The 57294-nt window shown below is 62.9% G+C and carries 51 protein-coding genes (1 of these 51 only partly in view); 21 read left to right on the forward strand and 30 right to left on the reverse strand.

All coding sequences use genetic code 11. From position 1 onward, the window contains the following. Positions 1-1018: 1018 nt before the first annotated feature. The 3 genes from IB241_RS00005 to lspA all read left to right on the forward strand — a co-directional run bounded on the left by IB241_RS00005 (position 1019) and on the right by lspA (position 4327). Positions 1019-2116: a carboxynorspermidine decarboxylase gene (locus IB241_RS00005; protein ID WP_192296390.1), complete on the forward strand. Its 1098-nt coding sequence runs from the start codon at positions 1019-1021 to the stop codon at positions 2114-2116. A gap of 28 nt (positions 2117-2144) precedes the next feature. Further along, complete coding sequence (locus tag IB241_RS00010) at positions 2145-3389, forward strand: saccharopine dehydrogenase family protein (protein ID WP_192296391.1); 1245 nt, start codon at positions 2145-2147, stop codon at positions 3387-3389. A gap of 434 nt (positions 3390-3823) precedes the next feature. Continuing rightward, a complete protein-coding gene (gene lspA, locus IB241_RS00015; RefSeq protein WP_192296392.1) occupies positions 3824-4327 on the forward strand; it encodes a signal peptidase II in 504 nt (167 codons plus the stop codon). Positions 4328-4370: 43 nt separating this feature from the next. Here the strand turns inward: lspA and glsB are convergent, their stop codons facing one another. Beyond that, positions 4371-5279: a glutaminase B gene (glsB, locus tag IB241_RS00020; protein ID WP_192296393.1), complete on the reverse strand. Its 909-nt coding sequence runs from the start codon at positions 5277-5279 to the stop codon at positions 4371-4373. Positions 5280-5573: 294 nt separating this feature from the next. Between glsB and IB241_RS00025 the strand changes: the two genes are divergently transcribed. Continuing rightward, complete coding sequence (locus IB241_RS00025; RefSeq protein WP_192296394.1) at positions 5574-6656, forward strand: LLM class flavin-dependent oxidoreductase; 1083 nt, start codon at positions 5574-5576, stop codon at positions 6654-6656. Positions 6657-6789: 133 nt separating this feature from the next. Here IB241_RS00025 and IB241_RS00030 read toward each other — a convergent pair whose 3' ends face one another. After that, positions 6790-7584 (reverse strand): class II aldolase/adducin family protein, encoded by a 795-nt coding sequence (locus IB241_RS00030; RefSeq protein ID WP_192296395.1) that lies wholly within the window; start codon positions 7582-7584, stop codon positions 6790-6792. A gap of 182 nt (positions 7585-7766) precedes the next feature. After that, entirely contained in the window at positions 7767-8672 is a 906-nt protein-coding gene (locus IB241_RS00035; protein WP_192296396.1) for a LysR family transcriptional regulator, read from the reverse strand. Between the two features lie 214 nt (positions 8673-8886). Here IB241_RS00035 and IB241_RS00040 point away from each other — a divergent pair, with 214 nt between their 5' ends. From IB241_RS00040 to IB241_RS00085, 10 genes are all read left to right on the forward strand, one after another. Then, complete coding sequence (locus IB241_RS00040) at positions 8887-9498, forward strand: cysteine dioxygenase (protein ID WP_192296397.1); 612 nt, start codon at positions 8887-8889, stop codon at positions 9496-9498. Continuing rightward, positions 9495-11078, forward strand: a complete 1584-nt coding sequence (locus IB241_RS00045; protein WP_192296398.1) for a rhodanese-related sulfurtransferase — start codon at positions 9495-9497, stop codon at positions 11076-11078. Before IB241_RS00040 ends, IB241_RS00045 begins: the two co-directional genes overlap by 4 nt. A 150-nt stretch (positions 11079-11228) precedes the next feature. Next, positions 11229-12761: an FAD-dependent oxidoreductase gene (locus IB241_RS00050; RefSeq protein ID WP_192297208.1), complete on the forward strand. Its 1533-nt coding sequence runs from the start codon at positions 11229-11231 to the stop codon at positions 12759-12761. A 146-nt stretch (positions 12762-12907) separates the two neighbouring features. Continuing rightward, complete coding sequence (locus IB241_RS00055; protein ID WP_192296399.1) at positions 12908-13270, forward strand: ferredoxin family protein; 363 nt, start codon at positions 12908-12910, stop codon at positions 13268-13270. Between the two features lie 222 nt (positions 13271-13492). Next, a complete protein-coding gene (locus tag IB241_RS00060) occupies positions 13493-14467 on the forward strand; it encodes an ABC transporter substrate-binding protein (protein ID WP_192296400.1) in 975 nt (324 codons plus the stop codon). 30 nt (positions 14468-14497) lie between these two features. Further along, positions 14498-15844 (forward strand): LLM class flavin-dependent oxidoreductase, encoded by a 1347-nt coding sequence (locus tag IB241_RS00065; RefSeq protein ID WP_192296401.1) that lies wholly within the window; start codon positions 14498-14500, stop codon positions 15842-15844. Then, positions 15841-16524: a peroxiredoxin-like family protein gene (locus tag IB241_RS00070; RefSeq protein ID WP_192296402.1), complete on the forward strand. Its 684-nt coding sequence runs from the start codon at positions 15841-15843 to the stop codon at positions 16522-16524. Before IB241_RS00065 ends, IB241_RS00070 begins: the two co-directional genes overlap by 4 nt. Positions 16525-16647: 123 nt before the next feature. Next, positions 16648-17817, forward strand: a complete 1170-nt coding sequence (locus IB241_RS00075; RefSeq protein WP_192296403.1) for an acyl-CoA dehydrogenase family protein — start codon at positions 16648-16650, stop codon at positions 17815-17817. Continuing rightward, a complete protein-coding gene (locus IB241_RS00080) occupies positions 17814-18758 on the forward strand; it encodes a D-isomer specific 2-hydroxyacid dehydrogenase family protein (protein WP_192296404.1) in 945 nt (314 codons plus the stop codon). The genes IB241_RS00075 and IB241_RS00080 overlap by 4 nt, the downstream gene beginning before the upstream one ends. Positions 18759-19070: 312 nt before the next feature. Beyond that, positions 19071-21191, forward strand: a complete 2121-nt coding sequence (locus tag IB241_RS00085) for a TonB-dependent receptor (protein WP_192296405.1) — start codon at positions 19071-19073, stop codon at positions 21189-21191. A gap of 5 nt (positions 21192-21196) precedes the next feature. On the opposite strand, the gene IB241_RS00090 is transcribed toward IB241_RS00085, so the two are convergent. The 5 genes from IB241_RS00090 to IB241_RS00110 form a co-directional block, all read right to left on the reverse strand. Then, positions 21197-21961 (reverse strand): energy transducer TonB, encoded by a 765-nt coding sequence (locus IB241_RS00090; RefSeq protein ID WP_192296406.1) that lies wholly within the window; start codon positions 21959-21961, stop codon positions 21197-21199. After that, positions 21958-22404: a protein TolR gene (gene tolR / locus IB241_RS00095; protein ID WP_192296407.1), complete on the reverse strand. Its 447-nt coding sequence runs from the start codon at positions 22402-22404 to the stop codon at positions 21958-21960. Before tolR ends, IB241_RS00090 begins: the two co-directional genes overlap by 4 nt. Positions 22405-22419: 15 nt before the next feature. Then, entirely contained in the window at positions 22420-23112 is a 693-nt protein-coding gene (gene tolQ, locus IB241_RS00100; RefSeq protein WP_192296408.1) for a protein TolQ, read from the reverse strand. A gap of 46 nt (positions 23113-23158) precedes the next feature. Continuing rightward, complete coding sequence (locus tag IB241_RS00105) at positions 23159-25021, reverse strand: phytase (RefSeq protein WP_192296409.1); 1863 nt, start codon at positions 25019-25021, stop codon at positions 23159-23161. Positions 25022-25163: 142 nt separating this feature from the next. After that, positions 25164-27677 (reverse strand): TonB-dependent receptor, encoded by a 2514-nt coding sequence (locus IB241_RS00110; RefSeq protein WP_192296410.1) that lies wholly within the window; start codon positions 27675-27677, stop codon positions 25164-25166. A gap of 415 nt (positions 27678-28092) precedes the next feature. Between IB241_RS00110 and IB241_RS00115 the strand changes: the two genes are divergently transcribed. Then, on the forward strand, positions 28093-29007 hold the full coding sequence (locus IB241_RS00115; RefSeq protein WP_192296411.1) for a GGDEF domain-containing protein: 915 nt from the start codon (positions 28093-28095) through the stop codon (positions 29005-29007). Position 29008: 1 nt separating this feature from the next. After that, a complete protein-coding gene (locus IB241_RS00120; RefSeq protein WP_192296412.1) occupies positions 29009-30046 on the forward strand; it encodes an AraC family transcriptional regulator in 1038 nt (345 codons plus the stop codon). Here the strand turns inward: IB241_RS00120 and IB241_RS00125 are convergent. From IB241_RS00125 to IB241_RS00150, 7 genes are all read right to left on the reverse strand, one after another. Then, positions 30033-30914, reverse strand: a complete 882-nt coding sequence (locus IB241_RS00125) for a LysR family transcriptional regulator (protein WP_192296413.1) — start codon at positions 30912-30914, stop codon at positions 30033-30035. The two genes, IB241_RS00120 and IB241_RS00125, sit on opposite strands and share 14 nt — an antisense overlap. Before the next feature lie 213 nt (positions 30915-31127). Next, positions 31128-31745 (reverse strand): isochorismate family cysteine hydrolase YcaC, encoded by a 618-nt coding sequence (gene ycaC / locus IB241_RS00130; RefSeq protein WP_192296414.1) that lies wholly within the window; start codon positions 31743-31745, stop codon positions 31128-31130. Positions 31746-31773: 28 nt separating this feature from the next. Next, complete coding sequence (locus IB241_RS00135) at positions 31774-33612, reverse strand: amidohydrolase (protein WP_192296415.1); 1839 nt, start codon at positions 33610-33612, stop codon at positions 31774-31776. Beyond that, positions 33609-34199, reverse strand: coding sequence for an antibiotic biosynthesis monooxygenase (locus IB241_RS00140; RefSeq protein WP_192296416.1), 591 nt, complete (start codon positions 34197-34199; stop codon positions 33609-33611). Before IB241_RS00140 ends, IB241_RS00135 begins: the two co-directional genes overlap by 4 nt. 230 nt (positions 34200-34429) lie before the next feature. Continuing rightward, complete coding sequence (locus IB241_RS00145) at positions 34430-34855, reverse strand: hypothetical protein (RefSeq protein WP_225595195.1); 426 nt, start codon at positions 34853-34855, stop codon at positions 34430-34432. After that, a complete protein-coding gene (locus IB241_RS27430; protein WP_225595196.1) occupies positions 34849-35391 on the reverse strand; it encodes a hypothetical protein in 543 nt (180 codons plus the stop codon). The genes IB241_RS00145 and IB241_RS27430 overlap by 7 nt, the downstream gene beginning before the upstream one ends. A 123-nt stretch (positions 35392-35514) precedes the next feature. Then, a complete protein-coding gene (locus IB241_RS00150; RefSeq protein ID WP_192296417.1) occupies positions 35515-36429 on the reverse strand; it encodes a LysR family transcriptional regulator in 915 nt (304 codons plus the stop codon). A 204-nt stretch (positions 36430-36633) separates the two neighbouring features. Here IB241_RS00150 and IB241_RS00155 point away from each other — a divergent pair, with 204 nt between their 5' ends. Beyond that, the gene (locus tag IB241_RS00155; protein ID WP_192296418.1) at positions 36634-37032 is read left to right on the forward strand and encodes a helix-turn-helix domain-containing protein; all 399 of its coding nucleotides are present in this window, start codon (positions 36634-36636) and stop codon (positions 37030-37032) included. Positions 37033-37090: 58 nt separating this feature from the next. Beyond that, positions 37091-39853 (forward strand): ATP-binding protein, encoded by a 2763-nt coding sequence (locus IB241_RS00160; protein ID WP_192296419.1) that lies wholly within the window; start codon positions 37091-37093, stop codon positions 39851-39853. Here the strand turns inward: IB241_RS00160 and IB241_RS00165 are convergent. Together IB241_RS00165 and IB241_RS00170 are read right to left on the reverse strand one after the other, a co-directional pair. Then, complete coding sequence (locus IB241_RS00165; protein WP_192296420.1) at positions 39800-41251, reverse strand: winged helix-turn-helix domain-containing protein; 1452 nt, start codon at positions 41249-41251, stop codon at positions 39800-39802. The two genes, IB241_RS00160 and IB241_RS00165, sit on opposite strands and share 54 nt — an antisense overlap. Positions 41252-41399: 148 nt before the next feature. After that, complete coding sequence (locus tag IB241_RS00170) at positions 41400-42350, reverse strand: GlxA family transcriptional regulator (protein ID WP_192296421.1); 951 nt, start codon at positions 42348-42350, stop codon at positions 41400-41402. Between the two features lie 182 nt (positions 42351-42532). Between IB241_RS00170 and IB241_RS00175 the strand changes: the two genes are divergently transcribed. After that, entirely contained in the window at positions 42533-43255 is a 723-nt protein-coding gene (locus IB241_RS00175; RefSeq protein ID WP_192296422.1) for a pirin family protein, read from the forward strand. 95 nt (positions 43256-43350) lie between these two features. On the opposite strand, the gene IB241_RS00180 is transcribed toward IB241_RS00175, so the two are convergent. The 4 genes from IB241_RS00180 to IB241_RS00195 all read right to left on the reverse strand — a co-directional run bounded on the left by IB241_RS00180 (position 43351) and on the right by IB241_RS00195 (position 46860). Next, positions 43351-43782: a hypothetical protein gene (locus IB241_RS00180; RefSeq protein WP_192296423.1), complete on the reverse strand. Its 432-nt coding sequence runs from the start codon at positions 43780-43782 to the stop codon at positions 43351-43353. A 261-nt stretch (positions 43783-44043) separates the two neighbouring features. Continuing rightward, a complete protein-coding gene (locus IB241_RS00185) occupies positions 44044-44832 on the reverse strand; it encodes an ABC transporter ATP-binding protein (RefSeq protein WP_192296424.1) in 789 nt (262 codons plus the stop codon). Continuing rightward, positions 44826-45815: an ABC transporter permease gene (locus IB241_RS00190; protein WP_192296425.1), complete on the reverse strand. Its 990-nt coding sequence runs from the start codon at positions 45813-45815 to the stop codon at positions 44826-44828. Before IB241_RS00190 ends, IB241_RS00185 begins: the two co-directional genes overlap by 7 nt. Next, positions 45802-46860: an ABC transporter substrate-binding protein gene (locus IB241_RS00195; protein ID WP_192296426.1), complete on the reverse strand. Its 1059-nt coding sequence runs from the start codon at positions 46858-46860 to the stop codon at positions 45802-45804. The genes IB241_RS00190 and IB241_RS00195 overlap by 14 nt, the downstream gene beginning before the upstream one ends. A 239-nt stretch (positions 46861-47099) precedes the next feature. On the opposite strand from IB241_RS00195, the gene IB241_RS00200 reads away from it, so the two are divergent. Next, on the forward strand, positions 47100-48044 hold the full coding sequence (locus IB241_RS00200) for an aliphatic sulfonate ABC transporter substrate-binding protein (protein WP_192296427.1): 945 nt from the start codon (positions 47100-47102) through the stop codon (positions 48042-48044). Positions 48045-48559: 515 nt separating this feature from the next. Here the strand turns inward: IB241_RS00200 and aqpZ are convergent. From aqpZ to IB241_RS00220, 4 genes are all read right to left on the reverse strand, one after another. After that, positions 48560-49249: an aquaporin Z gene (gene aqpZ, locus IB241_RS00205; RefSeq protein ID WP_192296428.1), complete on the reverse strand. Its 690-nt coding sequence runs from the start codon at positions 49247-49249 to the stop codon at positions 48560-48562. Between the two features lie 90 nt (positions 49250-49339). Then, the gene (locus tag IB241_RS00210; RefSeq protein ID WP_192296429.1) at positions 49340-50524 is read right to left on the reverse strand and encodes a sugar transporter; all 1185 of its coding nucleotides are present in this window, start codon (positions 50522-50524) and stop codon (positions 49340-49342) included. 123 nt (positions 50525-50647) lie between these two features. Continuing rightward, positions 50648-51010: a type 1 fimbrial protein gene (locus tag IB241_RS00215; RefSeq protein ID WP_192296430.1), complete on the reverse strand. Its 363-nt coding sequence runs from the start codon at positions 51008-51010 to the stop codon at positions 50648-50650. 86 nt (positions 51011-51096) lie between these two features. Next, positions 51097-52095 (reverse strand): bile acid:sodium symporter family protein, encoded by a 999-nt coding sequence (locus IB241_RS00220; RefSeq protein WP_192296431.1) that lies wholly within the window; start codon positions 52093-52095, stop codon positions 51097-51099. 85 nt (positions 52096-52180) lie between these two features. On the opposite strand from IB241_RS00220, the gene IB241_RS00225 reads away from it, so the two are divergent. Next, positions 52181-52969, forward strand: a complete 789-nt coding sequence (locus tag IB241_RS00225; protein WP_192296432.1) for an AraC family transcriptional regulator — start codon at positions 52181-52183, stop codon at positions 52967-52969. A gap of 157 nt (positions 52970-53126) precedes the next feature. On the opposite strand, the gene IB241_RS00230 is transcribed toward IB241_RS00225, so the two are convergent. The 5 genes from IB241_RS00230 to IB241_RS00250 all read right to left on the reverse strand — a co-directional run. Then, positions 53127-54362: a Zn-dependent hydrolase gene (locus tag IB241_RS00230; RefSeq protein WP_192296433.1), complete on the reverse strand. Its 1236-nt coding sequence runs from the start codon at positions 54360-54362 to the stop codon at positions 53127-53129. Continuing rightward, positions 54355-54834, reverse strand: a complete 480-nt coding sequence (locus tag IB241_RS00235) for an L-2-amino-thiazoline-4-carboxylic acid hydrolase (protein WP_192296434.1) — start codon at positions 54832-54834, stop codon at positions 54355-54357. Before IB241_RS00235 ends, IB241_RS00230 begins: the two co-directional genes overlap by 8 nt. Positions 54835-55017: 183 nt before the next feature. Then, a complete protein-coding gene (locus tag IB241_RS00240) occupies positions 55018-56157 on the reverse strand; it encodes a branched-chain amino acid ABC transporter substrate-binding protein (RefSeq protein WP_192296435.1) in 1140 nt (379 codons plus the stop codon). A gap of 69 nt (positions 56158-56226) precedes the next feature. After that, entirely contained in the window at positions 56227-56943 is a 717-nt protein-coding gene (locus tag IB241_RS00245; RefSeq protein WP_192296436.1) for an ABC transporter ATP-binding protein, read from the reverse strand. Continuing rightward, a protein-coding gene (locus IB241_RS00250; protein ID WP_192296437.1) for an ABC transporter ATP-binding protein crosses the window boundary here: on the reverse strand, positions 56936-57294 show its 3' end. It continues 415 nt past the right edge of the window; 359 of the gene's 774 nt are visible here — the last part of the coding sequence; its start codon lies off the right edge, out of view — the gene reads right to left on this strand; the stop codon is at positions 56936-56938. The genes IB241_RS00245 and IB241_RS00250 overlap by 8 nt, the downstream gene beginning before the upstream one ends.

Genomic DNA, 57294 nt, shown 5'->3' on the forward strand with positions numbered 1-57294 from the left:
GCTCGACAGCTCCCACAGGGAATAGGGTTTGCAGGCTGTGTCAGGTGTACACAGTTAAAAAATGTGGGAGCTGGCTTGCCTGCGAAGGCGGCGGATCAGGCAACATCTCTGCCTGCCGTGCCGCCGCTTTCGCAGCCTCGCCAAGGCTCGACAGCTCCCACAGGGAATAGGGTTTGCAGGCTGTGTCAGGTGTACACAGTTATAAAATGTGGGAGCTGGCTTGCCTGCGAAGGCGGCGGATCAGGCAACACCTCTGCCTGCCGTGCCGCCGCATTCGCAGCCTCGCCAAAGCTCGACAGCTCCCACAGGGAATAGGGTTTGCAGGCTGTGTCAGGTGTACACAGTTAAAAAATGTGGGAGCTGGCTTGCCTGCGAAGGCGGCGGATCAGGCAACACCTCTGCCTGCCGTGCCGCCGCCTTCGCAGCCTCGTCAAGGCTCGACAGCTCCCACAGGGAATAGGGTTTGCAGGCTGTGTCAGGTGTACACAATTAAAAAATGTGGGAGCTGGCTTGCCTGCGAAGGCGGCGGATCAGGCAACATCTCTGCCTGCCGTGCCGCCGCATTCGCAGCCTCGCCAAGGCTCGACAGCTCCCACAGGGAATAGGGTTTGCAGGCTGTGCCAGGTGTACACAGTTAAAAAATGTGGGAGCTGGCTTGCCTGCGAAGGCGGCGGATCAGGCAACATCTCTGCCTGCCGTGCCGCCGCTTTCGCAGCCTCGCCAAGGCTCGACAGCTCCACACAGAAGCTTGGGTTTGCAGGTTGGAACAGGCATACACCGTTCAAAATGGCGGGTGATGCAGGAAGCCCCAAGTGCCCGGATTCGGGGCGGCTTCGCCACCCGGCGCGGGGCGAGGCCGCTCACTACAAAAACGCTGGCGCCTGCACGGACAGTCATACACCTGCGCTACGCTCCTAAACCAAGGGCAGCAAATTCCGCCCGCTAACCTTCCGATTCGCCCCAAGTGCGGGCACAATGCGTGTCCTTTTTTGGCAGGCACCGCCGCAGGCTCTCAAAAATGATCAAAACGCCGTACTACCTCATCGATAAACAGAAGCTTCTGGTCAACATGCAGAAGATTGCTTACGTGCGCGAGCAGTCCGGCGCCAAGGCCCTGTTGGCGCTCAAGTGCTTCGCCACCTGGTCGGTGTTCGACCTGATGCAGCAATACATGGACGGCACTACGTCGTCGTCGCTGTACGAGCTCAAGCTCGGCCGCCAGAAGTTCGAAGGCGAAGCGCACGCCTACAGCGTGGCCTGGGCTGACGATGAAATTGAAGAGATGCTGGATAACTGCGACAAGATCATCTTCAACTCCATCAGCCAGTTGCAGCGCTTTGCCGAACGTTCCGCAGGCAAGACCCGCGGCCTGCGCGTGAACCCCCAGGTCAGCAGCTCCGACTACCTGCTGGCCGACCCGGCGCGTCCGTTCAGCCGCCTGGGCGAATGGGACCCGGTGAAGATCGAAGGCGTGATCGAGCAGATCTCCGGCTTCATGTTCCACAACAACTGCGAGAACGGCGACTTCAGCCTGTTCGACAAAATGCTCGGCACCATCGAAGAACGCTTCGGCGCGCTGCTGCACAAAGTCGAGTGGGTCAGCCTCGGCGGCGGCATCCATTTCACCGGCGACGACTATGACGTGGACGCGTTCTGCGCCCGCTTGAAAGCGTTCTCCGCCAAGTACGGCGTGCAGGTCTACCTGGAACCCGGCGAAGCGGCGATCACCAACAGCGCCTCCCTGGAAGTCACCGTGCTCGACACCCTCTACAACGGCAAGAACCTCGCCGTGGTAGACAGCTCCATCGAAGCCCACCTGCTGGACCTGCTGATCTATCGCCTCAACGCCAAGCTGGCGCCGAGCGATGGCGAACACACCGTGATGGTGTGCGGCAAATCCTGCCTGGCCGGGGACATCTTCGGCGAGTATCAATTTGATCGTCCGCTGGCCATCGGCGATCGGCTGTCGTTCATCGACACCGCGGGCTACACCATGGTCAAGAAAAATTGGTTCAACGGCCTGAAAATGCCGTCCATCGTAGTGAAACAACTCGACGGTACAGTCGAGGTGGTTCGTGAATTTGGTTACGACGACTACCTGTCCAGCCTTTCGTAAGCTGGCGGATATAGGAGAAAGAAAGCAATTGAAAAAGAACGTTCTTATCATTGGTGCAGGAGGTGTCGCCAAGGTGGTGGCCCACAAGTGCGCGCAGCACAACGACGAACTCGGTCGTATTGCTATCGCGTCGCGCAACATCTCCAAATGCCAGGCCATCATCGACAGCGTCAAGGCCAAGGGTAGCCTCAAAGTACCCGCCGAAATCAAAGCCTTCGCGCTGAACGCCCTGGACGTGGAAGCGACCAAGGCCCTGATCCGCGAGACCGAATCGCAGATCGTCATCAACGTCGGTTCCTCGTTCCTCAACATGTCGGTCCTGCGGGCCTGCATCGACACGGGCGTGGCTTACCTCGACACCGCCATCCACGAAGAGCCGGGCAAGGTCTGCGAGACTCCGCCGTGGTACGGCAACTACGAATGGAACCACCTGGAAGAGTGCAAACAGAAGAACATCACCGCCATCCTTGGCGTGGGCTTCGACCCGGGTGTCGTCAACGCATATGCCGCGCTGGCGCAGCAACAGCATTTCGACCGCATTGATTCGATCGACATTCTCGACGTCAATGCCGGCTCCCATGGCAAATACTTCGCCACCAATTTCGACCCGGAAATCAACTTCCGCGAATTCACCGGACAGGTGTGGAGCTGGCAGAACAGCCAGTGGACCAGCAACACCATGTTCGAAGTCAAACGCACCGATGACCTGCCGGTTGTCGGTTCGCAGAACCTGTACCTGACCGGCCACGATGAAGTGCACTCGCTGTCGAAAAACCTCGACGTGCCCAACGTGCGTTTCTGGATGAGCTTCGGCGAACACTACATCAACGTGTTTACCGTGCTGAACCAGCTCGGCCTGCTCTCCGAAAAACCGGTCACCACCGCCGAAGGCCTGGAAGTCGTGCCGTTGAAACTGGTCAAGGCCGTACTGCCCGACCCGTCTTCGCTGGCGCCCGGCTACACCGGCAAGACCTGCATCGGCGACCTGGTCAAGGGCACCAAGGATGGCAAGGCACGCGAAGTGTTCATCTACAACGTAGCCGATCACGAAGAAGCGTTTGCCGAGACCGACAGCCAGGGCATCTCCTACACCGCAGGCGTTCCGCCGGTGGCCGCAGCGCTGCTGGTCGCCCGTGGCGAGTGGGACGTGCAACGCATGGCCAACGTTGAAGAACTGCCGGCCGAGCCGTTCCTGAAAGCACTGGATGTGATGGGCCTGCCGACCCGGATCAAGGACGAGCACGGTGATCGTGCGTGGGATGCGATTGCCTGACAGGCGATAGCGGACCGAACAAAAAATGCGCCTTCAGGGGCGCATTTTTTGTTTGGGGAAAACACAGCCCTCATGACCAATCAGATCAAATGTGGGAGCTGGCAGTGCCTGGGCGATCTTCAGCCGAACACTCACTATCCAGCAACACCGATCCACTGTGGGAGCGGGCTTGCCCGCGAATGCGGTGGGTCAGTCAAGGGTAGGCTGGCTGACACACTGTCATCGCAGGCAAGCCAGCTCCCACATTTAAATATCAGTGCCTGTTGTTCCAGGTTACGAGCTGAATGGCTCAGCGCTCTTGAGCACTGCAACAACGCCCGCTCACGACACAACACGTTTGCAAGAGAGATCCGTGCGGGCAGGACATAGACGCCACAAAGCGCCTGGGCTATCTTCTGGCGCCCTCTCACAGACCCGGAACAGGAAGTTACCGCTTGAGCACGTCATCCCTACTGCGCGGCCGCACCTTCGCCCTCCTCGCGGGCATCGCCTTTATTGCCGTGGACCAACTGGTCAAACTGCTGGCCCTGGTGTCGCTGCAAACCCAGAGTTTCAAATTCGGCTTCAACCCGTTCAATCTGGCGTTGGAACTGAGCCTGAATCCAGGCGCGTTCCTGAGCCTGGGCGCGGCGCTGCCGCCTCAGGTCAAACAACTGATCTTTATCGTCGGCGTGGCAATCGTGGTGGCCTGGGCGATGGGCTGGTCCTTGTCCAACTGGAGCCAACCGTTGCGCAAGGTCTTGCCGCTCTACGCCATTGCCCTGGGCGGTATCACCAACCTGATCGACCGTGTCTTCCGTGACGGCCACGTGGTCGACTACATGGTGCTGAATGTGGGCCCGACGCATACCGGCGTGTTCAACCTCGCCGACATCGCGATCACCGTCGGGGCGTTGTTCTTGATGCTGGATCTGTTTGTGAAGCCGCGCAAAGCCTAAGCTTCAAGGGGATTTACGGCAGTAACCGCAAATCCCCAAACCGTCAGAACACCGACCAGCCAATCCGCTCGCTCAACAACTCCAACGCCTTGATCCCCGCCAGCGAATTCCCCGCTGCATTCAACTCCGGCGACCACACGCACACCGTAAACTGCCCAGGCACCACCGCAACGATCCCGCCGCCTACGCCGCTCTTGCCGGGCAAGCCTACGCGATAGGCAAAGTTGCCCGCCTCGTCATACAGCCCGCTGGTGGCCATGATCGAGTTGACCTGCTTGGTCTGGCGCGCGGTGAGGATCTGTTCGCCGCTGTGGGCGCTCACGCCTTCGTTGGCCAGGAAGCTGAACGCCTTGGCCAGATCCAGGCAACTCATTTGCAGCGCGCAATAGTTGAAGTAGCTGTGCAGCACCGCGTCCACATCGTTGTGGAAGTTGCCGAACGATTTCATCAGATAGGCCATGGCCGCATTGCGTGCGCCGTGCTGGGCTTCCGATTCGGCGACAGTGCTGTTGACCAGGATCTGCGGGTTGCCCGACAGCCGCCGGACAAAATCGCGCATCGACAGGATCGGCACCGCGAAGCGCGACTGGTTGATGTCGCAGATCACCAACGCACCGGCGTTGATAAAGGGATTGCGCGGCCGACCACGTTCGAATTCCAGCTGCACCAGCGAGTTGAACGGCTGCCCCGATGGCTCGTGGCCCAGGCGCTCCCAGATGGTTTCGCCACCATGGTCGATGGCCTGCACCAGGCTGAATACCTTGGAAATACTCTGCACCGAAAACAGTGTTTCAGCGTCACCTGCACAGTAGGCCGTACCGTCGTTGCCGTACACGGCGATCCCCAATTGATTGGCCGGCACGTCGGCCAGCGCGGGGATATAGTCGGCGACTTTACCGAGGCCGATCAGTGGGCGCACTTCGTCGAGAATCGACGAAAGCATCACCTGCATGTCTTGTCCTGTCATCTGTCTTGGAATCATTGATAAGCGGGTCGCGGAGGATACTGCAATGCGCGCGCAAGCCCCACACAATCTCTACCACCCGCCCAAAGCTTGGGAGAAATGACCTGACCCGCCAAAAATGCAAAATACTGATACATAGCACAAAACATGATTCAACATTTTAATAATTAGGTTAGAACCAAACGGCATTTTACAGCCCCGCCCCCTGCCCCTACTTTGGATGCGAACTACCGACCCCCTGCCCGGTGGAGGTGCCCTTCCCGCACGATATAAGGACAGACCATGAGCATTGAATTCATCGGCTACATTGGCGGCCACCACGCTTCCGAGATCCACCCGCGCAGCGGCCCGACCCTGCAACCGGATTACGTCGAAACCGTGGCCCGCGCCCACGAAGAGGCCGGCTTCGACCGCGCCCTGGTGGCGTTCCACTCCAACAGCCCGGACAGCACGCTGATCGCCTCCCACGCCGCCAGCGTCACCGAGAAACTGCAATTTCTCATCGCCCACCGCCCAGGCTTCGCCCAACCGACGTTGGCGGCACGCCAGTTCACCACCCTCGACGTGTTCAACGGCGGGCGCACCGCCGTGCACATCATCACCGGCGGTGACGACCGCGAACTGCGCGCCGATGGCAGCCATATCGGCAAGGACGAACGCTACGCACGCACCGACGAATACCTGAGCGTGGTGCGCCAGGAATGGACCAGCGAGCAGCCGTTTGATTTCGCAGGCACCTACTACCAGGTCGAAGGCGCGCACTCCACGGTGAAGTCGCCGCAACAGCCGCATATCCCACTGTACTTCGGCGGCTCGTCCGCTGCCGCCATTGCCGTCGCCGGCAAACATGCCGACGTGTACGCGCTGTGGGGTGAAACCTACGAACAAGTGCGCGAGATCGTCACCCAGGTGCGCGCCGAAGCGGCCAAGCACGGGCGTACGATTCGCTTCAGCCTGTCGTTGCGACCGATCCTCGCCGAGACCGAAGAGCTTGCCTGGGAGAGGGCTGACAGCATCCTGCAACAGGCCACCGTACTGGCCGAGAAGAATGGTTTTGTGCGCCGTGAACCGCCGAACGAAGGCTCGCGCCGCTTGCTCGCAGCAGCGGCGCAGGGATCGCGGCTGGATAAGCGCTTGTGGACCGGGATTGCCGGGCTGCTTGGTGCCCAAGGCAACTCCACTGCGCTGGTGGGCACTGCCGAGCAAGTCGCCGAAGCCTTGGTGGACTACTACGACCTGGGCATCACTACGTTCCTGATTCGCGGGTTTGATCCACTGAACGATGCCATCGATTACGGCAAGCGCCTGATCCCCCTCACCCGCCAGTTGATCGCCGAGCGCGAGCAGGCCCAGCAAGTAGCATAAGCAACAACACTGCAAAACAATGTGGGAGCTGGCTTGCCTGCGATGCAAACACCTCGGTTGTTCAGATGCACCGAGTTGATGCTATCGCAGGCAAGCCAGCTCCCACATTTTTAGATCTGCTGCGTGCCGAGAATCAGTTTTTGTAGTCGGTGTCGGTACGTTCCAACTGCCGCACCAGCGCATTCCAATGCCGCGCTACGCCCGGGCCTTCACCGCTGGCGTGCGCCTTGGCCTGCTGCTCGACTTTTTCCACCACTTCCTTGGGCGGAAAGATCAACTCCGCATTCCCCGCCGCCTGTGCCGCGACCTGGATATTGCACGCACGCTCCAACTGCTGCAGCTGCTGGAACGCATGCTCAACGCTGATGCCGGCGGTCAACAAGCCGTGGTTGCGCAGGATCATCACGCTCTTGTCGCCCAGGTCCGCCACCAGTCGCTCGCGCTCGTCCAGGTCCAGGGCAATGCCTTCATACCCGTGATACGCCACGCGGCCGGAGAAACCGATGGAGTGCTGGGAGATCGGCAGCAACCCGTCCTTCTGCGCCGACACGGCAATGCCGTCGCGGGTATGGGTGTGCAACACCGCTTGCAAGTCGTGGCGTGCGCCATGGATCGCGCTGTGGATCACGTAGCCGGCGTAGTTGATGCCCAGGCCGGTCGGGTCGTCGACAATAGTGCCGTCGAGGTCGACCTTGACCAGGTTGGAGGCGTTGATTTCATCGAACAACAGGCCAAAGGCGTTGATCAGGAAATGCTCGTCCGGGCCGGGGACACGGGCGGAGAAGTGGGTGTAGATGTGATCGGTCCACTTGTACAAGGCCGCCAGGCGGTAGGCGGCGGCCAGTTTGACGCGCACTTCCCATTCTTGCGCAGTGACACGCTGGCGGACATTGCTGGAAACGCTGGAAATCGAGGTGACGCTGCTCATGGCAAAACTTCCTGGAGGGCCTTAAGGACTTCCAGGCAAGCCTAGGGGATGGATAAAAATAATAAAAAGCACATTTTAATCTAAGCTAATTATTATTTTTTTTCATAACAAATCAGACAACAACACAGAACGAATGTGGGAGCGAGCCAGCCCGCTCCCACAATAAGCCGCGTTCACTGGGGTTATGCGGCGTCGCGGATCTTGTGCAGGGAAGCCGCGACCAACTTGCCAAACGCATCCACCGGCCCCTGCAAGTTGCCCAGGAAGTGCGGATAGATCAGCCACAAATCCATCACCGGCTTGAAATCCTTGAGCGGCATCACCGCCAGTTGCTCGCGATGGACGCTACGCTCCAGCAGCGGCCGCGGCACCAAACCCAGGCCCAGACCATCCGCCACCAGGCCCAATTGCAGCTCGGTGCCAAAGGTTTCCAGGTTCACCCGCAACGCCAGCCCCTGGTCGGACAAGGTGCGCTGCAACCCGGCGCGAAAACCGCAGCCATCCGGGTTCAAGATCCAACCGTTCTGATACACATCCGCCAGCTTGCAGGGTTTCTTTGGCAGTTGCGCCTTGGCGCACACCACCACCAGCTCCATCTTGCCGATGGACTCGCCGACCACGTTGTCGGGGAAGATCTTGCCCGCTGGGAACAACGCCGCCGCCGCATCCAGCTCGCCGCGTTCGATCTTGCCGACCAGTTGGCTGCCCCAGCCGGTGGCAACCTGGGCGCGCAGGTCGGCGTATTCGGTGCGCAGGTGCTTGAGCGCATCGAGCAGCACCACGTCGCCGATGGTCTGCGGCACACCCAGGCGCAACAGGCCGGTGGGCGGTGCGTCGGTGGCGACCAGTTCCCGCAGCGCATCCATCTCGCGCAGGATCAGCCGGCACTGCTCATACACGCGGGTGCCGATCAGCGTTGGCTTGAGTGGCTTGGTATTACGGTCGAACAGTTCCACCCCCAGCGCTTGCTCGAAGTTCTGTACGCGACGGGTGATGGCGGGCTGGGTCAGTTGCAAGGATTCGGCGGCATGGCTGATGGACTGGCAACGGATCACTTCGACAAAGGCGTCTATATCGTCAATTTTCATTTGGGCCGCACATAGAGATCAGTCATTAAGATGTGTGCGAAGCATAGTTGCAGGAACGCTATCTGGATAGTCCACGCTGTGATCGATAACGTCTAAGCCTAGTCAACCCAGTTCTAAATTACCTTCAGCTATAAGCTAATCATTAAAAAATAGCATATTAACTATAAACATTATGCTTATATAACTTCTATCAACACCGACTGATGGAATTGCCATGACCCAGGCCAAGCACCCCGAAAGACTCAGAGCCTTTATAGGCGCCCTGGCGGAACTGATCGACGGCAATCCACGCGAAGGCGACCTGCTGCACCGTGGCGGCAAGCTACTGGCGCAATTGGTCAGCCATGATGACTGGCTGCCGGATGAATTCGCCCAACCCAACCCCGAGCGCTACCAGCAATTTCTGCTGCACGCCGATTCGCGCCAGCGCTTCAGCATCGTCAGTTTCGTGTGGGGGCCGGGCCAAAGCACGCCGATTCACGACCACCGGGTGTGGGGCCTGATCGGCATGTTGCGCGGCGCGGAGTTTTCCCAAGGCTTCGCACGTGCGCCCGACGGCAGCCTGGTCGCCGATGGCAAGCCGATTGAATTGGTGCCCGGCCAGGTTGAAGCGGTGTCGCCCAAGGTCGGTGACATCCACCAGGTGAGCAACGCCTACGGCGACCAGGTGTCCATCAGCATCCACGTGTACGGCGCCAATATCGGCGCGGTGCGCCGTGCGGTGTACCAGCCCGACGGCAGCGAGAAACCGTTTATCTCCGGTTATTCCAACGCCTTCCTCCCGAACATCTGGGATTTGTCCAAAGAAAAGAGCCCTGCCCTATGAGCACCGTATCGACCCTGAACTTCGCCCAGATCCGCCAGGCCCTGCTGGACCGTCACGAAATCGCCCTGGTCGACGTGCGTGAAGAGGCGCCCTTCGCCGAATCCCACCCGTTGTTTGCCGCGAATATCCCGCTGTCCAAGCTGGAACTGGAGGTGTACTCGCGCATTCCGCGGCGTGACACCCAGGTCACCGTGTACGACAACGGCGAAGGCCTGGCTGCGCGCGCCGCCGAGCGCCTGGTCGCCCTGGGCTACACCCGGGTCAGCCTGCTCGACGGCGGCCTGGACGGTTGGCGCAAGGCCGGCGGCGAGCTGTTCATCGACGTCAACGTGCCAAGCAAGGCCTTTGGCGAATTGGTGGAAAGCCAGCGTCACACGCCGTCCCTGGCCGCCGAAGAAGTGCAGGCGCTGCTCGACAGCAACGCCGACGTGGTGGTGCTCGACGCCCGCCGCTTCGACGAATACCAGACCATGAGCATCCCCACCGGCATCAGCGTGCCCGGTGCCGAACTGGTGTTGCGCGCCCGTGAACTGGCGCCCGACCCGGCCACGCGCATCATCGTCAACTGCGCCGGACGCACCCGCAGCATCATCGGCACGCAGTCACTGATCAACGCCGGCGTGGCCAACCCGGTGTCGGCGCTGCGCAACGGCACCATCGGCTGGACCCTGGCCGGGCAGAAACTCGCCCACGGCCAATCGCGCCGCTTTGCGCCGACGTCGGAAGAACATCGCCAAGTGGCCGCGGCCGATGCGCGCCGCGTCGCCGACAGGGCGCGGGTCGGCCGCGCCACGCTGGCTGACCTGCACAGTTGGCAGCAACAGGCGCACCGCACCACCTACCTGTTTGATGTGCGCACCCCGGAAGAATTCGAAGCCGGTCACCTGCCGGGCGCACGCTCCACGCCGGGCGGCCAGTTGGTGCAGGAAACCGACCACGTCGCCAGCGTGCGCGGGGCGCGGATCGTGCTGGCGGATGACGACGGTGTGCGCGCCAACATGTCCGCCTCCTGGCTCGCGCAACTGGGCTGGGACGTGCATGTGCTGGACGACCTGCAAGCAGCGCACTTCAGCGAGCAAGGGGCATGGGTCGCACCGGTCCCGGCGCCGCCGCAAGCCGAGTTGATCAGCCCGCACACCCTTGCCGAATGGCAGGCACATGGCGACACCGTGGTGCTGGATTTCACCGCCAGCGCCAATTACGTCAAACGCCACATCCCCGGCGCCTGGTGGGTCCTGCGCGCGCAACTGCCCGCTGCCCTGGCAGAGGCGCCCGTGGCCGAGCGTTACGTGCTGACCTGCGGCAGCAGCCAGTTGGCGCGCCTGGCGGTGGCAGAAGTCGAAGCCATCACCGGCAAGCAAGTGTTCCTGCTCGAAGGCGGCACCGCTGCCTGGATCAATGCGCAACTGCCGCTGGAAGAAGGTGAAAGCCACCTCGCCTCGCCGCGCATCGACCGCTATCGCCGCCCGTACGAAGGCACCGACAACCCCAAGGAAGCCATGCAGGCCTACCTGGATTGGGAGTTCGGCCTGGTGGCCCAACTGGCCCGCGACGGCACCCATGGTTTTTTCGTCATCTGATCAACCCCACCTGCACCCACACCGGGTGCAGGCCCCACATCCGCCCCTTCTCCAGGCGCAAGCCGAGCCCAATCGGCCCGTTCGCGCCGTTCGGCTGTGGCGGTGCGTATGACTACACGCGCCTGGCGTGCAACTTCCGAGGCCGCTGAGATGACTGAGTTGAGCTGCGATGTAGTGATCGTCGGCGGCGGTTTGGCGGGCACCTGGGCCGCCATCGCTGCGGCCCGCGAAGGGGTCAAGGTAATCCTGGTGGACAAGGGCTACTGCGGCACCAGCGGCGTCACCGCCACGGCCGGCCCCGGCCATTGGTGGGTGCCACCGGGCGCGCGCGAAGCGGCCATCGACAAACGCCTGGCCACCGCCTACGGCCTGGCCGATGCACGCTGGATGGCCCGCGCCATCGACACCACCTGGACCAGCCTGCCGGGCCTGCGCGACTACTACGCCTTCGCGCAAAACGACCAGGGCGAAACCCAATACCGTGGCCTGCGCGGCCCGGAGTACCTGCGCGGCCTGCGTCGCCGGGTACTCGACAGCGGCGTGACGATCCTCGACCACCACCCGGCCCTGGAACTGCTGCGCGACGACAACGGCCGCGTGGTCGGTGCCCGTGGCTGGCGGCGCCAGGCCGGTGGCGACTGGTTGATCCGCGCTGGCGCAGTGGTACTGGCCACCGGCGGCTGCGCGTTCCTCTCGCGGCTGCTGGGCAACCACACCAACACCGGCGACGGCTACCTGATGGCCGCCGAAGCCGGTGCCGAACTGTCGGGCATGGAGTTTTCCAACTACTACTGCATCGCGGCGGCGGGCAGCAGCATGACCCGTTCGATGGTGTACAGCTTCGGCGACTACTTCGACGCAGCGGATCGACCCTTGGCGATCAGCGGCGGCCCCGGCTTTACCGAGGATTTGGCCCGGGCGCTGCTCAACGGCCCGGTGTATTGCCGCTTGAATCGGGTGCCTGCGGATATTCGTGCACAACTGCCGAGTATCCAGCCCAACCTGATGCTGCCGTTTGATCGGCACGGGGTTGATCCGTATCGACAGCGGTTTGCCGTGACCTTGCACCCCGAGGGCACCATCCGTGGGGTGGGCGGTTTGCGTTTGCTGAATGACGACTGCCAGACCAGCGTGCCCGGCGTATTCGCCGCCGGCGACGCGGCCAGCCGTGAACCGATTGCCGGTGCGACGTCCGGGGGCGGTGCGCAGAACTCGGCGTGGGCGTTGTCCACGGGGCAGTGGGCTGGGCGGGGAGCGGCGCGATTGGCCAGGCAGCGCGCGGCGTATCACGGTGCAGTGCGCGGCTTTGATGGCGTTGCCGGCGGCAGCGCGCAGTTGATTCAACGCATCCAGGCCGAGGTTCACCCGCTGGACAAAAACCTCTTCCGCAGCGGCGCGCAACTCGACCGCTCACTGCGCGAACTCGACAACATCTGGGATCAGGTGCGCGCCACCGCCCCCTCAACCAACCCCCTGCGCGACCGCGAAACCGCCGCCATGGCCGCCACGGCGCGCTGGTGCTACACCGCAGCGGCGCAGCGCAAGGAAAGCCGTGGCATGCACCAGCGCAGCGACACACCGCAGCAAAGCGCCCTATACGACGCGCACTTGCGCATATCCGGCGTCGATCAGGTGCACACACGTTTCGACCCCATCCCCCCTAACCCCACACAACCCATGTAGTGAGCGGGCTTGCCCGCGCTGGGTGGCGAAGCCGCCCCAAACCCAGGCACCTCGGCCTTGCTGATACACCGCGGCGTCTGGATTCGGGGCGGCTTCGCCACCCGGCGCGGGGCAAGCCCGCTCACTACAGAATGAGGTAATTATTGGTGATTGAACTGATCTACTCCGACCTCTGCAACGGCTGCGGCCAATGCGTCACCGTGTGCCCCACCAACGTGCTGGCGCTGAGCCCCCAGGGCAAACCCCGGATCGCCGACCAACAGGCGTGCCAGACCTGCTTCATGTGCGAGCTGTATTGCCGCAACGACGCACTCTACGTCGACCCGGACGCCGAACAACTGCGTCACCCCGATGCGCAGGCAGTGCGCGCGGCGGGGTTGTTGGGCCAGTATCGGCGGGATTCGGGGTGGGATGAATGGAGCAATGATCCTGCGCACCGCAACGAACACTGGCGCATGGATGGGATATTTGCGTTGGCGCGGGAGGTTGGTAGTGGTTTGAAGCAATAACGCTGATTTCAAACCTGCTGATCGATATAAGGTGATTGAAAGACCTCAAATGCAATAAGAGAATAATCAAACTATTAATAATAAATTATTTTGATAATTACCATATAACCAAAAAGAACTTCACAGCGAGTTTTTATGGGCTTAACGTTAAACCACTCACCGACCCCTTCTCCAGGCGGAGGTAGCCGAACCCTTTCTTGATCTGCCTGGAGCCTGCATCCCATGGTCTTTACCACCCCTTTCAAACGCCTGCTCCTGGGCACCGCCCTCGCCCTTGGACTGCTCGGCACAGCCGGCGCCGCCGACCTGCAACCGCTGCGGGTGGCCAATCAGAAATCGACGATCAAGGCGCTGCTGGAAGCCTCCGGCGAAACCAGGAATGTGCCTTACGAAATCCAGTGGTCGGAGTTCCCGTCCGCCTCGCCCCTGGGCGAAGCCTTGAACGCGGGGGCTGTGGATATTGGTGCGCTTGGTGACGCGCCCTACGTGTTTGCCCTCGGTGCCGGTGCCTCGCTCAAGGTGGTCAGCATCATCCACGCCGAAGGGCGCAACACCACCGCGCTGCTGGTGCCCAAGGACTCGCCGATCAAGACCGTCGCCGACCTCAAGGGCAAGAGGATCGTCACCGGGCGCGGCTCCATCGGCCACTACCTGGCGATCAAGGCCCTGGCCGAGGCCGGCCTGACCACCAAGGACGTGCAGTTCATTTTCCTGCTGCCCAGCGAATCACGCCTGGTACTGGACAACGGCACGGCTGACGCCTGGTCGACCTGGGACCCCTACACCACCGTGGTCACCTCGCAAAGCCAGGCCCGCGTGCTGGTCAGCGGCAACCAGCTGCTGAGCAACCACCTGTACCTGGCAGCCACCAGCCAGGCCATCGCCGACAAGCGTGTGCAGTTGGACGACTTTGTCGCCCGCCTCGACCGTGCCTACGCCTGGGCCAACACCCACCCCAATGAATACGCCGCCGCCCAAGCCAAGATCACCGGCCTGCCGCTGCAAGTGCATGTGGAAGTGGCCAAGGACACCCGCCTGACCCCAGTGGCGATTGACGACAGCGTTATCAGCGGCCTGCAAGCGACCGCCGACACCTATCAAAAAGAAGGCCTGCTGACCAAACACATCGACGTGTCGCAGGGTTTCGACAAGAGCTTTAACGCCAAGCGTGCCCCCAATTCCCAAGCATCGCGCTGATAAAAAGCATCGCGCCAACAGGAGCAGAACATGAGCAAGCCACGTCAACTCAAACTCGGAGCCATGGTCCACGGCGTCGGTCACGGCTGGGGCGAATGGCGCCATCCGCAGGCCCAGCCGGACGCCAGCACCAACTTCGGCTTCTACAAGCAGCAGACTGAACTGGCCGAAGCCGCGAAGTTCGACTTCGTGTTCATCGCCGACAGCCTGCACATCCACGCCAAGTCCAGCCCGCACTACCTCAACCGCTTCGAGCCGCTGACCATCCTCTCGGCACTCGCGGCGATCACCACCCACATCGGCCTGGTCGCCACTGTGACCGTCAGCTACACCGAGCCCTACCAGGTAGCGCGCCAGTTCGCATCCCTGGACCATATCAGCGGCGGCCGCGCCGGCTGGAACGTAGTGACCTCGTGGCTGAGCGGCACCGCCGACAACTTCGGCAAGGCCGAGCACCCGCCCCACGCCGTGCGCTACCGCATCGCCAAGGAACACGTGAACGCGGTCAAGGGCCTGTGGGACTCGTGGGAAGACGACGCCTTCGCCTACAACAAGCACAGCGGCGAATTTTTCACCCCGGGCAAGCTGCACGCGCTGAACCACAAGGGCGAGTTCTTCTCGGTCAAGGGCCCGCTGAACATTGCGCGTTCGCGTCAGGGCCAGCCGGTGATTTTCCAGGCGGGCACGTCTGAAGACGGGCGCAACTTTGCCGCTGAAAATTCCGATGCGATCTTTGTCCATGTAGAGAGCATCGAGGAAGGCCTGGCGTATTCCCAGGACCTCAAGCGCCGCGCCAAGGGTTTTGGTCGCGACCCCGACAGCCTGTCGATCCTGCCCGGCATCCGCCCGATTGTCGGCCGCGATGCCGCCGAAGTGGAAAGCCGCTATCAGCAAGCCGTGGACCTGGTCACCGTCGAGGACGCCATCGTCGCCCTCGGCCGCCCGTTCAACGACCACGACTTCAGCAAATATCCACTGGACGAACCCTTCCCGGAACTGGGCGACCTCGGCTCCAACAGCCAAAAAGGTGGTTCCGACCGGATCAAGCAGTTAGCCAGGGATGAAGGCCTGAGCCTGCGTGAAGTGGCCCTGCGTTTCTCGCGGCCCAAGCGTGATTTTGTCGGCACCCCGGAGCAAGTCGCCGATGCGATCCAGACCTGGTTCGAGCGCGGCGCCAGCGATGGCTTCATCGTCAACTCGGTGCTGCCGGACGGCCTGCAATACTTCACCGAACTGGTGGTGCCGGTACTGCAGCAACGCGGCCTGTTCCGTAGCGAATACAGCGGCCAGACCCTGCGCGACAACCTCGGCCTGGACGTACCGGCCAACCGTTACAGCGTCGCCAACGTGAAAGAAAAACAGGAGGCGCTGGCATGAGCGAATCCCTCAACCGTCAGCTGGCGGACCTGCACGCCGAACGGGTCGCGACCTGGGCGCCGCAAGCGCTGCAGATCAATATCGACCAGCGCCAACGCCTGGTGGCTGAAGCACGCCCCGACGACTACGTGCAGGTCGGCGATGAGCTGGACCCGTTCACCCTGCTCAATGTCGAAGGCGGCGAACTCAACCGCGAGTCGCTGCTGGCCGACGGCCCCGCGGTGCTGATCTTCTTCCGCTTTGCCGGCTGCCCGGCGTGCAACATCGCCCTGCCCTATTACGAGCGCCAACTCTACCCACGCCTGCGCGAGCTCGGCGTGCCGCTGGTGGCGGTCAGCCCGCAAGTGCCCGAGCGCCTGGTGGAGATCAAGACCCGCCACGCCCTGCAATTGCTGGTGGCCAGTGACCGAGACAACAACCTCGCGCGGCGCCTGGGGATTCTCTACAGCTTTGACGAGGCGTCGCGTAACGCGGCGCTGGCCAAGGGCAACAGCATCGGTGAAACCACTGGCACCGGCACCTGGGAATTGCCGCAGCCGACGGTGGTAGTGATTGCCAGGGATGGCACGGTGGCGTTTGTGCAGGTGAGTCCGGATTGGTTGGTACGCACGCAAGCCGAGCCGGTGTTGCAGGCAGTCGAGCGTTTGCTGGGCCATCAAGCCGTACGACTGGCCATCTGAGCCCACACTCTCCTGTGGGAGCGGGCTTGCTCGCGAAAGCGGTACATCAGTCACGCATGTGTTAACTGACCCACCGCTTTCGCGAGCAAGCCCGCTCCCACATTTCTGACCGAGTACATTCCCATGACCCAACCGTCACTACGCTCCGTGGAAGTCGCCAATTTCGAAGCCCTGCTCGAACGCCTCAGCGCCGAACTCGCCAGCACCGCGCACCTCTACGACGAAAGCGGCGCCTTCCCCCATGCCAATTTCAAACGCCTGCACGAACACGGCCTGGTCGCCCTCACCGTGCCCAAGTCCCTCGGTGGCGGCGGGGCCAGCCTGCCTCAGGCACGCAAGGCGATCAGTGCGATTGCCAAGGGCGAACCCTCCACCGCACTGATCCTGGTGATGCAATACCTGCAACACACGCGCCTGCAAGACAGCAAGACCTGGCCCGCGCACCTGCGCACCCAAGTCGCCGAAGACGCCGTGCGCAACGGCGGGTTGATCAATGCGCTACGCGTCGAACCCGACCTCGGCACCCCGGCCCGTGGCGGCTTGCCGGCGACCACCGCCGTGCGCACCGCCGAGGGCTGGCGCATCAGCGGGCGCAAGATCTACTCCACCGGCAGCCACGGCCTGAGCTGGTTCGGCGTGTGGGGCCGCAGCAATGACGCCGACCCGCTGGTGGGTACCTGGCTGGTGCCCAAGGACAGCCCCGGCGTGACCATCATCGACACCTGGGACCACCTCGGCATGCGCGCCACGTGCAGCCACGAAGTGGTGCTCGACAACGTGCTGGTGCCGCTGGACCACGCCGTCAGTGTCAGCCCGTGGAGCGCGCCGTCGCCGGAACTGGATGCCGAAGGGTTCCTGTGGATGTCGGTGTTGCTGTCCTCGGTCTATGACGCCGTGGCCCAGGCGGCGCGTGACTGGCTGGTGAACTGGCTGGAAGAACGCCAACCGTCCAACCTCGGCGCGGCGCTGTCGACCCTGCCGCGCTTCCAGGAAACCGTCGGCCATATCGACACCCTGCTGTTCGCCAACCGTAGCCTGCTCGACGCCGCCGCCGAAGGCCACACCCCGGCCGCGAATGCCGCGCAGTTGAAGTACCTGGTGACCAACAACGCGATTCGCGCCGTCGAGCTGGCCATCGAGGCCTCCGGCAACCCAGGTCTGTCGCGTCACAACCCGCTGCAACGCCACTACCGCGATGTGCTCTGCAGCCGCGTGCACACACCGCAGGACGACGCCGTATTGCAAGGCGCCGGCAAGGCCGCTTTCGCCCAACGCCAAAAGGAGTGCACATGACTCAGGTGATTATTGCCAGCCAGCTGGATGAAGATTTCAACCAGGTGATCCGCGAGCGCCTCGCTGCGATCCACCCCGAGGCCCAAGTCATCGGTGTGCCCGTGGGCGTCCCCAGTGACCTGCCATCCCAGGCGAATATCCTGCTGGCGCGGCCGATCAACGTACGCGGCTACACCGCCCCGGACACCCCGCCACCGGGCTGGCCCTACGGCACGCAGTGGGTGCACCTGGTGTCGTCGGGCATCGATTTCTACCCGCACTGGCTGTTCAACGGCCCGCCGGTGACCACCTCGCGCGGCAGTGCCGCCGACAACCTGGCCGAGTTCGCCCTGGCCGCGATCTTTGCCGCGTCCAAGCACCTGCCGGACATCTGGGTGAAGGACTCACAGTGGAACTTCACCCCGCTGCGCCCGCTCAAGGGCACCACCCTGGGCATTCTCGGTTTTGGCGCGATTGGCGAGCGCCTGGCGCAGAAAGCCCAGGCCCTGGGGATCAACGTTGTGGCGTTGCGCCAGAGCCAGGCGCCCTTCAGCGCAGGCGTGGACGCCGCCAAGGACATCCACGACCTGTTCGCCCGTGCCGACCACCTGGTGGTGGCCGCACCGTTGACCGAGGCCACGCGCAACCTCATCAACCGCGATGTGCTCGCCAGCGCCAAGCCGGGGCTGCACCTGATCAACATTGCGCGGGGTGGCTTGCTGGATCAGGAGGCGTTGCTGCAGGCGCTGGATAATGGCCAGGTTGGCTTGGCCTCGCTGGACGTGACCGAGCCCGAGCCGTTGCCGGATGGGCACCCGCTGTACACGCACCCGCGGGTGAGGTTGTCGCCGCATACCTCGGCGATTTCCACCCACAGTCGCCATGAGATTGCGGATACGTTCTTGGCGAATCTGGAGCGCTATGTGGCCGGTTCTGAATTGGCCAACCTCGCCAAACCCTGACACCACCCAATAAATGGGGGAGCGGGCTTGTGTGGGAGCGGGCTTGCTCGCGAAGGCGGTGAATCAGTCAACCTATTCATAGACTGGCACACTGCATTCGCGAGCAAGCCCGCTCCCACATTGGGTATTGGGCGAGCCGGAAATATAATCAGAAAATAGCATTTAAATAACAAGCACCATGCATATTATTAATAATTAACATATAACAAAACGGACTTTTACGGACGCCTTTCATATCCATATTGTTACAGCCAGCACCGACCCCTGACCAGGTGGAGGCCTTGCCAACCCCCACTTTCTCAGGACATCACCATGAGCCATGCCCGTGTGCCCAGCCGCCTCACCCTCGCCGCTTCTCTCGCCTTGCTCGGCGTCTACGCCCACGCCGATGACACCGCCCTGCCGGTGGTGAATGTCACCGCCGAACACCGCAGCGAAGACCTGCAGAAAACCCCGCTGGCGATTTCCGCATTCGACGAGCAGACCCTGGACGACAAGCAGATCCGCAGCGTGCGCGACCTCTCCGGCCAGGTGCCGAACCTGACCCTCAGTCGCCAGTCGATCTCCTACAGCGCGCAGACCTATGGCATCCGTGGCATCGGCGAAACCGACCCGATCCAGGAAGCCGCCGTAGCGGTGTATGCCGACGACCTGTACATCCCCCGCGCCATTTCCTCGATGCTCGATTTCAACGATGTCGAGCGCGTCGAAGTGCTGCGCGGCCCCCAGGGCACACTGTACGGACGCAACAGCAGCGCCGGGGCGATCCGCGTGATCACCCGCGACCCGAACCAGGAGACCCGTGGTTTCGTCGAACTTGGCGCCGGTAACTACAACGCGCAGAACGGCCGCGTCCTGATCAGCGGCCCGCTGGTGGACAACGCGCTGTTCGCCAGCTTCTCGGCGATCCGCCTGAGCCGCGACGGCACCGTGTCAAACCCGACGCGGGGCAAGGACGTGAACAACGTCGACATCCAGTCCTATCGCGGCAAGCTGCGCTACAAGCCCGAGGATTCGCCGTGGGATGTGCAACTGACCCTGGCCGGCACCTTTGACCGCGGTGACACCACCAGCTATTCGCCCTTCGATGCCAACGGGCATTTCGACAAGTTCAAGAGCTACAGCAGCCTCGACCCGAAAAACCGCCTCGACCAGGGCAGTTCGGTGTTACGCGCCCTCTATGCGATCGACGATCACCTGAACGTCAAGTCGGTCACCGCCTGGTCCTCGTTCAACCAGCCGGTGGACTACGACAACTCCGGCCAGGCCACGCTGATCCAGAACAACCTGATCCTCTACAAGCAGAACTACGCGACCCAGGAGTTCCAACTCAACGGCGACTACGACGCCTTCAGCTTCAGCACCGGCCTGTACCTGTACCGCGAGCGCTTCGACGCCGACCGCGACAACCTCACCTATTCCATCCCACGCAACCGCGTGATCGGCCAGGGCCAGTACAGCACCACCAACACTGAAAGCTATGCGCTCTACGGCCAGGGCACCTACAAGATCACCCCGCAACTGTCGCTGATCGCCGGCCTGCGCTTTACTCGCGAGCACAAGAATTTCGAGTTCACCAACTACGCGATCAACACCGACCGGCAGATCACCGGCACCAACTTTGCCGCCGAGTCGAGCAAGTCCTGGCAGTCCACCAGCCCGAAACTCGGCTTCGAATACGCCTGGACCCCGCACCTGAACCAGTACGCCTACGTCGCCAAGGGCTTCAAGGCCGGCGGCTACGACAACCGTGCACCGACCCGCGCCGCCGCCGAGCAGGCGTTCTCGCCGGAAGACGTGACCACCTGGGAAACCGGCTTGAAGGGTGACTTCTTCGACCAGCGCCTGCGCGCCAACGTTGCGCTGTTCTACAACGACTACAAGGACCTGCAGACCAACGCCTACGACCCGGCGCTGGGCGTGAGCCTGCGCACCAACGTCGGCCAGGCCCACACCTACGGCGTCGAGCTGGAGACCCTCACCGCCCTGAGCCGCGACTTGCAACTGACCGCCAACCTCGGCTACCTGGAAAGCCAGTACGACGACTTCCAGAACGCCAGCGGCGCAGGCGTGGATGCCAACGGCAAGCACCTGGTGTTCTCGCCGCGCTGGAACGCCAGCGTCGGGCTCAACTACACAATCCCGGCCGGCTTGCCGGGCACGTGGCTGGCGGGCACGGATGCGCAGTTCCAGACCAAGTCCTGGGCCAACGCACTGAACGACGACATCCAGCAAGTGCCGCAGCAAACCTTCTGGAACGCCAACACCCGCTACATCAGCGGCGACGGCCACTGGACCACCACCCTTGCGGTGAAAAACCTGCTGGACCGCGCCTATCCGCAATCGGTGGGCTACGTGCCGTCCAGCGGTGCGCGCTACTACTCGGTCAACGACCCGCGCACCGTGTTGCTGTCAGTGCGCTACGACCTCTGAGGCGCCTATTTGATGCGGTAGTGGAAGGTGTTGCGCACCGCCGGTACGGCGACCGCCTTGCCCTCAACGATGCGCGGTTGGTAGCGGAAGGTGTTCGCCGCCGCCAGTGAAGGCCGCATGAACAATGGATGGCAGCCGTCGAGCACCCGCGGATTTTCCACGCGGCCCTGAGGGTTGACGGTGTACTCCACGGAGCAATCACCTTCGATGTTCTTGTCCAGGGCGCGCTCCGGGTAGTCCGGAGCTTGCTTGCTCAAGGGCTGGTATTGGCGGCTGTCAAACGCCGGGGCTGCCGCCGGAGCCGCAGGACGGGCGCGTTCGGCGGCCAGGCGTTGTTGGTCCAGGCGCTGCTGCTCCAACTCGCGGTTGCGCTGCTCGGTCGCCAGTCGCTCTTGCTGCTGCGCGATTTTCTGGTCCTCGACCCGCTTGCGGGCCAAGGCGGCTTTCTCCAGCTTTTGCGCCTGGATCCGTGGATCGACCACAGGTTTGGGCGGTACCGGCACGGCAACCGGCTCCGGTGGCGCGGGGGGTGCGACGACCACTGGCTCAGGCACTGGCGCGGGCGCCGGGGGCAGCATCACCAACTGGGTGTGCATCACCCGTGGTGCCTCCACCAGCGGTTTTTCCGTGGACCAGCCCAGCATCAGCGCGGCCAACACACCGACGTGCAGCGCCACCGCGATGCTCGCCGCCAAGCTGTTGCGCCAAAACCCCGCCGTGTCCCGGGGCAGCCTTGCAAGCCTTGGACTGTGCATGATCATCGCCGTCATTGCAGGGCCTCGGTCACCAGCCCCAGGTTGCTCACACCGCCTTTCTGCAACACCGCCATGGCCGCGACCACGCGACCGTAGCCGGCGTTATCGTCGGCGCGGATGTACACCTGGGTGTCACTGCGCGCCGCCACCACCTGCATGACCTTGGCGCCCATTTCGTCCAGACTCACGGCGCTGTCGGTCTGGTGCTGGGTATCGAGTTCGCCGCCGAGGTTCCAGTAGTAGCCACCGTCGGCTTTCACCGACAACGTCAGGATCTGCTGGCGCGTGTCGGTGGCCAGCGCCTCGGCGGCGACCTTGGGCAGTTCGATCTTCACGCCCTGGGTCAGCATCGGCGCGGTGACCATGAAGATCACCAGCAGCACCAGCATCACGTCGATATACGGCACCACGTTCATCTCGGCCTTGGGCCCGTGCTTGCGTTGCGGCCTGGTCAGCATCGTCTTGCTCCTCTTTCAGGCGGCCACGGCCAGGTTGATCGGCGTGCCGCGCAAGGTACGGTGCAGGCGCACTTGCAGTTCGTTGCCGAAGGCGTAGTAGCGGGTGAGCAAGGTCTGGCCACGGGCCGCAAAGCGGTTGTAGGCGATCACCGCCGGAATCGCCGCAAACAGACCGATGGCCGTGGCGATCAACGCTTCAGCGATGCCCGGCGCCACCGTGGACAGCGTGGCCTGTTGCACCTGGGACAAGCCGATGAACGAATTCATGATGCCCCACACGGTGCCAAACAAGCCGATGTAAGGGCTGACCGAGCCCACGGTCGCGAGAAATTGCAGGCCCTTTTCCAGTTCGATTTCCTGCTCGGTGATCGCCACCTGCAACGCCCGCTCCACCCCTTCGAGCACCGCCGGATCATGGCTGTGCAGGTGCTGGTATTCCTCGATCCCGGCGATAAAGATCGGCGCAATGCCGCCCTCACCCGCCTGCACCGCGTCGCGGTACAGCGGCTGCAAGTCGGGCGCGGCGCGAAAGCGCTGCACAAAAGCGTGCAACTGGCGCTCCAGGCGGCGCAGCACAGTGCCGCGCTGGATGATCAAGTACCAACTGAGCAAGGAAGCCAGCAGCAGCGTGATCATCACCGCCTTGACCAACAGGCTGGCGTCGCTGATCAAACCCCAGATCGTCATATGTTCCATCGTCGCGTGCATGGTGAACTCCTATTCGAATAAAAAGTGATGACCGGGTGATGACGCGTTACGGCAATTTCAGCGTGCGGGTCACCTCGGCCCACGGCACAAACTTGAAGTTCTGGGCCTGCTCGGGCATGCGCTTGCGCCCGTCCTGCACCACCAGCATGCCCTGGCTCCAGGGCCCGCCGAGGTTGATCGCAGTGACTTCCAGGCCATCGGTCTGCGAAGCACCGTCGATACCGGCGTCGGCATTCAGGCCGACGCGAAACGCACCGTGGGTGGCGAACGGCGGTTCGGCATCCACCACCAGGTAGCTGTCGTTGCCCTGGCTGGAGATCACCAGGTAGTCGCGTTTATCGCTCTGGTACAACGCCAGGCCCTCGACGTCCGCATGCAGTTGCGGCCCCACCTTGATCACGCTGGTGAGCTTGGCCGGCTGGTCGGCGCGGGCATCCACCGCCCACACGCCGACGTCTTCTTCACCGATAAACAGGCGCTGGCGCTGGTCATCGGCCACGCAGCCTTCGGGCTGGCTGTCGACCTTGAACTGGCGCACCAACTCGCCGTGCACGCGGCCGTCCGAGGCGCTCAGGCGGTATTGCAGGAAGGTGCCGTCCTTGTCGTTGGCAATGGCATAGATCTCGCCGCTGGCGGGCTGAAACAGGCAGATGCCGTAGATCGCCTTGAGCGGCGTCGGCACTTCACCGGCTTCGCGCAGCTCGCCGCTGCTGCGGTCGATGCTGAACAGGCTCAGGCTGTTGTGATCACGGTTGCTGGCGACGGCAAGGTCGACGTTCTGCGTGCCCAACTTGAAATTGGGGCGCACGTCGACGTTGTTCAGGCGCCCGACCGCCAGTTCCTGCAACAGCTTGCCGTCCAGGTCATAGGCCAGCAGGCCCTGCTTTTTGTTGGTGCCGAGCACGCGGCTTTTGCCCGGCTGGTCGGGGTGAATCCAGATCGCCGGATCATCCGCTGCATCGCCCTGACGGCCGACAGGATCGCTCTGGCGCACGGCCGCGACCTCTGGAATCACCGCTTCGACCGGCACCGCCTTGGCCTGCCAGTTGAGCTTGCCCTGATAGAGCTTGCCAGTGTCGTCATCACGCACCAGCAGTTGCTGGCCGCTCACCGCCAGTTGCTCCGGTTCCTTGAGGCCTGGCAGGCTCAGGCTCGATTGCTCGACCCAACGCTCACCGCTTTGCTGGAACAGATGCAGTTGAGCCGTCTTGGGATCAAGCGCGATCACACCACCCGGCACCAGCGCCATGGCCCCGGCTTCGCGCTTGGGATTGTCGAACACTGCCACCGGCGTGCGTTTCACATCCGCTTCCGGGTGCGCCGGGTAAGCCCACCAGCCGAGGTTTTCTTCGTTCACCACCAGGCGATTGGCGCCGTCGTCCACCTGGCAGAATTGCGCCGACGGTGGCAACGGCAGACCGCGTACGCGCTGGGGTTCGTTCAACAACGTGGCGCCATTGCCCACCAGCCACTGTTCACCTTTGCCTTCTTCACCCACCAGGAACACAAACAGGTTGGCCGCCGAATCGCGGTACAGGCACAGGCCGTTCACGGCGTAGTCGCGGGTCGGCAGGTAGAGCGGTTTGCCGAAGGTCTTGGCGGAGGCGTCGAGGTTGATCAGCAGGGCTTGCTGGCGATCATTGTCGAGGCTGACGACCAGGGTCTGGGAACCGGCGGTGCGGGTATCGAGGCTGCTGAAGTTGCCCTTGAAACGGGCCAGTTCGGCACCTTTGGCGTCGACCAGTTGCAAGCCGTCGCGGGGGCTTGCGGTGAGGCGTTCATTGCTATTCACAAAGGCCATGGCCTCAGCATTCAAGCCAGTCGCCCAAGGCGTCAGGGTCAGGTCAGCAGCCATAACAGGTGCGCCGATTGCCAGGGCAACCAGCAAGTACAGTTTGGAAATTCTCATGAACAAACAAATCCTTTGAAAACAATGGAGATCTACTGTGGGAGCGGGCTTGCTCGCGAACGCGGTGGTTCAGTAACAGCTGTGGTGACTGATACAGCGCATTCGCGAGCAAGCCCGCTCCCACATTGGGAATGTGTTGAAGTCAGAAATGGGTGAAGGTCAGGCCTAGCTTGTAAGTCGGGCCGTACTCTTCGTACTGCCCGTTGTAACTGCGATGGCCGGTGTAGACGAAGTACGACTCATCCGTCAGGTTCTGCGCCTCGAAGCTCACTTGCAGGTTCTTGGTCAGCGAGTAGCGCGCGCTGAAATCGACGAAGGTCTGCGCATCCACGTGCAGGTCGTGGGCCTTGTCGTTGATCGAGGCCAGCTCGTACAAATAGGCCGACTTGTAGTTGGCCGACAGGCGCAGGCTGAGCTTGTCGTCTTCCCAACCGAGCATCAGGTTGCCGACGCTGTCCGACTGGTTCGGCAGGCTGATATTGCGTTTGCGGTTGCTGCCGCTGGCACTGTCGAAGCCCTCGATGTCGGCGCTGGAGCGGCTGAACGTGGTGTTGGCGCCGACCAGCAAGCCGTTCCACGGCGCCGGCAGCCAGTCGAACTTCTGCGAATAGGCCAGTTCCAGGCCGTAGAGCTTGGCACTGTCGCCATTGGCGTAGGTGTGGGCCTCGGAAAAATTGGTCCAGGCGCCGGTACCGGCCAGGTCGGTGTTGTAGACGAAGTTCTTGATGTCCTTGTAGAACACGAACGCCGAGACAGTGCCGGCGCGCCCCATGAAGTGCTCGATGCCCAGGTCCAGGTTGCTCGATTCCAGGGGCTTGAGATTCGGGTTGCCGAAGGTGGCTTCGTCATCGTCGATCACAAAGCCCGGCGCCAGCTGGCCGAAGGTCGGGCGCACCACGGATTTGGTCCAGGCCGCGCGCACCTGGGTGTTCTTGTCGATCTGGTAGCGCGCATGCAGGCCCGGCAGCCAGTGGTGGTAGCGGCGCCTGGTGTGGTTGTCGCTGAACACGCCGTCGGTGGCGCCGGTGCCTTTGGCGTCGAACTCGGTGCCTTCGTAGCGCAGGCCGGCGATGAAGCGCCAGTCGTCGATGTCGACAGTGTTCATCAGGTAACCGGCGTTGATGTCTTCGCGGATGGTGAAGTCGTTGACCCGCGATTCGGTCTCGTCATAAAAGTCCGCCGCATTCAGGCCGCCGAGCAGTTGCTTGATACCACTGGCGCTGATGCCGGGGCCGTAGTTGCCCAGGCGGTAGTCGACGCTGCCCTTCTGGAACTGGGTGAGGTTGAGCTGTTCGTCGCTGAAACCGAGGTCGTCGAAGTCCTTGTAGGCCCAGGCTTCCAGGTCGTTGGTCTTGTGGCGGCGGCTGACTTTGCCGCCGAACTTGAACTGCGAGGCGTAGCCGCTCAGGTCGTAGTCGCGGGCCAGGTCCAGACGCAGGTTTTTCTCGGTGTCCTTGGTGTTCTGTTTTTCCCAGTCGACTTTGTCGAGGGTGTAGTTGCTGGCGTCGTAGAAACCGGCGCCGATGATCGGCCGTGGCTTGTCCTTGTCGTAGAAGCCACTATTGGCGAAGTCGCCGCCGTCGAAGGTCGCACCGGCGATATGCCCCGGGCTGTCTTCGCTGGACTGGCTGTAACCGGCCTGGCCGCTGAGGGTCCACAGGCCAAGCATGCGTTCGCCGCCAAACACGTAGGACTGGATTTCCTGAGTCTCTTCGCGGTTCTTCAACTTGCGCTTGGCTTCGGCATCGCCCAGTTCGCCGGCAGCCAGCGGGTCGGCAAATTCGATGCTGGTGGAGTTGCGGGTCTCGGTGTCCTTGTAGCGGCTGTAGAGGGTGCGCAGGTAATAGCTGCTGAGGTCGTCGGGCTTGTAGTCGAAGTTCAGCCCGCCACCGGCGCGCTCGCGGCTGATGTCGTAGTCACGCTGTTCGAATTCGTTGAGTTTGGCGCCGTCGGTGAAGTCCCAGGCGCCGCCGGTCTCGACGTTGTCCGAGCCGAAGTCACGCTTCTGCCAGCTCAGCGCGGCGGCCACGCCGAAGTTGTCGATGCCGTCGCCAAGGCTGAAACGGTTGCTGGCCGCGCCGGAGAATTTCGGGCTGGTCTGGCTGGTGTTCTTGTCGTAGCTGGCTTCGCTGCTACCTGTGTAGAACAGGCCCTTGTGGTCGAAGGCCGAGAGGCTTTGCACGTCGACGGTGCCGCCGAGGGAGTTGGCGTCCATGTCCGGGGTCAAGGTCTTGATCACCGACAGCGATTGCACCAGCTCCGAAGGCAGCACATCCAGGGCCACGGCGCGGCGTGCGCTTTCCGGGGCTGGCACCAGGGTGCCGTTGATGGTCACGCTGTTGAGGTCCGGGCCCAGGCCGCGCACGCTGACGAAGCGCCCTTCGCCCTGGTCGCGCTCGACGCTGACACCGGGCAGGCGCTGCACGGCTTCGGCGACGTTTTCATCCGGCAGCTGGGCGACGCCGTCGGCGTGCACCACGCTCTTGATGCTGTCGGAAGTGCGCTGCTCCTTCAACGCCGAATCAATCGCCGCCGCCTGGCCGACCACTTCGACGTGCTCGGTGGTGGCCGCCTCGGCCGCATTGAGCCGCTCACTGGCAATCGCCAGGGCCAAGGCGGTAAGCGTGAAGCTGACGAGCCCGGTGCGCTTGTACATGCAATCCTCCCCAAGAATCCGTTGGCGCCAGGCAAGAGGCCTGACAACTGGGAGGGCAAGCTAGGGGTGGGGGATGACGGTTCTGTGACAGGAGCTGGCGCGAAGGCCGGTAAACCGCGGTTTGGAGCGCACCTCAGTGAACAAATGAGCTGAAATGACCTCGGTCAAAATGTGGGGTTTGTGTGGGAGCGGGCTTGCTCGCGAATGCAGTGTGTCAGTCAAAGCTGTTCTAACTGACCCACCGCCTTCGCGAGCAAGCCCGCTCCCACACAAGCCAGCTCCACATTTGATCTGTGTTTGCCGGTGAATTGTGTTTTAGCCATGAGCTGATTCGACCCACCCCCACCGTCATGCAACCGTCACATCCATCTGCTGTGCTGGCGCCCATCGCTTCGTTGCCCAAGGACTCGCGGCCATGTTCTGCGTACTCAAACCCCACCGCTGGAAACTCGCCCTGCTGCTGATCGCCGCCAACCTCGGGCTGCTCCTGCACCTGGCCTGCGGCGAGTTGAAAAGCGTCAGCGAATGGGTCTGGCTGGACATCTTCGGCGAAGGTGGCTCGGCCCTGCTCGCCCTGGTCTGGCTTGGCCTGGTGCTGAAAAGCCGCCCCGCCGGGCGCGTGACCAACTACCTGGCGCTGGGCCTGTCGTGCATCTTTTTCTCATGGTGGATCGACAGCCTCGACGAGTTCATCCGCCTGCCCGACAGCATCACCTGGGACCACTGGCTCGAGTCCGGGCCGATGCCGGTGGGTATGATCCTGCTGACCATCGGCATCTACCACTGGCACCGAGAGCAACTGGCGATCAGCGCGCAAATGGAGAAGCGCGAGCGGCTGTTCCGCGAGCACCGGCTGTTCGACAAACTCACGCCGCTGGCCGGTGCCGACTACCTCAAGCGCCAGTTGGCCGAGAGCCTGCAAGACAGCCGCGAGCAACAACGGCCGCTATCGTTGCTGGCCCTGGACCTGGACAACTTCGCCGCAATCAACCAGGCCTACGGCCATGCCGAAGGCGACGCGGTATTGCAGGCCCTCAGCCATGCGCTGTTGCTGAACCTGCGCCGCCAGGATTTGCTGTGCCGCCTGGCCGGTGATCGTTTTGTGGTGCTGCTGCCAGACACCGGCGAACGCCAGGCCCAGGTGCTCGCACTGGAACTGCAACAGAGCGTACGCGCCCTCGCCCACAAGACCCGCCAGCAAGGCGAACGCCTGCAACTGGCGGCGACCACGGCCGTGGTGATGGCCCTCGACGAAGCGCCCCAGGACTTGCTCAAGCGCCTGAACCTGGCCCTCGCCCGCGCCAAACACCCCCTCGCGAAAAGCGCCTGAGATGGCCGTGAAAACCGACTGGTATGAAGCCGACAGCCGATTCATCCCCGGGCACTACCAACCCGCCACACTGATCGACCTGGCGTTGTCGCGGGACATCGACAGCCATCGCCTGCTGCGCGGCACCGGGCTGTTTCACGAAGACATCCTGGTCGGTACGGCGCGCCTGAGTCCGCAGCAGTTTTTTGCGCTGATCGGCAACAGCCGCAAATTATTGGACGCCGACGACAGCAGCTTCCTGTTTGGCCAGCGCCTGCTGCCAGGCTATTACGGCGCGGCCAGCCACGCCTTGGGGCATGCGCAGAACCTGCATCAGGCCCTCGAGATCCTGATCCAGCAGCAAGTGCTGCTCAGCCCATTGGTGAGCCTGCAACTGGAACTGGATGAGCACCACGCCTACCTGTACTGGCTGGACAGCTGCGGCGCCGGCGAACACTGGCGTTTCCTGCTGGAAGCGAGCATGACCTCGCTGGTTGCCATGAGTCAGTGGCTCAGCGGCGAGCGCCTGCCGTGGGCGTGCAGTGTCAGCCACGCCGAGCCGCGTTACGTCGAGCAGTATTGGGTGCACCTGGGCGAAGAAACCCGCTTCGAACGCCCGCTGGACATGCTGAGCATCCCCCGTGAATACCTGACCCGTGCCTGGCCGGGCGCCTCGGCCACGGCTGGGCAAGTGGCACGCCAGCAAGCCCGCGAGCAGATCGAGCAGTTGGGTTTTGCCGGCAGTTTTCTCGATTGCCTCTACGATTACCTGCGCGACCAGGTGCGCCAGGCGCCGAGCCTGGAGCAGGCGGCCCAGGCCTTCGCCATGAGCCCGGCGACCCTCAAGCGCAAACTGCACAAGCACGACACCGGGTTTCAGCAGCAGGTCGACCGCGTGCGCAAGCAGGTGGCGTTGCACCTGTATCAGGTCAAGGGCTACAGCAATGAGGAAGTGGCGGCGTATTTGAACTTCAACGACGCGGCGAACTTTCGCCGCGCGTTCAAGCGCTGGACCGGCAGCACACCGAGCCTGATCCGCCAGCTGTTCAACAGCCGCTAGCCAGGCGCTCGCGCAGGAACTCCACCAGCGCCTGCACCGGGCGCGAACTTTGCCGGTGCTGCGGGTACACCGCCGACAGGGTCAGGTCTTCGGGGGCGAATTCGTCGAGGACCGTCACCAGGCGGCCGTCCTTCAACGCCTCGCCGACGATAAAAGTCGGCAGGTAGGTGATGCCCAGCCCGGCAATCGCGGTGTCGCGCAACAGGTCGCCGTTGTTCACGCGCATGCGCCCGCACACGTTCACCGCTTGCAGCTTGCCCTTGAAGCGCCACTGCACCTGGCGACCATGGCCGTAGGGCAGGCAGTCATGCGCGGCGAGGTCATCGGGTTTTTGCGGGGTGCCGCGCCGGGCCAGGTAGTCGGGGCTGGCGCAGTACACCCGGGGGATGCTGGCGATGCGGCGGGCAATCAGGGTTGAGTCTTCCAGGGTGCCGATGCGCAGCACCAGATCGTAGCCTTCGCCGATCAGGTCAACGGGGCGGTCACTGAGGTCGACCTCGACCGCGACCTCGGGATAGCGCTGCAAGAACAACGGCAACAGGCAACCCAGATGGGCCATGGCAAACGACAACGGCGCGCTCAGGCGAATGGTGCCGCGCGGCTCGCTGTTCTGGCCGGCGATGCCCTGCTCCACTTGCTCGACTTCACTGAGCAGGCGCAAGGCGGATTCGTAGTAACTCTGGCCGAGTGGCGTAACGTCCAGGCGGCGGGTGGAGCGGTTGAGCAGGCGCACGCCGAGGCGGTCTTCGAGCTGGATCAGGCGGCGGCTGACAAACTGCTTGGACAGGCCCAACTGTTCGGCGGCGGCGGTGAAGCTGCCGGATTCCATGACCTGGCAAAACAGGCGCATGTCTTCAAAGGGGTTCATTGTCGCTTCTCGGTGGACGATGGGCTGTTTTATATCCGGTTAGTCGCAATACCACAAAACAAAATGTGGGAGCTGGCTTCTGTGGGAGCGGGCTTGCTCGCGAAAGCGCTGGGTCAGTTGGAACATCTTTGACTGACACGCCGCATTCGCGAGCAAGCCCGCTCCCACAAAAACCCGGCTCCCACAGGATTCAACGGTGTGATGCAGAACCGCTTACTTGGCAGTAAACGCCGAGTAGCTGTTCATCAGGTTGCGGTAGTTGGGGATGCGCGGCGACAGCAGGTTGGCCAGGCCTTCCATGTCGTTGCGCCAGTCACGTTGCAGCTCGCACGCCACCGCAAACCAGTTCACCAGTTGTGCACCGGCGGCGGTCATGCGTGCCCAGGCAGCCTGCTGCACGGTTTCGTTGAAGGTCCCCGATGCATCGGTGACCACGAACACTTCAAAGCCTTCCTCCAGCGCGCACAAGGTCGGGAACGCCACGCACACATCGGTCACCACACCGGCAATGATGATCTGCTTGCGACCGGTGGCCTTCACGGCCTTGACGAAATCTTCGTTGTCCCAGGCGTTGATCTGGCCAGGGCGGGCGATGTACGGCGCGTCCGGGAACAGTTCTTTCAGCTCAGGCACCAGCGGACCGTTGGGGCCGCTTTCAAAGCTGGTGGTGAGGATGGTCGGCAGGTTGAAGAACTTCGCCACATCGGCCAGGGCCAGGACGTTGTTCTTGAATTCGTTCGGCGAGAAATCCTGCACCAGCGAGATCAGGCCAGTCTGGTGGTCAACCAACAGTACAACGGCGTCATCTTTGTTCAAACGAGGGCTAGCCATGGTTCAACTCCTTACGGGGGATGGGAAATCAGAAAGCAAAGCAGGAACAGCCAAACGCGCCCCAGAAACCCTGGAAGTCGCTGACCGGCACGCTGGAAAGCCGGGCCTTTTCATGGCTGTGGGAATGCACGCCGCACGGGCCGCTGCACTGGTGAACCTGGGCCTGCAACGGCGAACTCGGGCGCCAGTGCCCCGGCACCTTGACCACCGGCGACCAGTCCGGCAGCACCGGCACGCGTGGCGGTGCGACATCTTCAAAGTCGCCGGCGCCGTAGACCACCTTGCCGCCGACCACGGTGAGGACCGACTCGATCCACTTGATGGCTTCTTCATCGACGCTGAAAAAGTCCGCCGACAGTGCGGCGACGTCCGCCAACTGGCCGACCTTGATCTGGCCCTTCTTGCCCTGCTCGGACGAGAACCAGGCGCTGCCATGGGTGAACAGCTCCAGCGCGGTCAGGCGCGGCAGGCCTTCGGCGTGCAGCTCCAGGCCGCCCACGGTGCGGCCGCTGACCATCCAGTACAGCGAGGTCCACGGGTTGTAGCTCGACACTCGCGTGGCATCGGTGCCCGCGCCGACCGGCACGCCTTCGGCGAGCATGCGCTTGATCGGCGGCGTGGCTTCGGCGGCCTTGGCGCCGTAGCGCTCCACGAAGTACTCGCCCTGGAACGCCATGCGGTCCTGGATCGCAATACCACCGCCAAGGGCGCGCACGCGCTCGATGTTTTTCGGCGTGATGGTTTCGGCGTGGTCGAAGAACCACGGCAAGCCGTTGAACGGGATGTCGCGGTTGACCTTCTCGAACACGTCGAGCATGCGCGAGATGGATTCGTCATAGGTAGCGTGCAGGCGGAACGGCCAGCGCTGCTCCACCAGGTGGCGGACCACCGGCTCCAGCTCCTGCTCCATGGTCAGCGGCAGGTCCGGGCGTGGTTCGAGGAAGTCCTCGAAGTCGGCGGCGGAGAACACCAGCATCTCGCCGGCGCCGTTGTGGCGCAGGTAGTCGTCGCCCTGGTGCAGGGTCACGCTGCCGGTCCAGTTCTTGAAGTCGGCGAGCTCTTCCTTGGGCTTCTGGGTGAACAGGTTGTAGGCGATGCGCACCGTCAACTGTTCGTCCTTGGCCAACTGCTCGATTACCGCGTAGTCGTCCGGGTAGTTCTGGAAACCACCACCGGCGTCGATGGCGCTGGTCAGGCCCAGGCGATTGAGTTCACGCATGAACTGGCGGGTCGAGTTGACCTGGTACTCCAGCGGCAGTTTCGGGCCCTTGGCCAGGGTCGAATACAGGATCATCGCGTTGGGGCGCGCCACCAGCATGCCGGTGGGGTTGCCGTTGCTGTCACGCACGATCTCGCCGCCCGGCGGGTTCGGCGTGTCCTTGGTGTAGCCGGCCACGCGCAGGGCGGCGCGGTTGAGCAAGGCGCGGTCGTAGAGGTGCAGTACAAACACCGGGGTGTCCGGCGCGGCCTGGTTGAGTTCGTCCAGGGTCGGCATGCGTTTTTCGGCGAACTGGAATTCGTTCCAGCCACCGACCACGCGCACCCACTGTGGCGTCGGGGTGCGGTCGGCCTGGTCCTTGAGCATGCGCAATGCATCGGCCAGGGATGGCACGCCTTCCCAACGCAACTCCAGGTTGTAGTTCAAGCCACCACGGATCAGGTGCAGGTGCGAGTCGTTGAGGCCCGGGATCACGGTGCGGCCCTTCAGGTCGATGACCTGGGTGCCGCTGCCGCGCAGGGCCATGGCTTGAGCATCGGTGCCGACGGCGACAAAGCGCCCTTGGCGGATGGCGACGGCGGTGGCGCGCGGGTTTTCCCGGTCCACCGTGTGGAACTGGCCATTGAACAGAATCAGATCGGCGTTCATAGGGTTTCCTTTACAGAGGCTTCAAGCCAGGGAGCGAACAGGCGGGTGGCCGCCGGCATCAGCAGGTAGACCACCAGCAGCACGATGGTCAGGGTGATCAGGAACGTGGCGACCACATAGTTGGAGAGCAACGGGTGCAGGCGCAGCACCGGGCCCCAGATGATCGGCACCAGCAGGGTCAGCGGCAGGATCACGCACAGCGTGACCACGGCTTGCTTCCAGCGGGGCGGCTTGGCGGCGTTTTCGGTTTCGGGGTTGAACCAGAACTCGTTGACGGCACCGATTTCGGTGTTGTCGCCGTCGGCCAGCATGGGGGTGGCTTCGGCGATCAGGGTCTTGCGTTCGGGGGAATCGAGCCACTGTTCCAGAGCATCGGTGGAGCGGTAGCGCAGGACGCAGGTGAACAGCGCGAGCTTGTTTTGTTTGCTGCGTACGACGTCCACACCGAGGTGGCCGGGGCGCTCGCCGGCAATGCGCACGATGCGGCGTAGCCAGGCTTCGTAGTCGGTTTCGCGGCCTGGCTTGACCAGGTGTTTGACGACCAGTGTGACGACTTCGTCGGGGCTGGTTTTGGGTGTAGGGTCCATGACGTTTGATTCCCCCCTGGAGAGTTGAGCGATGGGGGGAGTTTGGTGGGGATTGGGGATGGGGAATTGGATGTATGTGCTGTTTGGGGTGGGTGGGTTGGGTACACACCCGTTACCGAACAAACGGATATGCACGCCAAACCTTAAAGCACCTGCGCCATGTGTTCGCCCATGCGCCCACGCGTTTGATTGTTCGCGGGGCTCAATAACAACACCTCAGGTTCTAGACTTCAGGCCTTCTTTTCATAACCAACCCCCTGAAGAGAAAATTTCACCTGCGTACGCCTCTCACCCTTTTTTGTAATCTCCTGAGTGCCGGTCATTGAATTCGCGAATCGGCCATACAAGCCTCTGCTATTGACTGAACCATTTCTAACACGGCCTCTGTCGTCTGTACTAAAGGGAGCAAAAAAACTGCCACTTGTCGGCGCAATCTGTGAACTTCGGTCGATCTTCGCGCCATAGTGTTCGACAAATCCAATACCGTAGCCGGCCAATGCAACTTTCTGATCGACATCAAGATCTTTCACATGCTGTCTGGGCCCAAGCTTATCGGGGTCCGTAACATCCTGAACATAGGCCTTTAGCCGCTTGGCGTTATCGGGATCTCGCTCCACTGTCAGGTTATATTTATGACCAAACTTGAAATCTACCAATGTGCTATTGCTGCCCCTGGTCCTCCATCCGCCTCGGTACTACCTTTGGGAGCGCTGAAATGCGGACCAAATCCGGAAAACACAACCAGTGCCTTGCCATCACCGCGTGGCTGCATCCCAATGTAGCCGCCCCCCAGCTTTTTACCTTTTTCATCATTGGCGTCGAACCGCATCGCGTAAAAGATCCCGCCATCGTTGCTGCTCTTGCGTTGAGCGCCTTTATCGATAGTGATTGGAAACGTGATATTGCTCAATCCAGGGCTAGGCGTATAAACATAGTAATCCACACCGAATAGCACATTCGGCTTGGTCGCCTCTTTATTAATTTGAAGTTTTGGCTCACTGACCCTGTCAAGCTTTGACATCACGGTAGTTTCCGCAGCGCCGGCACGTGCTGCCGGCTGCGGGCTTTTGCGGTGTCCTTCACTGTGACTACTGCGCTGCTCTTGCTGCACACTCGCCGAGGATAAACCTGGTGTGAGAACAGACGTTTCAGGTGCTATCTGTGGAAACAGTGGTAAGTTGCCAATGCGCATAGGAGTAACTGCCTTCGCTGGAAAAGTCCCTCCATAGTAGAAAGCCTTTACTCAAAGAGGCTGTCAGTAAAACGACTCGGACGTCCTGGACTTTGCTTAATTCTGGCGCGGGTTGATCGGCGATCAAACCTGAAGCGCCCGCGCCATATGCTCGGCAATCCGCCCACGCAACCAGCGCTCCGCCGGATCATTGTCATGCACCCCACTCCACACCATCGACAGCTCCGCGGCATCAATCGCAAACGGCGGATCTTCCGCTCGTAAGGGGGTGCCTTCGGTCAACGCACACGCCGCATAATCCGGCACCGTCGCAATAATCTGCGTACCCGCCAACAACGCCCGCAGCCCACTGAACTGCGGCACCGCCAGCACCACCCGACGGGCCCGGCCGATCCGGGCCAAATCCAGATCAATATTGCCGCTCAGGTCTCCGGAGAACGACACCATTGCATGGGGCCGCGCACAGTACTCATCCAGGGTCAGCGGCGCGACACCGTCGTCCCCGCGCAGCACCTTGCACGGAATATCCCGCAGCTTCTTGCGCTTGGCATTCGCCGGTAATTCCGTGGTGTAGCTGACCCCCACGGAAATCTCGCCACTGGCCAGCAACGCCGACATCAGCAGGTAGTTCGCGCGGCGCACCACCACGACAATCCCGGGCGCCTCTTCACGCAGTTGGCTGAGCAACGGTGGGAACAGGCCAAACTCGGCGTCGTCGGACAGGCCGATACGAAACACCGCACAGCTGGTTGAAGGGTCGAAGTCCTTGGCGCGGCTGACGGCGCCCGAGATGATGTCCATGGCCGGTTGCAACTCCTTGAGTATCGCCACGGCACGTGGCGTGGGCTCCATGCCCCGCCCGTTGCGCAGCAGCAACGGATCGTCGAACAGGTCGCGCAGGCGGCCCAGGGCGGCACTCACCGCCGGTTGGCCCATGAACAGTTTTTCGGCGACCCGGGTCAGGTTCTTCTCGAACATCAGCGCCTCGAAAATCACCAGCAGGTTCATGTCGACGCGACGCAGGTCGTTGCGATTCATAGCGGTATCCACACGATTGGCGAACCGCCAGATAAGCACGCAGAACGCCGCCTGGATTGCACGCCTGTGCTGTCTTTTCAACGCCCGGACCTGGCGAAATTAACAACGATTAACTCGTCAGCCGGGCGGTCGGGCGCCAAGAATGTGTCGGTCTACACTGCATCCATCCACCGGGAACGCTCCCATCGACTACGGATATTCGTCATGGCCCGACTCGAGCAACTTGCTCCCCGTTTATCTGCAACCGGCGGCCTATGCTCGCGCCGCGAACGGATTGCCAAGCAACTGATCCTCGCCAACCTTGGAGAAAGCCTGACCATTGCCGAACTGGCCCAGGCCTGCGCTCTGTCGCGCAGCCACTTCTCCCGTGCCTTCAAGTGCAGCACCGGGTTGTCACCCCAGGAATGGATCCGCCAGCAGCGCATCCAGCGGGCCAAGGAGCTGATCACCGGTTCCGACTTGAGCCTGACGCAGATTAGCCTGGAGTGCGGGTTCTGCGACCAGGCGCATTTCTGCCATATGTTTACCCGCAGCGTCGGCGTCAACCCGATGACCTGGCGAAACCACCAATCGCGTCACAAACCACAGGTGATTGCGGCCTAGTGGTCTGCACACGCCTGGAATATGCTGGCCAGACCCTTTTCCAGGAACGTGGCCGCCCATGAGTGACCTCAGCGACCAGGCCGTGCAGTTCGGCCCTTACCGCATCCACCCGCGCCAGCGCCTGGTGCTGGAAGGCGGCCGGCCGTTGCGCCTGGGGCGGCGCGCGGTGGATATCCTGCTGGTCCTGCTGGAACAGGCCGGCAATGTGGTGAGCAAGCAGGAATTGATGGCCCGCGTGTGGCCCAAAAGCGTGGTGGAGGACGGCAACCTGCGGGTGCATATGGCGGCGCTGCGCAAGGCCTTGGGCGATGGCCAGGCCGGGCAGCGCTATATCGTGACGGTGGCCCAACGCGGCTACAGTTTTGTCGCACCACTGAGCATCGAACCGATGAGCCTGCCCACCGAGGGTGCGTCACCGCGCCCGTGCCATAACCTGCCGCTGCGGCGCACGCGGATGATCGGCCGCCAGGCCCTGATCGACGCACTGGTGCAGCAGATGCCCGTGCTACGCTTCATCACCCTGACCGGCGCCGGCGGCATGGGCAAGACCACCGTGGCGCTGCGGGTGGCGGAGTTGCTGATCGGGCATTACCGCGACGGCATTTGCCTGCTCGACCTGGCGCCGCTGAGCACCCCGTCGATGATTCTGCCCAACCTCGCCGCCCTGCTCGACCTCACGCTCACCGAGGCGCAACCGCTGCTGTCCCTCGCTCGAAACCTGCAATCGCGCCAACTGTTGCTGGTGATCGACAACTGCGAACACCTGCTGGACGACATCGCGCTGATCAGCGAAACCCTGCTGCGCCACGCGCCCGAGCTGCACATCATCGCCACCAGCCGTGAAGCGTTGCGCGCCGAAGGCGAATCGGTGCAGCGCCTGGAACCGCTGGCCTGCCCGCCCGCCACCGGCAACCGCGCCCAGGCCCTGGGCTACCCGGCCTTGCAGCTGCTGATCGAGCGGGCCATGTCCCACCAGGACAGCTTTGCATTGAGCGAAGCCGAACTGCCGCTGGCGATTGATATTTGCCAGCGCCTGGATGGCATTCCCTTGGCCATCGAGTTGGTCGCTGCGCAGATCGAACGCTTCGGCCTGCAAGGCTTGCGGGTACAGATGGAAGACAACTTCCGCCTGCTGACCCGTGGCCGCCGCAACGCCCTGCCCCGTCAACAAACCCTGCGCGCCACCCTGGATTGGAGCTTCGACCTGCTCACGGGTTGCGAGCAGATTTGCCTGCGCCGCCTCGCGGTATTCCGCGGTAGCTTCAGCCTGGCCAGCGCGGCGGCAGTGATCGCCGGGGAGCGTATCGCACCGCTCGAAGTGCTGGGTTCCATCACCCAATTGGTCGCCAAGTCGCTGTTGAATGTGGAGGCTGGCGATGACGAGGTGGTCTATCGCCTGCACGACATCACCCGCACCTACGCCCTGGAAAAACTCAGCGGCGCCAACGAGTTCGACACCACCCGCGAGCGCCATGCCGAGCGCTGCCTGGCGCTGATGGAGCAGGCGCAGGACGATTGGGAACTGATCGCGACCCAGGCCTGGCTCGACCGCTACGCCCCCTTGCGCGAAGACATCCGCGCCGCCCTCGACTGGGGCCTCGGCGACCAGGGCGCCCATTTGCTGGGGATTCGTCTCACCGTCAGCGCGATGCCGTTGTGGCAAGAGTTGTCGCTGCTGCGCGAACATGGCCTGTACGTGGGCAAGGCCCTGGCGCGCCTGGGCCAATCGACCACACCGAGCCAGCGTTTGCGCATGGCGTTGCAACTGGCGCTGGGCAGTTTTTCCTATCACACCCAGGGCGGCACGCCGCTAACCATCGAGGCATTCGCCTGCGCCAGGCGCCTGGCTGAAGCTGGCAAGGACCTGGCCGGCCAGTTGCGCGCCGTGTCGGGCCAGATGGCGGTCAGCCTGTGCTGCGGCAACTATCGCGAAGCCTTGGTGCAGAGCCTGCACTTCGACCAATTGGGGCCCCAGGCCGACCCCTTGCTGGACCTCAGCGCACAACGCCTGCGGGTGCTGGCGCAACACTTCGCCGGCAACCAGGCGCTGGCCTTGCACAACGCCGAGCAGGTGATCCAGCGCATGGCCCAGAGCGGCCATCTCAACCGTTTTACCCATGGCTTTGGTGTGCAGTACGACCAGAGCGTGGCGTCGTTGACGATCCTTGCACGCATCCAGTGGCTGCGCGGTTTCCCGGAGCGCGCGGCACGTACCGCCGATCAGGCGCTGGCATTGGCGTTGCAGATCAACCATGGCACCTCGATCTGCTACACGCTGGCCCTGGCCGGGGTGGTGATCGCCCGCTACAACGGTGACACCGACGCCACCCGCGAGCAGATGGACTTGCTGCTGCAACAGGCGCAGAAACACTCGGCGCAGCTGTTCCACACCTGGGCACGCTGCTACGCCGGGACGCTACCGATGGCGGACGTGCAGGGCCTGGGGCTGGTGGAGGACATCCTGCTGACCTTCAACGCCATCGCGGTGAGCGATGCAGTATTCGAGCGCGCCAGCAACGGCCTGACCGGCTGGTGCACCGCGGAGATCCTGCGAGTACGTGCCGAAAGCCTTGACGACAAGCGCGCCGCCGAAAGCCTGCTGCTCGAAGCCCTCGGCCTGGCGCACCAGCAAGGCGCCCTGGCCTGGGAGCTGCGCAGTGCCACGGCGTTGGCGCGGTTGTGGCAAAGCCAGGGGCGCGTGCAGGCGGCACGTGACCTGCTGGAATCGGTTTACGGGCGGTTCAGCGAAGGCTTTGAGACCGCGGATCTAGTCCGAGTACGCTGCCTGCTCGACGAGTTGCAGGACAAACGACCGGCCTGAAAACGGCCCCAAATAATGCCCGTAGCCCGCTTGCAAACGCGCCACCTGCTGCGGGTCGCGCAGTTGCGCCAGGGCGTAGCTGCGCAGGCTGTTGAGCAGGCGATAGCGCGCAGGCCCAGGGCCCGGTTCCTGCGCCAGCAACGAAGTGCCGACCAGCCGTGCCAGCAGATAGGCCAGGTCGGCATGTTCCAGTTCGGTGCCCGCGACCAGTTCGGTCAACACGGGCAAGCTCACGGCCATCTTGAACAGGCCCATTTGCAGGAACAGCCAGCGCTCCGGCAGGCTCAGGCGTGCGTAACTCCAATCCAAAGCCGCCGTGAAGGACTGGTGGCGCTCCACCGCCGTGCGGCGCCCGCGCGTCAATACCTGCAAGCCACTGCGCAATTGGCTTTGCACGCCCTGTATGCCGAGGGCTTCGACCTGGGCGGCCGCCAATTCCAGGGCCAATGGCAGGCCATCGAGGCGCCGGCAGATCTCGCGCAGCGGCGTCAGGTCCTGGGGGCGCAACACAAAACCCTGCTGGCCGGCCCGCACCCGCGCGACAAACAGCTGCACCGCCGGCGCCGTCATCGCCTGTTCGACACTGCCCCACGCACATGGCGCCGGCAGGGGTAGCCGGGGCACGCGCTGCACCCACTCACCGGGCAATTGCAGAGCTTCGCGGCTGCTGAGCAAGACGCTGACCCGGGGGGCGTGCTGCGCCAGGGCGCGCACCAGATGGCGACAGGCACTCAGCAGCAAATCGGCACCATCGAGCACCAGCAACAGTTGGCGCGTTGCCAAGGGTTTGCACAGTGCCTGGGGGCTGGCACAGGGTTCCAGGCCAAGCGCCTGGGCCAGATGGTGCAGCATCTGGGTGGGCGCTTGCACGGTCGCCAGGTCCACCCACCACACACCGTCGCGGTAACGCGGCAGCATCCGTTCGGCCAGGGCCAGCGCCAGGCTGCTCTTGCCCACGCCGGCGCAACCGGTCAGGGTCATCAGGCGTTGCCCGCACAGGCGCCGCGCCAACACGCCCAGCAGCTCATCGCGGCCAATCAGCGGGCTGAGGCGCACTGCCAGGTTGTGCCGGGACTGGCTGACTTGAGCAGCGCCCTGCACCGGCGCGACAAAGCTGTAGCCGCGCTGGGGGTCGTTGATGATGCACGGCTGGCCATCAAACGCACGGCGCAGCGCGGCAATGTGCACGCGCAGGTTGTTCTCCTCCACTACGCTGCTGGGCCAGACGCGGGCGATCAGGGTGTCCTTGCTGACAAACTGCCCCGGCACCTCCAGCAGCACCGCGAGGATGTCCAGCGCCCGCCCGCCCAGCGGCACCGGAAAGCCAGCCTTGCTGACCAGCCGTTGCTGCGGGTGAAAGGTGTAGCGGCCAAAGCTCACCGTGGGCGCGTTGTTCATCTCGATAAAGCGCTGAAACACCCGGCCTTGGGCGTTTGCGCATCCTTTTTTATGGGCGTGGAGCTATCTTGCCAGCTCGCCGTGACAGGACAATGCTGGCACGGGGAGCCACACGGACATTGGAGTGCGCGAGACGGCCATACCGCCCTTAACTGAATTGCTGGCGGTACTGAGTCGGGTTGAGGCCGAGTTTCTCGCTGAACAGAGAACGCATGTAGCGCACACTGCCGAAGCCGGCGTGGAAGGCCACGGTCTTGAGCGGCAGGTCAGTGGTTTCGAGCAAGTGGCGGGCCCGGTCGATGCGCGCGCCCTGCAAAAATGCCATCGGCGTCATTTGCACGTCCTTGGCAAATACCCGGGCAAAGTGGCGCGCACTCATCCCCGCCAGATCGGCCATCGAATCGATGGTGAACGGCTGATCCAGATGCGCCAACACGTGGTTCTGTACCCGCGTGATCGGCGTTTCCTGAGGCGCTACCGCAGCAGTCATCGGGCTGAACTGGGCTTGGCCGCCCTGGCGTTTCATCACCACCAGCAGCACCTTGGCCACATCCACCGCGACCTGCTTGCCGTGGTCCTGGGCCACCACCGACAGCGCCAGGTCGATACCGGCGGTGACGCCGCCCGAGGTGATCAAGCGACCGTCCTGCAAGTAAATGCGGTCGGTCTCGACGATGGCCTTGGGAAAGCCCTGGATCAGCCGCTCGGTGTAGTGCCAATGGGTGGTCACGCGGTGACCGTCGAGCAGCCCGGCATGCCCCAGCACAAACGCGCCGGTACAGATCGAACCAAAGCGGCGCGCCTTGGGGGCGCTAGCCTTGAGCCACGGCAGCAACGCGGGATGGCATTCGTTATAGGCACCAGGGCCGCCGGGCACCAGCAGCAGGTCATAGGCGTCGTGGGCGTGTTCCAGCAACAGATCGGGCTGCACCAGCACGCCATTGGACGCACGTAGCGCGCCGGGCTCGGTGCCGACCGTGAGGATGCGGTAATGCTCGGCCACTGGCAGGTAGCGGTTGGCAATCGAAAACACTTCGAGCGGCCCGGCCATGTCGAGCAACAGGAAGTCCGGGAACAGCGCCATGGCCACGGTTTTCATAGGGGCGGCAAATCCATCGAATAAGGTACGGGCCGGGCATTATGGCACGTCTTATATTGTCAATCTCAAGGGGACAGTTATTCAAATTTCAGCTTCTTAATGAATATTCGGATAACCATTAACCTTCTTCTCAACGCCAGCGCACTGCATCTCGCAGCCAACGCTCACTTGAGGACAAGACCATGCTGACCCTTCGCAAAGCTTCCGAACGCGGCGCCGCCAATCACGGTTGGTTGAAGTCGTTCCACACCTTCTCGTTCGCCAACTACTGGAACCCGAACGAGCAGGGTTTCTCCGACCTGCTGGTGATCAACGATGACCGCGTCGCCGCCGGCAAAGGCTTCGGCCAGCACCCGCACCGCGACATGGAGATTTTCTCCTATGTGCTCGAAGGCGCCCTGGAACACAAGGACACCCTTGGCACCGGCTCGGTGATCCGCCCTGGCGACGTACAACTGATGAGCGCCGGCAGCGGCGTGGCCCACAGCGAGTTCAACCACAGCCAGACCCGTGGCGTGCACTTCCTGCAAATCTGGATTGTGCCGAACGTGGTCGGTGCCGAGCCGCGCTATCAGCAGGAGCACTTCAGCGAAGCGCAGAAACGCGGACGCTTGCAGTTGATCATCTCGCCGGACGGCGCCGACGGTTCGCTGAACGTGCGCCAGGATGCGCGGGTGTATGCCGGGCTGTTCAACGGCGACGAAAGCGCGACCCTCGACCTCGCAGCGGACCGCTACGCCTACATCCACGTGGCCCGTGGCAGCGTTGAAATCAACGGCCAGCGCTTTGTCGAAGGTGACGGTGCGCGAGTGCGCAATGAGCAGCAGATCCACCTCAGCCACGGCGACGACGCCGAGGTGCTGGTGTTCGACCTGCGCCCTCAGGAACTGCCACGCATGCCGTGACGGGCATGGCGATGGCCCCTCGAAACGGGCCATCGCTGGCGTCGATAGTCACCATCAGCGCAATGAAGTTCTCTTAAAAAATGCAACGCGTAACATCAAACCCATACCCGGCAACACCCAACCTTAAACATCTGGAGCACACCATCATGAAACGCCAAATCCTGCTTAGCCTCGCTTTCTCGGTACTCGCTGCAAACGCTTTTGCTCATCCTGTTGTCGCTGAAGGCGGTGCAGACCGCTTGATTGAAAGCCGCGTTGCCGAAGGTGGTGCGGATCGCCTGCAAGGAAATCGTGTCGCCGAAGGCGGTGCAGATCGTCTGCAGGAACGTGGTCTGGCCGAGGGCGGTGCAGATCGTCTGCAGGAACGTGGTCTGGCCGAAGGCGGTGCAGATCGTCTGCAGGAACGTGGCCTGGCTGAAGGCGGTGCGGATCGTCTGCAGGAACGTGGTCTGGCCGAAGGCGGTGCGGATCGTCTGCAGGAACGTGGTTTGGCTGAAGGCGGTGCGGATCGTCTGCTGGGCAACCACGTATAACCCGCACTGTTCGCGGGGTACTCCAAACCGGCCTGATCAGCCGGTTTTTTTTCGCCCCGAATAAACCTGGATATTTGCCCCCCCTCAAAACACGACCTGTAGTGAGCGGGCTTGCCCGCGCCGGGGGGCGAAGCCGCCCCAACACGACCGACGCGGTGTTTCAGGGAGGTCGAGGTGCCTGGGTTTGGGGCGGCTTCGCCCCCCAGCGCGGGCAAGCCTGCTCACTACATGGCCCCGCCTGTTTCGGGTCGATGTCTACCAGTTTTCTCCCAGCCCGAGCAAGCCCAGGATCTGCCGCCGCAAGTCGACCAGATACGGATCATCGCGATGCCTGGGGTACGGCCGTTCGATGGTCAACTGTGCCTGGATTTTTGCCGGGCGATCGCTGAATACGATCACGCGGTTGGCCAGCAGCAAGGCCTCTTCCACGTCATGGGTCACCAGCAACGCCGTGTAGCCCTGGCGTTGCCACAAGTCGATCAACTCTTTTTGCATGGTGATGCGCGTCAGGGAGTCCAGCTTGCCCAGCGGTTCGTCGAGGATCAGCAAGCGCGGTTGATTGACCAGCGCACGGGCCAACGCCACGCGCTGTGCCATGCCGCCGGACAACTGGCGCGGATAGGCGCGGGCGAACTGGCGCAGGCCGACCTTGTCCAGGGCCTCATCGACCTTGGCCGAATGCGTCTTGAGCAAACCCTGGGCTTCCAGGCCCAGCGCAACGTTGTCCCACACCCGGCGCCAAGGGTAGAGGGTCGGGTCCTGGAACACCACCACGCGGCTCGGGTCCGGCCCGGTGATGGGGGCGCCGTCGGCGAGCAAGCGCCCGGAATCCGCCGGTTCCAGCCCGGCGACCAAGCGCAGCAGGGTGGATTTGCCGCAGCCGGAAGGACCGAGCAGTGCGACGAATTCCCCCGGCGCCACGTCCAGCGACACCCGTTCCAACACCGGCAAATGCTCGCCGTCCAGGGCAAAACCGTGGCTGAGGTTGTCGATGCGCAGCGCCAATCCCGTCGACGCCGATACCGCGTGTGCCAGGGCTACCATTTCATCGCTCCTTTCTGCCAGGCCAGCAAGCGGTCACGCACCAGGAACAACCCGGTGATCAACCCCGAACAGGCCAATGCCATGATCAACAGTGCGGCGTACATATTCGCGTAAGCAGCCCAGCCTTGGGCCCATTGCAGATACCAGCCGATGCCGGATTTGACCCCCATCATTTCCGCCACCACCAGGGTCGAAAACGAGGCGCCCAAGCCCATGAACAAACCGACGAATACGTGGGGCAGCGCCGCCGGAATCGCCACTTTGAAAATCAGGAAGCCTTGCTTGGCGCCGAGGGTGCGTGCCACGTCGTAATAGGCCTTATCCACGCTGGCCACACCGGACCAGGTCAGCACCGTGACCGGAAACCAGGTGGCCAGCGCGATCAGAAACACACTCGCGCTCCAACTGCTCGGAAACAGGAAAAAGCACAGCGGCAACAACGCCGTCGACGGCACCGGGCCAAGGATGCGCAGCAGCGGGTGCAACCAATAGCCAATACGCGTTGACCAACCGATGGCGACACCGGCGATAAACCCGCTGATCGCCCCCAGCGCCACGCCCGAACCGAGCAGCAACGCGGAGTTGAGCAGGCTGTCGGCCAGGCGTGCGTAGTCTTCGACGTACACCGCGAGCAAGGCCTGGGGTGGTGCAAAAAACGGCACCGGAAGGAGCGCGAGTTTGGCGGTGAACAGCTCCCAGATGCCCAGCAGCACCGGCAAGGCGATCAGCCACGGCGCGCCAGTACGCAGGCGCTGGCCCAGTTTGGCGATACGCAGACCGAGCAGGCTCAGCACAACGAACAAGACCGCCAGACCCACACAGAGATTCGCCAAGCCTTGGGTCATCGGCCAATGGCGCACCGCGTTGGGCCAGTAGCTGATCAACAGCGCGACGGCCAGCCAGGCCGCCACCACGGCGGCGCCCTGCCCCCAGGCCTTGAATGTCAGCGGCGGGTTGAGGGTTGTCGCGTCAGCTGAAGACATCGGCGGTGATCTCCTTGGCAAACTCCGCCGGGTCAGTGCTCTTGCTGATCACTTCGACGGTTTTCAGGTCGGTGACGTAAGTCAGGATTTCCTCGGTCAACGCCGCGCCCACCGCGTGGTGGCCGTGGGTGTGGTCGTGAAGGATCGCCTGCACTTCTTCCACCGAAGTGTTCAGCGCATGGGCCTGGAAGCCTTTGGCGACAGCTTCCGGGTGTTGCACGCTATAGTCATGGGCTTCGAGGATCGCCTGGGTCAGCGCCGCAACCACGCGTTTGTCTTCACGCACCAACTTGCCGGTGACACCGACCACGCAGCAACTGAGGTTGGCGTATTCCTCCACCAGGTTGGTGGACAGTTCCCGCGCCACGCCGGACTTGATCAGGCGATACATGAACGGGTCGCTGCCGCTCACCGCCTGCACTTCGCCGCGCTCCAGGGCGGTGCCGAGCAGGTCGGCGGGGTATAGGCGCCACTCCACGTCACGCACCGGGTCAACGCCGTGTTTTTTCAGCAGGATCGAGAAGAAATTGCGGTCCGGGCTGGCCATGTCGGTGACGCCAATGGCCTTGCCCTTGAGGTCTTCCAGCTTGCTGATACGGCCATTCGCGGCACTGAGCAAACGCAGGCAACCGCCGTGGGTACCGGCGGTGAGTTTGACGTCGAAGCCCTGCTCCAGTGCCTTGAGCCAACGCAGCGCCATGCCCACGCCCGCATCGGCCTTGCCGGTGGCGATGGCCTCCAGCAGCACCTCGGTGGAGTTGCCGAAGTTGACCAATTCCACGTCCAGGTTGTGCCGGGTAAAAAAGCCCTGCCCGTGGGCGATCACCACCGGAGCCAGGCATACGGCGTTGAGGTTGACGGCCAGCTTGAGTTTGCGCGGGGCGTCGAGGCGGATGAAATCGCCAGTGCCCGAGGGCTGCTGCGGCGTGTGGTGGCCGGCGTGTTCGTCGGCACCGAAAGCCAGGTGCGGCAGCGTCAGGCCGGCCAGGGTGATGCCGGCCATGCCGAGCAAGTGGCGACGGGTCAAATGGTCGAATGCAGCCATGGAGAGTTTCCCTTCAAAGAGGCCAGCAGCCATATGCCAAAAATTGCACAGGGCTCGAAAATAAATCGCTTTCGATTATATTAATGACGAATGATTATGAAAGGACCCTATAATTCTATGGTTATGCCCGATTCGTCGGATCGCGGAAAAAGTGCCCTAAGCTAAGATCGAAAGAGTATTTATCGAATAGTTTTTAGAACTTTAAGATTGGCCGCATTCCGTTGAAGATCGAGCCTGCCATGTCTATCCGTCGCCCCCTCGCCGCTGCATTCGGGCTGTTGGCCCTCTGCGTTGCGATCAGTGCCGAAGCCCAGGAGACCCTGCGTATCGGTTATCAGAAGTCGTCCACCCTGATCACTCTGTTGAAGACCCAGGGCACCTTGGAAACAGCCCTCAAGGCTGAACACATTGACGTGTCCTGGCACGAGTTCCCCAGTGGCCTGCCGCTGCTCGAAGCGTTGAATGTGGGCAACGTCGACATCAGCGCCGACGTCGCCGACACCGTGCCGATCTTCGCCCAGGCGGCCCAGGCCAAACTCACCTACTTCGCCCAGGAAGCGCCCTCGCCTTCGGCCCAGGCCATCGTGGTGCGCAAGGACTCGCCGATCCAGCAGCTCAGCGATTTGAAAGGCAAGAAAATCGCGGTGACCAAGGCCGCCGGTACCCACTATTTGCTGATCGCTGCACTGGCCAAGGCCGGGTTGGCATTCGCCGACATCGAGCCCGCCTACCTGTCCCCCGCCGACGGCCGCGCCGCGTTCGAGAACAATAAGGTGGATGCCTGGGTCACCTGGGAACCCTTCCTCACCGGCGTGCAGCGCCAACTGCCGACCCGCACCCTCACGGACGGCAGCGGGCTGGCCAGCTACAAGCGTTACTACCTGACCGGCACCCCGTACGCCAAGGCCCATCCCGAGGTGTTGAAGGTGGTGTATGAGCAGTTGGAAAAAGCCGGGAAATGGGTGAAGAGCAACCCGCAGGACGCAGCAAAAGTGCTCGGCCCGCTGTGGGGCAACCTGGATGTCGCCACGGTGGAAGCGGCGAATGCGCACCGCAGCTACCTGGTGCAGCCGGTGACGGTCGAGCAGTTGGGTGAACAGCAGAAGATTGCCGATGCGTTCTTCAAGGCGGGCTTGCTCCCCAAATCCGTGGATGCCAAGGATGTCGACACCTGGAAGCCGTAACCGGGTCAACTGTGGAACGGGCTTGGGTGCGAGGACGCGAAGGGCATTAGTGAGGCTACGAAGGCGGTGGGACTGTTGGTGGAGGTGTTGGCTGAACCAGCGCTTTCGCGGGCAAGCCCGCTCCCACAGGTGATCGGCGGTGCTGGGCTGTCAGTGTTCGGCCGGAGGTCGCCCAGACACTGCCAATCTCCTGTGGGAGCTGTCGAACTTTAGTGAGGCTGCGAAGGCGGTGGGACTGTTGGTGGAGGTGTTGGCTGAACCAGCGCTTTCGCGGGCAAGCCCGCTCCCACAGTTGGTCGGCGGTGCTGGGCTGTCAGTGTTCGGCTGGAGGTCGCCCTGACACTGCCAATCTGCTGTGGGAGCTGTCGAACTTTAGTGAGGCTGCGAAGGCGGCGGGACTGTTGGTTCCAGGGCATGATCAGTTACCTCCTGATCATGCGTATTAACCTGTAAACCATGTCCCCGGTTAGATATGTAAACGATGTCCCCGGTTTGTACCGGGGCAAGCCCGCTCACTACTGCAACCTACGCGCCGCCACCGCCCCCAACACCCCGCCCACCATCGGCGCCAGCCAGAACAGCCATAACTGCGCGATGTACTCACCCCCCGCAAACAGTGCCGGCCCGGTGCTGCGTGCCGGGTTCACCGACGTGTTGGTCACCGGGATCAGCACCAAGTGAATCAGGGTCAGTGCCAAGCCAATCGCAATCGGTGCAAACCCTGGCACCGCGCCCGGAGCGGTCACGCGCATGATGATGAACACAAAGAAGAACGTGGCGATCAATTCGGCCAGCAGCGCGGCTTTCATATCGAACTGGCCTGGACTCAAGGGCCCGTAACCGTTGGCGGCAAAACCACCCGCGGTAAAGCCTGGCTGCCCGTTGGCAATCAGGTACAACGCTGCAGCCGCAACGATCGCAGCGCTGACTTGCGCGGCGAGGTATGGCAACACGTCCACGCCGGCCATCCGCCGCCCGGCCCATAGGCCAACCGTCACCGCCGGGTTGAAATGCCCGCCCGAGATGCCGCCCACCGCATAGGCCATGGTCAGCACGGTGAGGCCGAACGCCAGGGATACGCCCACAAATCCAATGCCCAACTCCGGAAAGGCCGCCGCCAGGATGGCGCTGCCACAGCCGCCAAAGGTCAGCCAGAAAGTACCGAGAAACTCTGCGGTCAAACGCTTTTGCACAATCGACTCCATTGCTGTTCACGTGCCGCCACCACAGGACGTGGGCGGTCCTGGGTGACGGTAGCAATGGGTCTTGAGGCGCCCTATAAGACTTGTCCGGTTTTAGCCGTGCGGCACACCCTGCCCAAACCGCCGAATCGCCAGGCAATACCCAACCAACGCCAGCGCCGCCAACAACCCGCCCGCCGCGCCGATCCAGGCGAAGCCGAACTGGCTGCCGACCCAACTGCCCATCAGGGCGCCGCCGCCGATGCCGATGTTGTAGATGCCGGAGAACATCGCCATGGCCACGTCGGTGGCGTCCGGTGCGAGGACCAGCACCTTGGACTGCATCGCCAGGCCGAAGCCCATGATCGCCATGCCCCAGAAGATGCTCAGGCCGACGAGGTAGGATTCAGCACCGCTCAACGGCAGCATCAGCGCCAGGCACGCGGCGAGGATGGACACTGCGCCGACCACGAACAGGTGCGGGTTGAGGCGGTGCACCAGGCTGAACAACAGCGAGCCGATGATGCCCGCACCACCGAAGACCAGCAGGATCAGGGTCACCGCACTGCCGCTCATGCCGGCCACGCCTTCGACGAAGGGCTCGATGTAGCTGTAGGCGGTGAATTGCGCGGTCACCGTCAGCGCGGTGAGCACGTAGAGCGCCACCAGCGCCGGGCGTTTGAATAACAGCGGCAGGCTGCGCAGCGAGCCGGAGTTCTGGCTTGGCAATAGCGGCAAGGTGCGCGCCAGCCAGAACACCAGGGCCGCGGCGAACGCGCCGATCACCAGGAAAGTGGTGCGCCAGCCCATGGCTTCGCCGAGCAGGCGACCCAGCGGAATCCCCAATACCATGGCCAAGGAGGTGCCGGTAGCCAACAGGCCGAGGGCCTGCACCTGCTTGCCTTCCGGCGCCAGGCGCACGGCGAGCGACGCGGTGATCGACCAGAACAACGCATGGGACAAAGCGATGCCGACGCGACTGACCATCAACAGGCCAAAGCTGGTGGCGACGCTGGACAGCACATGACTGGCGATAAACAGGCCGAACAGCACGATCAGCAGCTTGCGCCGTTCGACGTTGCGGGTCAGCAGCATCACCGGCAGCGACGTCAGCGACACGATCCATGCGTAGATGGTCAGCATCAGGCCGACGCTGGACACCGGCATGTCAAAGCTGGCGCCGATGGCGCTGAGCAACCCGACGGGCACGAATTCGGTGGTGTTGAACACAAAGGCGGCCAACGCGAGGGCGAAGACCGGTTGCCAGTTGGCTTGGGGAGTTGCAGCTGAATGGCTCATTGAAGGGCGCGGTACTCGGACGATGATCAGGCGGCCACCCAGGACAAGCGCCGCCGCCGGGCATTCTATAGGTTTCTGGCCCGGCTGTTGGCGCTGTTCCGAATCAAAAATCCATCAATTTCGTCATGGCGCGGTCATGGTGACCACGTAGAGCCCGGACTGAATCGGCTTTCCAGCGGCGTCGACCAGCTCATACCGTTGGTCGTAATAGCGCCCGTCGCCGCTGTCGCTCACCAATTTGACGTTGGCTGGCGCATTGCCCAGCGCTTTGACGCTGCCGACCGAACGCACATCAAACCCGCTGCCGCGACTGGCCTGCGGGCAGCCCTTCAACTCCAGCGTCCGGCCGCCCACCGCAGCCGACTCACAACCCGGCATGACCACACTGCCGGAAAACCGGATGACACCGGAGGGTGCAGCCATGCTCACCCCCGTCCACATTGCAAGAAAGCCGGTGAGCACTGACAAACGCATAACGTTGTTCATGACGACATTCCTTCTTGGGTTGTTAACAAGAATGTCGTCTGGCCCCGAATTTACTTGAGGCTACTCGTCAGCATCTGAAGGAAAAATTACGGGTCCACCTGCCCCATCAACTCCGGAATCGACTCCGGCCGATTCGCATAGCGCTGCGCCAACGCCGCACACACCATCAGCTGGATCTGGTGAAACAGCATCAACGGCAGGATCAGCACGCCCATGCTCGCCCCGGCGAACAACACCTGGGCCATCGGCACCCCGGTCGCCAGGCTTTTCTTCGAGCCACAGAACAGGATGGTGATGCGGTCTTCCTGGTTGAAGCCAAAGGCCTTGGCCAGCACCGTCGAGGCCACCAGCACCAGGGCCAGCAACACGCAGCACGCCACCACCAGGCCGCCGAGCTCCCACAGCGGGATCTGGTGCCAGATCCCCTCATTGACCGCTTCGCTGAACGCGCCGTAGACCACCAGCAGGATCGAACCCTGATCGACGAATTTCAGCCAGGCCTTGTTGCGCCCCACCCACGCGCCAATCCAGCGGCGGGCGATCTGCCCGGCGATAAACGGCAGCAGCAGTTGCACGCTGATTTTCACAATGGCGTCGAGGGTGCTGCTGCCTTCGCCGTGCACATTGAGCAGCAGCGTCACCAGCAACGGCGTGAGGAAAATCCCAAACAGGCTGGACGCCGCCGCGCTGCAAATTGCCGCCGGGATATTGCCCCGCGCCAGGGAAGTAAAGGCAATCGCCGACTGCACCGTGGCCGGCAGCGCGCAGAGGTAAAGCATGCCCATGTACAGCTCGTTGCCGATCAGCGGCGACAGCAGCGGTTTGAGCGCCAGGCCCAGCAGCGGGAACAGCACAAAGGTCAGGCTGAACACCAACAAATGCAGACGCCAATGCCCGGCCCCGGCAATGATCGCCTGGTTCGACAGCTTGGCGCCGTGCAGGAAAAACAGCAGCGCGATGGCCAGGTTGGTCACCCAACCAAACGCCACGGCGGTCTGGCCGCTGGCGGGCAGCAATGAGGCGAGGATCACCGTGGCGATCAGGGTCAGGGTGAAGTTGTCAGGGAGAAAACGCGGACGAGTCATAAGTAGGTCTTCCGGGGGTTGCCAAGAGCGTCTGGACGACTCTAACGTAACGGCTTGTTACCGACTAACGCCAATGAGCCAACAAATGCCGCCTAAAGGACAGGACAAAACCGTTCGCCGCAGTGTACCCGGGCTTGCCAGCCTGCCGCGGCCGGTGTACGGGCGCACCGAATCGCTGCCCAACCGTGCGCTGACCCGCCGCCACAGTCACCCGTGGGTGCAGTTGTCGTATGCGATTGCCGGGGTGCTGGAGATCCAGACAAGCGTCGGCCGCTTCGTCGCCCCGCCGCAGCGCGCGGTATGGATTCCGGCGGGCATGCCGCACCGCGTGTTCAGTTCGCCGCGCACGGAAATGCGCAGCCTCTACCTGGACTGCCGCGTCACCGCCTGGGCGGATGCGCGTTGCCATGTGCTGGAGGTCAGTAGCCTGCTGCGCGAATTGATCCGCAGCTTCAGCGAATTGCCGGTGGAATATGCCGAGGATGGCCCGGATGGGCGCCTGGCCCAGGTGGTGCTGGACCAACTGGCGGCAGCGCCCCAGGTGGACTTGATGCTGCCGCTACCACTGGACCCGCGTTTGCGCCAGATCTACCGCAGCCTGAACCTGCACCCGGAACAGCAGACCACCCTGGGGGACTGGAGCCGCAAGTTGGCCGTGAGTGAAAAGACCCTGAGCCGCTTGTTCCTGAGCGATACCGGGCTGACGTTCCGCGCCTGGCGCCAGCGCCTGCGCTTGCTGACCGCCCTGCCCGCCCTGGAACGCGGCGAGCGGGTCACGGATGTGGCGCTGGGGTGTGGGTATGAGTCGACGTCAGCGTTTATCAATGCGTTTCGCCAGCAATTCGATGCGACGCCCGGCGAGTTTTTCCGCTGAAACCCTCGACACATCAGATACAGGAGACCCAGTCTGGGAGCGGGCTTGTGTGGGAGCGGGCTTGCTCGCGAAGACGGTGTATCAGACCCAAACATGTTGACTGACCCACCGCATTCGCGAGCAAGCCCGCTCCCACATTTTGATTGAGATAGGCCCGCTAGATAGAGGACTTGGCCAGGATGGCCTGGAGCAGCACATCCGCTCCCGCCGTCGACCACTCTGGCGAAATCTCCTCCGCTTCGTTATGGCTCAAGCCATCCACACAAGGCACAAAGATCATCGCCGTCGGCGCCACCTGGTTCAGGTAGCAGGCATCATGCCCGGCCCCGGAGATCATCGGCCGATGGCTGTATCCCAGTCGCTCAGCCGATGCCCGCACCACTTCGACGCAATCAGCATCAAACGCAATCGGTGCGTATTGGAAAATCTGCTTCACGCTGTGCTGCAAACCAATCCCGTCGGCAATCTGTGCCACCGCATCACGCAACTGCTGATCCTGGCGCGCCAGTACCGCTTCATCCGGGTGGCGGAATTCCACGCTGAAAAACACCCGCCCCGGCACCACGTTGCGCGAGTTGGGGAAGATGTTGGCCATGCCCACCGTGGCACGCCCTTCAGCGCCCTGCTCCAGGCCCAGGCCGTTGACCGCCTCGACCACGCGGGCAAAGCCGAGCAAGGCGTCCAGGCGATGGTCCATCGGCGTGGTGCCGGCGTGGGCGCTGCGGCCGCTCAGCTCAACTTCATACCAACGCTGGCCCTGGGCACCGGTGACGACGCCGATGGTGATGCCTTGCGCTTCAAGGATCGGGCCTTGTTCGATGTGCAGTTCAAACGCCGCATGCACCGCCTGGCCACCTACAGGTTCGGGGCCGGCGTAGCCGATCTGCTGCAAGGCCTGGCCGATGCTCACGCCGTTTTTGTCGGCACGGGACAGGCCGTATTCCAGGTCAAACACGCCCGCGTAAACACCGGACGAAATCATGGCTGGGGCAAAACGCGAGCCCTCTTCGTTGGTCCAGTTGACCACTTCAATCGGCCGCTCGGTCTCGATACCCAGGTCATTTAAGGTTCGCAGCACTTCCAGCCCGGCGAGCACGCCGTAGATGCCGTCGTACTTGCCGCCGAAGGGTTGCGAGTCGCCATGGGAACCGGTCAGCACTGGGGCCAGATGATCCTGGCGCCCGGGGCGGCGGGCGAAGATGTTGCCCATGGCGTCCACACGGATGCTGCACCCGGCGGCCGTGCACCACTGCACGAACAGGTCGCGACCGCGGCGGTCTTCATCGGTCAGCGCCAGGCGCGAGACGCCGCCCTTTTCGGTGGCGCCGATTTGCGCCATGTCCATCAGCGAGTCCCACAGACGCTTGCCGTTCACCCGCGCCAGGTTACTCATGGGGCTTGGCCCGGTAGCGGAAGTCGCAGCGGTGATCGCCGCCCATGATGGTCTGGGTGCGGGTCAGTTCGATGTCCGGGTTGTAGCCGACGATAAACAGCTCGTCGCGGTTGCACGACAACAGGTGGCCGATTTCGCCCAGGCCCATTTCGGTGTACATCTCGGCGTAGCGGCAGCGCTTGACGTCGTAGTCATAGCGCTCGGCGTCGCTGGCGATGATCTCGACTTTCAGCGCGTCGTCCTTTTCCCAGAGCACTTGCAGCTCGACGAAGCTCTTGAGGTCAGCCTGCTGTTCCAGCGCGGCAAAATGCTTGCCCGCCTGGATCGCCGCATTGCCCACGGCTTCGCCGATCACGGCGGCGGCAAAGTCCTTGCCCTGCTCGCGCTTCAAGATCTCGTAGATCGGCTTGATGATTTCGGCCTCGATCCGCCGCCGGGCAAGGATGCCCAGTTCACCTTCCAGTTTGCTCATTGTCCACCTCCAAAAAACATAAACCTGTAGTGAGCGGGCTTGCCCCGCGCTGGGGGGCGAAGCCGCCCCAAAACGCTCCGCCGCGGTGTATCAGGAAGACCGCAGTGCCTGGGTCTGGGGCGGCTTCGCCCCCCAGCGCGGGCAAGCCCGCTCACTACAATAAGCTCGCGCCCGGCCAGTGGGTTACTGGCCGCCCGCCACGCTGACCGGCTGCCATTGGTTGGCCTTGACCTGGTACACGGTGAACGACGGTTTTTTCAAGTTGCCTTCGGCATCAAACGCGAGGGTGCCGGTCACGCCTGGGTAGCTGATGGCGCGCAGCACCGGCAGGTATTTCTGCGGGTCGACCGAATCGGCTTTCTCGATAGCCGCCACCAGCACGCCAACGCCGTCGTAGGCAAATGGCGCATGCAGTTCGATGTTGGCCTTGTAGCGCTCTTTGTAGGCCTGCTCGAACGCCTTGCCACCGGGCATCTGCGCAATCGCCAGGCCCGGTTCCAGGGCAATCACGCCCTCGCCTTCGTTCTGCGCCAGTTCCAGGAAGGTCTGGCTGACAAAGCCACCGGCCCCCATCAACGGCGCCTTGATCCCCAGTTGCTTGATGCGACGGGCCAGCGGTGCAGCCTGGGAGTCGACGCCACCGAAGAAGATCAGGTCCGGATTCTGGCTGCGGATGTTGGTGAGCACGGCGCTGAAGTCGATGGTCTTGTCATCCACGTATTCGCGGCCGACGACTTTGCCGCCGCCGGCTTCGATGGCTTTGACGAACTGGTCCGCCAGGCCTTGGCCGAACGCGGTGCGGTCGTCGATCACGGCGATGCGCTTGGCCTTGAGCGTGTTCAGCGCATAGTTGCCAGCGACCTGACCGCCGTCATCATCATGGCCCATGATCCGAAAGCTGGTATCAAAACCCTGCTGGGTGTACGCGTGACCGGTCGCGACCGGCGCCACCTGGGCGATCCCGGCATCGTGGTACACCCGCGCCGCCGGGATGCTGGTGCCGGTGTTCCAGTGACCGACCACGCCGACCACGCCTTCATCCACCAGGCGCTGGGCCACGGTGACGGCGGTGCGTGGGTCGGACTGGTCATCTTCGGAGACCAGCTTGAAGGTCACCGCCTCCCCGTTGATTGTCGGGTGCTTGGCGTTGGCCTGGTCGATGGCCAGTCTGGCGCCGTTTTCCAGGTCCTTGCCGATGCGGGCCGACGGGCCGGTGAGTGGGCCTGCCAGGCCGATCAGCACGGTCTGGTCGGCCTGGGCCACGGCGCTGGCGAGGCTGCTCAGGGCCAGGCCGATCAATGCGGTTTTGTTCAAAGTGTTCATCTGGGGTTCCTGCTTCTTTTCGGGCGGGTCGGAACACGCCGGGCGTCCGGTAGCGTCATGGGGGTGTGGTTATTCGCCGAGATACGCACTGCGCACCTCGGGGTGTTCGAGCAAATCCCGGGACGGGCCGCTGAGGCTGATGCGGCCGGTGTCCATCACGTAGGCGCGGTCGGTGACTTGCAGGGCCAGCCGCGCGTTTTGTTCGACCAGCAACAGGGTCATGCCCTGGCGACATACGTCGTCGATCACCTGGAAGATCTTCTCGACCATGATCGGTGCCAGGCCCATCGACGGCTCATCGAGGATCAATAAACGCGGGCGCGACAACAGCGCACGGGCCAGGGCGAGCATCTGTTGCTCGCCGCCGGACAGCAGGCCGGCAGATTGGTGCAGGCGTTCTTCCAGGCGCGGGAAGTGCCCAAACAGCTCGCGTATTTCGCGCTGCACTTGCGCGTGATCGCGGCGCAGAAAGGCACCGGCCTGGAGGTTTTCCAGCACGCTCATGCGCGCGAAAATCCCGCGCCCTTCCGGGACCATGGCGATGCCTTGGCGCAGCAGTTGCTCGGGCGCCTGGCCAAGGATCAATCGCCCGGCAAAGCGAATCTCGCCCTTCGCCGCCGGCAGCAGGCCGGTCAACGCCTTGAGGCTTGAGGTTTTGCCCGCCCCATTGGCGCCGATCAGCGTGACGCGCTCGCCTTCGTGGATATGCAGGTCGAGGGCTTTGACCGCTTCGATAGCGCCGTAGCGAACCTGCAAACCCTCGACTTTCAATAAGGCTTCAGACATGGGCGCTGGCTCCGAGATAAGCCTGGATGACCGCCGGGTGCTGACGGACTTCAGCGGGCGGTCCGACGGCGATGACCTGGCCATAATCGAGCACGCTGATGCGGTCGCAGACGCCCATCACCAGCTTCACGTCGTGTTCGATCAACAGCAGTGTGTGGCCGTCGTCGCGGATTTTTTCCAGCAGGCCTCGCAGTTGCACTTTCTCGCTGGCGTTCATGCCCGCCGCCGGTTCATCCAGGGCCAACAGGCGTGGTTCGGTGGCCAGGGCGCGGGCGATTTCCAGGCGTCGTTGATGGCCGTAGCTGAGGCTGTCGGCGCGGTAGTTGGCAAACCCGGCGAGGCCCACATAGG

It is taken from the genome of Pseudomonas sp. PDM05, assembly GCF_014851685.1.
Classification (GTDB): Bacteria; Pseudomonadota; Gammaproteobacteria; order Pseudomonadales; family Pseudomonadaceae; genus Aquipseudomonas.

Excerpts from the sequence above, each read along its gene's own strand:
- IB241_RS00005 (WP_192296390.1), top strand. The coding sequence starts at position 1,019 with ATGATCAAAACGCCGTACTACCTCATCGATAAACAGAAGCTTCTGGTC.
- glsB (WP_192296393.1), bottom strand. The coding sequence starts at position 5,279 with ATGCAGGTGATGCTTTCGTCGATTCTCGACGAAGTGCGCCCACTGATC.
- IB241_RS00025 (WP_192296394.1), top strand. The coding sequence starts at position 5,574 with ATGAGCATTGAATTCATCGGCTACATTGGCGGCCACCACGCTTCCGAG.
- IB241_RS00030 (WP_192296395.1), bottom strand. The coding sequence starts at position 7,584 with ATGAGCAGCGTCACCTCGATTTCCAGCGTTTCCAGCAATGTCCGCCAG.
- IB241_RS00035 (WP_192296396.1), bottom strand. The coding sequence starts at position 8,672 with ATGAAAATTGACGATATAGACGCCTTTGTCGAAGTGATCCGTTGCCAG.
- IB241_RS00040 (WP_192296397.1), top strand. The coding sequence starts at position 8,887 with ATGACCCAGGCCAAGCACCCCGAAAGACTCAGAGCCTTTATAGGCGCC.
- IB241_RS00045 (WP_192296398.1), top strand. The coding sequence starts at position 9,495 with ATGAGCACCGTATCGACCCTGAACTTCGCCCAGATCCGCCAGGCCCTG.
- IB241_RS00050 (WP_192297208.1), top strand. The coding sequence starts at position 11,229 with ATGACTGAGTTGAGCTGCGATGTAGTGATCGTCGGCGGCGGTTTGGCG.
- IB241_RS00060 (WP_192296400.1), top strand. The coding sequence starts at position 13,493 with ATGGTCTTTACCACCCCTTTCAAACGCCTGCTCCTGGGCACCGCCCTC.
- IB241_RS00065 (WP_192296401.1), top strand. The coding sequence starts at position 14,498 with ATGAGCAAGCCACGTCAACTCAAACTCGGAGCCATGGTCCACGGCGTC.
- IB241_RS00070 (WP_192296402.1), top strand. The coding sequence starts at position 15,841 with ATGAGCGAATCCCTCAACCGTCAGCTGGCGGACCTGCACGCCGAACGG.
- IB241_RS00075 (WP_192296403.1), top strand. The coding sequence starts at position 16,648 with ATGACCCAACCGTCACTACGCTCCGTGGAAGTCGCCAATTTCGAAGCC.
- IB241_RS00080 (WP_192296404.1), top strand. The coding sequence starts at position 17,814 with ATGACTCAGGTGATTATTGCCAGCCAGCTGGATGAAGATTTCAACCAG.
- IB241_RS00085 (WP_192296405.1), top strand. The coding sequence starts at position 19,071 with ATGAGCCATGCCCGTGTGCCCAGCCGCCTCACCCTCGCCGCTTCTCTC.
- IB241_RS00090 (WP_192296406.1), bottom strand. The coding sequence starts at position 21,961 with ATGACGGCGATGATCATGCACAGTCCAAGGCTTGCAAGGCTGCCCCGG.
- tolR (WP_192296407.1), bottom strand. The coding sequence starts at position 22,404 with ATGCTGACCAGGCCGCAACGCAAGCACGGGCCCAAGGCCGAGATGAAC.
- tolQ (WP_192296408.1), bottom strand. The coding sequence starts at position 23,112 with ATGCACGCGACGATGGAACATATGACGATCTGGGGTTTGATCAGCGAC.
- IB241_RS00105 (WP_192296409.1), bottom strand. The coding sequence starts at position 25,021 with ATGAGAATTTCCAAACTGTACTTGCTGGTTGCCCTGGCAATCGGCGCA.
- IB241_RS00110 (WP_192296410.1), bottom strand. The coding sequence starts at position 27,677 with ATGTACAAGCGCACCGGGCTCGTCAGCTTCACGCTTACCGCCTTGGCC.
- IB241_RS00115 (WP_192296411.1), top strand. The coding sequence starts at position 28,093 with ATGTTCTGCGTACTCAAACCCCACCGCTGGAAACTCGCCCTGCTGCTG.
- IB241_RS00120 (WP_192296412.1), top strand. The coding sequence starts at position 29,009 with ATGGCCGTGAAAACCGACTGGTATGAAGCCGACAGCCGATTCATCCCC.
- IB241_RS00125 (WP_192296413.1), bottom strand. The coding sequence starts at position 30,914 with ATGAACCCCTTTGAAGACATGCGCCTGTTTTGCCAGGTCATGGAATCC.
- ycaC (WP_192296414.1), bottom strand. The coding sequence starts at position 31,745 with ATGGCTAGCCCTCGTTTGAACAAAGATGACGCCGTTGTACTGTTGGTT.
- IB241_RS00135 (WP_192296415.1), bottom strand. The coding sequence starts at position 33,612 with ATGAACGCCGATCTGATTCTGTTCAATGGCCAGTTCCACACGGTGGAC.
- IB241_RS00140 (WP_192296416.1), bottom strand. The coding sequence starts at position 34,199 with ATGGACCCTACACCCAAAACCAGCCCCGACGAAGTCGTCACACTGGTC.
- IB241_RS27430 (WP_225595196.1), bottom strand. The coding sequence starts at position 35,391 with ATGCGCATTGGCAACTTACCACTGTTTCCACAGATAGCACCTGAAACG.
- IB241_RS00150 (WP_192296417.1), bottom strand. The coding sequence starts at position 36,429 with ATGAATCGCAACGACCTGCGTCGCGTCGACATGAACCTGCTGGTGATT.
- IB241_RS00155 (WP_192296418.1), top strand. The coding sequence starts at position 36,634 with ATGGCCCGACTCGAGCAACTTGCTCCCCGTTTATCTGCAACCGGCGGC.
- IB241_RS00160 (WP_192296419.1), top strand. The coding sequence starts at position 37,091 with ATGAGTGACCTCAGCGACCAGGCCGTGCAGTTCGGCCCTTACCGCATC.
- IB241_RS00165 (WP_192296420.1), bottom strand. The coding sequence starts at position 41,251 with ATGAACAACGCGCCCACGGTGAGCTTTGGCCGCTACACCTTTCACCCG.
- IB241_RS00170 (WP_192296421.1), bottom strand. The coding sequence starts at position 42,350 with ATGAAAACCGTGGCCATGGCGCTGTTCCCGGACTTCCTGTTGCTCGAC.
- IB241_RS00175 (WP_192296422.1), top strand. The coding sequence starts at position 42,533 with ATGCTGACCCTTCGCAAAGCTTCCGAACGCGGCGCCGCCAATCACGGT.
- IB241_RS00185 (WP_192296424.1), bottom strand. The coding sequence starts at position 44,832 with ATGGTAGCCCTGGCACACGCGGTATCGGCGTCGACGGGATTGGCGCTG.
- IB241_RS00190 (WP_192296425.1), bottom strand. The coding sequence starts at position 45,815 with ATGTCTTCAGCTGACGCGACAACCCTCAACCCGCCGCTGACATTCAAG.
- IB241_RS00195 (WP_192296426.1), bottom strand. The coding sequence starts at position 46,860 with ATGGCTGCATTCGACCATTTGACCCGTCGCCACTTGCTCGGCATGGCC.
- IB241_RS00200 (WP_192296427.1), top strand. The coding sequence starts at position 47,100 with ATGTCTATCCGTCGCCCCCTCGCCGCTGCATTCGGGCTGTTGGCCCTC.
- aqpZ (WP_192296428.1), bottom strand. The coding sequence starts at position 49,249 with ATGGAGTCGATTGTGCAAAAGCGTTTGACCGCAGAGTTTCTCGGTACT.
- IB241_RS00210 (WP_192296429.1), bottom strand. The coding sequence starts at position 50,524 with ATGAGCCATTCAGCTGCAACTCCCCAAGCCAACTGGCAACCGGTCTTC.
- IB241_RS00215 (WP_192296430.1), bottom strand. The coding sequence starts at position 51,010 with ATGAACAACGTTATGCGTTTGTCAGTGCTCACCGGCTTTCTTGCAATG.
- IB241_RS00220 (WP_192296431.1), bottom strand. The coding sequence starts at position 52,095 with ATGACTCGTCCGCGTTTTCTCCCTGACAACTTCACCCTGACCCTGATC.
- IB241_RS00225 (WP_192296432.1), top strand. The coding sequence starts at position 52,181 with ATGCCGCCTAAAGGACAGGACAAAACCGTTCGCCGCAGTGTACCCGGG.
- IB241_RS00230 (WP_192296433.1), bottom strand. The coding sequence starts at position 54,362 with ATGAGTAACCTGGCGCGGGTGAACGGCAAGCGTCTGTGGGACTCGCTG.
- IB241_RS00235 (WP_192296434.1), bottom strand. The coding sequence starts at position 54,834 with ATGAGCAAACTGGAAGGTGAACTGGGCATCCTTGCCCGGCGGCGGATC.
- IB241_RS00240 (WP_192296435.1), bottom strand. The coding sequence starts at position 56,157 with ATGAACACTTTGAACAAAACCGCATTGATCGGCCTGGCCCTGAGCAGC.
- IB241_RS00245 (WP_192296436.1), bottom strand. The coding sequence starts at position 56,943 with ATGTCTGAAGCCTTATTGAAAGTCGAGGGTTTGCAGGTTCGCTACGGC.